Here is a 53,606-nt window from a genome sequence, read left to right as displayed (position 1 = left end):
CTGGCGCCGAAGAGGCCTGGGCCATGGCTTTCCGCTCGTCCGACGACTCGCAGACCCTCGTGTGGACCGACGAGACTGCTGAAGCCCTGGGCATCGCCCGGCCGCTGCTGCTCGGCGGCGATGAGGTGGGCGCCCGGATGGCGTTCAAAGAGGCCTACACGCGAATCGTTGCGAAGGCGCGCGAAGACCGTGTGCCGCCGAAGTGGTCCGCAACGCTGGGGCATGACAGCGCAGAGCGCAATCGCGTGCTGCTGCCGCACGTGCAAGCCGGGCGAGTGTCCGGCGATCTGCTGCTCGAAGCGCCGATAGGGCTCGACGACATGCTCGCGCTGCCCGCGCCCGAGGGTGAGACCGAGACCGGCCGCGCGGCGCGTTTGAAGGCCCGCGAGCGCTTGGCAGAAATGCGCGCCGAGCAGGTCAAGCCTCGCAAGGGCGCCGACGAAATCGAGCGCGAGCGCACCGCTGCGCTGAAGGCCGGCGCCGCAGCGCGCGTCGCGGCATACAGCGACATCTCTTTCAACGTTGCTGGAACTTAAACATGACCGACGTACCGATTCACAAAATCACCACCATTCTCCTTAGTCCCGACGCCCGTTTGGAGCACGGCCGTCCCGCGCAGTCGATGAGCATGCATTCCACGCCCGCTGGCGGCGGCGTCGTTGTTCGGCATCGCGACTCCGACGGGAAGCTGCACGTGTTCGTCATCGACACCCGCGACATCGACGCCGTTTGCACCGGCCTGCAAGACGTTGTGAGTCAGGCACGTGCCGAGTGGTGCGACACGATCACCGGCTTCGAGACGCAGGCCCTGCTCGAACGAGCCCGCTGCCGCACCAGCGCTTGATCCAGCACCACCCAGCAAAGAGGAAACACATGACCACCTTGAAGTCTCGAACCCATCACATCCTGACGCTCACGATCATCGACCACCTCGGCGAGCGCGACGGTGGCGCAGCCTTCGTACACCGCTCTCGGATGTGCCTGAATTGCGACAGCTATTCCCCTGACTCCGGCCCTGACTGGGACGCGGAGGTTGATGGGCCTTGCCTGAACCTGTGCACGGCCGCCAAGCATGCCGATGACGGCGCGTACTGCCCCGATCACCAAAGTCGCGCCGAGTTCGCGGCCAACCTGCACCGCGCTCACGTGCCGTTGTTCGGCGTCATCCAAGGCGGTGCGGCATGACGCTCGCGAGCGACACCATCCCCGCCATCGCGCACGCACCCGTCGCTGTTGCAGTAGAGATTCCTGCTGCCCCCGCAATCAAATTGCCTGATTTCGACGGCGAAGCCGCCGCGGTGATCGGGAATGTCTTTGTCGGCCTGCTTCCCCTGGGGCGCCGCACGGCGGGGCCGGCATCGAACGACGACGTTGCGGAGGGCAACAACGCTGCCGATGACGACGGCGGAGAAGCTTCGATCGACGCTAGCGCCACGCGCGATCCTCGCGGAGATGCCAGCCGAAAGCTGCGCTGCGTCGTCGGACCGCGCATGAATCGCGCGCGCGCGCTTTCTGGGTTCTCGCAGACCGAGGCGGCGACGGCATTGGGCTACCGCACGCCTGCGCAGGTGAACCTGTGGGAGATGGGGCGCCGCCTTCCGCCGATCTTTGAAGTCATTAAGGCCGCTCGTCTCTACGGGGTGAGCATCGACTACATCATGGGCGAGACCCACGAGCCCGACCGCGATCCTTCGACCGGCGCGCGTCATGCCGTTCTCCGGGGCGTGCGCGGCATGCTGGAGCGCGTGGCCGAGATCACCGTCAGCGAGATCGACAGGCACCAGCGCCTCATCGGTCCGCACGCGGGCAACGTGCGCGGCCTGCTTGAAAGCGGTGATGCGCTGCTCGAAGCATTCGGCGCCTTCGTTCGGCACAACCACGGCGCCTTCGTAAACATGCGTGGCGGCGCCAGCCTCCAGCGTCTCGCCGGAGAGTTCGAAGCCGCACTGGCGGACGCGCGCACGGCGATCCGCCTGCACGACGCCCGCGACGCGGACTTGGCTCGCGAGCTTGCTGCGCTCGGCGACGAGGCCTAACCCACCTGCGGGGGGGCTGTCTTCCGAACGCGCCCCTACAGCGCCCCCGATCGCCCGCCCGCCCGGTTTGGAAAAGCGCACCCCTCCGCGCACGGTCCCGCAAATAACGTATTGGTTCCGCTTACTTCCGCACCCAAAGAAATCATGGATGAATCAATCGAACCTCTGCTGGACGAAGCCCAGGTCTCGGCCGTCCTCGGCGTCGAACCCGCGACGCTCGCCGCATGGCGCTCGACCAATCGCGTGACGCTGCCCTTCGTCAAAGTCGGCGGCCGCCTCGTGCGCTACCGGAAGAGCGACGTGCAAGCCCTGATCGCAGCCGGCCTTCATCAGCCGCAGCCCGCGACCGACGGGGCCTGATGCGCATGCACAAAGCCATTGCCAGCCTGCTTGAGGTCGCGCGCCTGAGCTTCAACGCCGAGGCACCTGCCAGCCCCGACAAGCCCCTCGACCGGGCTCTCTGCCCGACCACCAGCCACCTCGTCCTCGACCGCCTCCGCCCGCTCTCAACCCGAAAGCTCAACGCCATGCAGAACTTCGCCCGCAGTCCGCTCGCAACCTCCGCCGAACTGACGGCCGCCCAGGTCGATGCCCTTGACCTTGTTTTCATCAACGACCGGGTGCAGCTCGTGGCCGGCCAACTGCATCTGAAGCGCACGCGTCTGCTCGAAGTCGCGGGCTTCCGCAGCGCGATCGCCGAGGCCATCCTGGCTGCTGATGATCCGACCGCCGTCACGGCCGAGCAGGTTGTCGCGATCCTCGACCGGATGACGGCAGAGGTCGATGACGAGATTGCCTCGGTTCGCGAGGATCGCGCGCGGCATGACGCCCGACACAAGGCGCGCATCGAACGCCTGACGCCCCTTCGCCGGGCAGTGGCGACGCGCATTGGCGCCCTGGCGAGCGAGAGGACGCGCTGCGTCGAAAGCATCGACGCGGCGCGCCGCGCTTCGACCATGACGCACGCCGCGGAGCAGCGGCACGCCAACCTTGTCGCGGCCGGTCTCACCGCCGAAGAAATCCTCAAACTCCGCCCCGCCGCTCAGGCACCCGCAGATCAAGAGGCGGCGATCCGGGCGAGGATCAATGACATCGACGCGCAGATCACGCCGCTGCGGACCTTCCTGGCGAACGAGGCCGATGTGACGCCGCTCGTGGGCCTCGGTTTCGAAGCGCTGATCAACGCCCGTGCCGCCGCCGAACAGGAACCGGCATGAACGCTGTCAGCGAGCGCTATTTCCCGTGCGTGCCGCTCGGCGCCACGGGCGCGGATGAGGCGCACGTTTGGGTGATCGCCGATGTGCAGGCTGCCCGCCGCAACAAGCGCCTGCGGTCGCTGGCGAAGAGCGCGGCTCATCAACTGCGCCACCTGACCGACGCGGCGGCGATGGAGAGCTTTCTGTGTCGTGCTGCGCTGGTGGCGATGGAGGGCGCGAGCCCCACCGAGTGGCTCGAAGCCCAAGTTCGGGCCATCGAGGAAGAGCAGTCCGCGACCCGCGCGGAGCACGCTCGCATGGAATCGCGGGTCGCCGAGGCCAACGCATGACGATCCACGGCCCGACCGAACCCCGCAAGCGCGGCTCGCAGTCCGGCGTGGCGCGTGGCCCCTACAAGCCCCGTCGCATCAAGGCGGAGGAGCCGCAGACGCCCGAGGAGCTTGCCGCGCTGCGCGAGCGCGCGCGCGAGTACTGGGGCGACCTGTACGCCAAGGGGAACATGGTGTACGCCCGCGAACTAGGTCGATATGTCTCGGTGCTGGCCTACGTCCCGCCGCCCGAACTCGAACGGGGCACGGTCGAAAAGGAGGAAGTCACGTCAAAGGTTTGCTCTGGCTGCGGGCTCGAATGGGCGCTGCATCACTTCAGTCCGAGCCGCGGCGGGCGCGGCGGCGTCAAGTCCAAGTGCAAATCCTGCTGCGCCGAGTACGCCCGTGAGCACGCGAACACCACACAAGGCAAGGCCGTCCGCGCACGTGCGCAAGCGAAGTTTCAGGCCCATCTGGCAGCCGAGCAACGCGGGCTCGCGGCACGTGCTGCTTTCATCGAAGCCGCCGGCAAAACCCTGGCGGGACGCGCGCTCCTGGCCGCCGTTGGGGTGACCCAAGCGACACATGAGAAGGACGCGCAATGCTAAGTTTTGCTAAGTTTTTTCGCCAAATCTTTGAAATTGGCTATTGCCCGGTTCGGCGCGCCGAGGGGGAAAGTCAATGACGACGCCCCCGCGCATCGGCAACGCCATCTCGGCGTTGAATCGCCTCCGTCAGGACGAGCTGGAGAGCCGACGGGCGGCGCGCACGATCCTTCAGCCGAGCGAGGTCGCGGGCAAGCTGTCGCCCGCGCGTATGCTGACGACCCGGCTCGGTGGTGCCGGCGCCCGCCTCATCACGCCCGCCGATCTGGCTCACTTCAAGAGGGAAGTCGAAGCCCTTGGTGACAAGGCCCGGCAGGGCCTGACCGCGAAAGAGGCGCTGGGCCTGTCGCGGTCGATTGATATCGATCGTGCGAAGGCCGAAATCCGCTATTCAATGCCCGTCCGGCTTCAGGCCGGCAAAGTGCACCTCGTCACCGATTCGGGGCCGAACTCCAAGGTCACGCGGCATCACGTCAACGTGGAGTTCGCGCTGTACTCGGCTGCCTTGTCGCGGCCTGGAACAGCTTCGCAGGCTGCACAGTGGCTGATGAAGGAGTCTCCGCTGCGGTTTGAGTGCGACTGTCAGCATTTCCGCTACTTCCTGCGCTTCGTCGCGACGGCTGGGGGCTGGGTTGCGGGCCGTGCAGAACATGGCCTGCCGAAGCTGACCAACCCGACGCTGGACGGCGCGTGCTGCAAGCACTTGGCACGGGTGATGACGGACGTTCAAATGAGCGTCGGGATGCGCCAGCGTGTGACGCAGATGGTTGAAGCCGATCGCGCTCGTATCGACATGCCGGGCAAGGCCAAGCCCCGCACCTTCACGGTCACGCAGGCCGATGCCGAGCGCATGCTGCCGAAGAACGCGCGCCGCATCGTGGTCCGCCCCGACCAGCGTGGCGCAAGGCTGCCTCCGCAGGCCAGCGCTGCCGATATCAGATCCGCCATGGCCGCCTTTGCGGAAAAGCGCGACACCAACAGCGCCGCCATCGCTCGCGCGCTGGTGGCCCTTCTTCAAGCTCAAGGAAAGAACGCATGAACACCCCCGATCAATACGATGCCGAGCCCACCGATGAGGTGCGCGCCCTGACGGCCGAACTGCTGGAAAGCATCGCACTGAATGCCGACGGTCAACCCTTCGATGACGCCGATCCCGAGTCGTGGGCCGAAGCCGACGCAGCGGAGCCGGAGTTCATCAGCCGCGGCTCCGTGCGCTTCAAGATCGTCGATCCCGATGCCACCGATCTGGCGCTGGCCGTGGGCGCCATCGATGCCGAATCGGAGCCGACCCTTTGCATGCGCGTGCAGTTCGACGGTGCGGAGGGCCACGTGCAGCCGGTGCTCGGCCAGTTCGTCGTTCTCGAAACCAGCGAGGGCGTCAGCGTGGTGTTCTACGTCTGGCTGACGCATGCCGATCTTCATGATCCTGCTGCGCCGGACCCCGGACCGAACGCCACGCACGACGCCCGCCTGGACGCGCTTGAACCCGGCCAAGGCCTGCTGGTACAGGTCTTTGACGGCGCTGACGAGTCGGATGTTGTATGAGCTCGAACACCGCACTCGAACGCGCCCGCGCCGCCTCGATCGCCTTGGCTGCACACCGTGCCCGGGGGAAGGCGATTGACGACGTGATCGAGTTGGCTCTGCGGCGCGCCGCGGAGGGCTGGGACGCGCTCGACGCGCACATCGCAGCCCAAAGAGCGCGGGTCGCTCAGCCCGGTCCCACGCGGGTCGCTCCGCGGCTTGTCGATCGGCCCGTGGCGCGGCCTCTGGCTTCAACGCCGGATCGCGACACCGATTTCCTCGCGGCCATCGCGCGCCGCCTCCAACATTGAGAATCAACATGGCATCTGGATACAAGGCTGATCTCCAAGGTTTTTTGGTTGGCGAGATCATCGAAAACGGCCGCGACCTCGCACGCCTGCAAGGCCAGAGCTACGCGGTCCTGAAGGACATCCGCTCGGATGTGCGCGCGATCGGCCGCGCCGTGGGCGCTCAGGTCGCCACGACTATGCGTACGAGCCGGCCCGGTGCCACGCCGCGCGCGCCCGTGAGCACCGGCTACCGCACCTCGGCCAGCCAACGCGCCAGCTCCGGCGCGCGTGCTAGCGTGGTCGTGACGCAGCCACGTGCGGCGAGCGGGCGTTTCGTTGCCGGCGGCCAGCGGCCCGGCGGTGGTGGTGCCGGTGGCGCGGCCGGCGGCGGCGAGCGCGGCGGCAATGGCGTCATGAGCAAGCTGTCCGATTCGGTCGGGAAGCTCGCAGGCTCACTGGCGGCGGCAGACAACATCGACCCGACGATCAACGCGGCGAAGGAAATCAAGGATGTCGTGGCGCCGCTTGGCCGCGGCTTGACCTTCATGTTCGGGCGGACCGCCGAGCGCAAGAAAGAGGTGTGGTATCGCCGTTTCCTGAAGGCGCTCACGCCGTCGAAGAAGAACGGCGCGCAGGGCGTGGCGGTAGCCGGGGGCGGTGGCCTGTTCGGCCTGGGCGGTGGCGGCGGCCTCCTGAGCGGCCTGCTCGGTGCGGCCGGCGGCGGCGCTGCGGGCGGGGTGCTGGGCGCGCTCATGGGCAAAGGCAAGGCGCTGATGAAGGGCGGCGGCGGACTGCTGCGCAAGGTGCCGCTGCTCGGCGCGCTCCTGGCCGGCGGCGGTGCGCTGGCATCGCTCTTCGGCGGCGGGTCGCGTGAAGAGAAGTACAAGGGCGTCGGCGAGGCCGGCGGCATGCTGGCGGGAGGTCTAGCGGGTGCGAAGGGCGGGGCGATGCTCGGCGCGTTCGTCGGTCCGATCGGCGCGGCCGTCGGCGCATTCCTCGGCGGCGTCGGTGGTGCCCTGCTGGGCGAGAAGTTCGGCGACAAGGTGGGCGAGTGGACCATGAGCCTCGTCGACGCGGACCTGCCCGGCAAGGCGCTCGCGGCGTGGCAAGTCACGACCGCGGCGATCGGCGCTGCTTGGGACTCGCTGGCGGGCGACGCTCGCGCGGCCTGGGAGACCGTCACCTCGAAGGCGTCCGAATGGCTCGACGCGGCGAAGAGCGGGCTCGATGCCGTAGGTACAACCCTCACGAACGCGGGCAACGCCGTCAACGACCGGATCAGGGAAAAGACCGGCGTCGATGTGAAAGGCGCCGTCAGCAGTGCGGCGGGCGCGGTGAGCGATGCGGCCAGTGCGGCCTGGGGCAAGACGAAGAACATGGCCGCGGCCGGCTGGTCGGCGGCGAAGGGCTATGGCGCTGACGCGCTCGATGCGGCTGGCCGTGGTGCCGCGGCGCTGGTGCCCAACACCGTGAAGCGGGCCTACAACGCGGGCGCGGCGGCGGCCACCCAGGCGAAGGCGGGCTACGACGTGGCGCGCGGCAACGGAACTACCGCCGGGGCGCCGAGTGGCGCTCTGCAAAGTGGTGCGCGCGCCGCGGGCGGCGCAGCCGGCGTCGGCATCAACAAGGTGCTCGCGACCGGCGCGGGCTACAACGTCACGCAGAACGCCGACGGCTCGGTGACGCGGCAGGATGGGGCGCGCAACTGGCGCAACAACAACCCAGGCAACATCGAGTGGAAGGCAGGCGGCTTCGCTCAGAAACATGGGGCCATCGGTTCGGATGGTCGTTTCGCGATTTTCCCCGACTACGCCACCGGCCGAGCCGCAAAGTCGGCGCTTATCTTCGAGAACATGAACTACAAGGACAAGAACCTCACCGACGCGATCGCCCGCTACGCGCCGCCGAGCGAGAACAACACGGCTGCTTATCAGAGTGCGGTTCTGGCGGCCGCGGGCGGCAAGAACAAGCCCATGAATCAGTACACGCCGGCCGAGCGTGAGGCCATCATGGACGCGATGCAGAAGGTCGAGGGCTACAAGGTCGGCAGGACCACGGCGGTGCCGAGCGGCGCCTACAACGTGCCGCCCGTTCGGTCGGCGGCCGTGCCGTCCTCGGTGCCGCTGGCGATCCCGCGCGCGCCGGAAGTGAAAGACCCGGCCGCGCCGCTTAATTCGTTGAGCAGCGGCGTCGGGCGCGAGCCGGTGCAGGTGAACATTCCCGAGACGGTCGGCCAAAACGTTTCCGATCGCGGAATTGCTCACATTTTGAGCGGCGGCATCGGCATGGCCTGAGCCATTACTTTCCGGCGCTAGCGCGGATGCTCTGCAAGGTCTCATCGCAGCCGTTGGTCTCCAGCAACTTGACTCGATGGGCGACTAGACGCTGTACGTCCCAGTCTGGATGTCGCGCGGCGACCCAATCTACGAACCGCGTTGTCTCTGCCGAGCGAGCCTCGTCGTTCGACAGAGACTCTGGGCAGCGGAATGACCGCGCAAACTGCGCATCGGTCATCACCTTCGCGGTTTCACGGGAGCGTGCGTGGAGCGGCGCCAGGGTGGCTGCCGCAAGGGCGACGGCGATGACGATCTTCATCTGGAGCTTTCAGGTGTCAAGGGCTGCGGCAACCCGGCAGTTATACCCGGCTCAACTTTTAGCCGGGTTGGCGACGTATCCCTTGTGGCCGCGGTCGCGGCGCATGTGCTGTACCGACTCGCGATGCGATCGAAGCAGCCGAAGGGGGCGATGTTGACCATTGGCCCCCTGAGTGATTTGCCAGGATGCGAGTCTTCGGGGCCATCTGTTTTTGTCGGTCTATGCTGGTTTCTTTTCGGCTCGCGCATGGCCGCAGCAGTCATCCGCTTGCCGAACCATGCTGGGGAATTTGCAATAGATCGAAGCGGTCAGTCTTGTCAAGATGCCCGCATGCTCAACGCAGTCCCCGCCGCCATCAATGCCGCCTCGCGGCAGGTCACTCTTCGACACCCGAACTCCTTCCCCTGCCTGGTCACGCGCGTTGAGCCCGACGACAACGGTGACCCGAGTGAGGTGGGGGCGACCTGACCATGGGCTGCGTGGGCGTGCTGCGCACCGAGGACGAGGCAGAGCACGCTATTGCGCGCAGTCGGCCAAATTCCGCTTTTCCAGGTCAAGGTGGGTGTCATCCCACGCATGTCAAGAACTCGGGAATTTGATAATTTTGACTAGCACTTTTGCGACTCGATGAAAACTAAGCAATGCGTACGTTGCAAAAAATATCCACACGTCGCTGTACCAGCCATTTAACGAAAGCTCTTGACCATCGCCTTTTATTAAGAAAAAGCCGAACATGCCGAACGCACTGAACGCTAGGCAGGTGTAGAGAGCCTCAACCATATAGCGCATAAGCTCTTCGACGTAGCCTGAGCTTTTAATTCGCCCCATAACTGAATCCGACGGGAGTGCGGCAAGAATTGCAATCGCAGTTGCAATAAATCCAGCCAAAATTGCACCAATGCCAATTGCTGCGCCGAGAAATTCTTTTTCAGAAGATGGGAATGGGGGAGAAAAATACCACCATCCAAACGCCGCAACAAGTGCGGCGAGGAAAGGGTAGTATTTTTCTAGCCAAAGATTCATTTAATTTCCAATGATTGTGTTCCAGCCGTTCCTCGCACGAACAAGTCCTCTCCAACGTGACTCTTGGGTGTACCTCAGATCCGCGCCCAGATCGAGTTGGTCAATCTTCAGCTCAAGTTTTGCTGCCAACATATCAATTGCTTCTGCGCGGTCAACTACGGAGTCTCTTCCGACAACCTCAAATTTCTCCACTGGATCAGAACCATTTACACCATTCAGACCGAGCACGTTCCGCAATCCATTAATTATATTACGAGCATTTTGCGTGTTTAAGTGGGCGCTGCGATCTCGGCCGCTCGAAATGGTTATTTCAATATGCTGCCCCCCGATATGATCCGCAAGTTCTAGTGCTCTATTCAGGCCGACCCCTGAACTCCGCTGAGCCGCAGTCATTTTCGGCGTTGCGACTTTAAATACAATCTTCTTAAATAATGTTTTTCTTGCAAGTTTTGCTTCCGAGGCCATATCCAAACGCATCATGAAGTCATATCCAATGATTTGACTTGCGTCGAAACTGGAGAAGTATCTTTCGATGGAAGCCGCGCGCACCCCGTGATGGTTATATTGAACGATTAGATGACGGCGGATCGGATCATAGAGGGCTGCAGTCTCTTCACCAAAGCCGTCCCCGTTCGCGATGTTGAAACCCGTAATGGGTGTTGCAGCACTTGCCTTTCCGGGACCATGTTCGAAGCGAAGTTTGGTGAAGTCCATCAGCCAATATCGGGTCGGGTTGTCAGCGGTGTGCGGCGCTGCAAAATTTTCCAGCCTGATGTCATGCGTTCCCACGGTCATCAACCGGTCAAAAAGCGGCAGATTCCCAACTTGTTGAATCAACTGTTCGAGTGGCGGCGTCCCGTCGCCGGCCGTAACTTGATACGCATGAACCTTCATCTCATCAGCCATTTCACCTCCTTGAAACATTTAGTATCGCTACCTTTCAGTTTGAGTCAAGGCTATGAGGAGCGCTTAGAGTGCAGGGTGTTCGAGGATGTGTTGCCCTCAGTCCGTAAGACCGGACGCTACGAGGCCGCGCTGCTCACGCAGATCGAGGTGTTGCTGCGTCGCCGCGATCGAGCAGCACGTCGGGGGGATGCAGAACTTGCAGCCCCTTTTTCATCGAACACCAGTCATGGGCCCTGTGCAACGCGATCCCTCAGGCTGCCCATGACGAACGATGCGTTTGCCCTTCACATTCGGCTTTGGCACCCCGGTGTTGGGGAGGGAGTTGGTCCGACACAGGCCGAAACAGCAGCCACGCGTCTAGTTCAAAGCGCAGCCATGCCACGCGCTTGTCGGCAAGCTGGCGCGGCTGTGGGATTGAGCCTTTCTGCACCCGACGGGCGAATGTGGGCTCGCTCAGGCCCACATAGGCGGCGGCCTCGGCGCGGCCCATGGCGGCAGGCGGGCAGACGGGCAGGCGGGTAGACGGGTAGACGGGTAGACGGGGAGGGGGCGCGTCATCACCGGCCTGGTTCACAGTACCCGCGACGTACTCGCGCTTGGCGCGAGGCTTCGACGCTCCGGTGTTCTCCGGCGGGGGCAGGTTCGACTTGGGCCGCACCAACAGCCATGCGTCGAGTTCGGCGCGAATCCAGGCCACGCGGCGACCCGAAAGCTGGCGCGGCGGCGGAATTGACTCTTCGCGCACCAACTTTTCGAACGTAGTGACGCCGAGAGCCAGATAGGCTGCGGCGTCCTCCCGCCCGAGCGCGGCGGGGTGAATCGGGGCAACGGTCGAGACGGTCATGCTGCGGTGACTCGAATGGCGAGCACCTTAACGGGCTCCGTGCCGAAGTGCTCATATCGAAACGGGGGCCGTGCTATCGCAGCGGCTGCGTTGTTTGGGATGAGCATATCGGTTTCCATCGAAGGGAAGAGCACCGGCCAAGCTTGCTCTACACCGCCGCTGGATCGGGCGCCTTGGGGGCACCGAGAACCCGCAGATGCCCAAGCTTCATTAGGTACTCGCGGTAGGAGTTGATGGCGACAGCTTCGGCCTCGCGTGCGACGACCTCGCCGACGGCGACTATTGCGTCATCTTCCGCAATGATCGCGAACTGAGCCGATTGCTCATTCATGGTGACGGTCGGTCCGTCGTGCGAAACAGCACTGATGATCGCGCTCGCATGAGCAGGGGGGGCGGCCGCGCACGACAGCGCCTTGCCGAAGACGCGCACCCAGCCCTGGCCTTGCAGCAAGTTTCGGTAGGAATCTACGGCGACAGCTTCGAACTCATGCGCGACATCTTGGCAGACTGCGATGACGCTCTCGTTCAAGATCACAGCCAGTCGCGCAGGTCGCCCCCAAGCAGTGATGCTCAGGCCACCGTCTAGCTCGGCAGCAATGATGACGCCGTCAATGCGGCCCGTAAGCTGAGTTCCGATCAATGCTTGATGCCTTTTGAGAGGCTCCACGCGTCGACCGCATCGCCGCCATCAGGGTCGCACATATCGAGCCGCAGGCCCAGGTCAGCGATCAGCGCGCGGAGGTGTTGAAGGTCGTTCCCGGCTTCGTCTGCCGAATCGACGATTTCGCCGTCGAGTTGTTGGACCATGCGATGGGCTGCGTCCGTGAAGTCGTCGATGGTGCTACGAAGACGGTTGAAAACGATAGGATCGATGGTAGCCATGGTGTGCGCCTTTCAATGGGATTTGCACGTTGTGGTCAGACGGTTGCGGAGTTCGTACCTCCGTGACCGTCGTCTGTTTTTGCCCCAGACAGATGCGCGAAAAGCTGCTCGCATCTCGCCCTGAGGCGCGGCGGTCATTCTTCTGGGAACTTGGCTTCGTCGATGCGTTCGCGTACCCATGGCGCGCCTCCGAGACGTTGCAGTTTGTCGCGCTGCTCGATAGTCATTCGAATCGCGACGGGGACAGTCTCGACGGTCGTGGCGCTCGGCTTCCGCCCTTGTCCTCTGCCGGCGCCACCTCTTCCTGCAATTTTGGTGTTGTTCGTCATTGATTTATTGTAAACATAAATCAAAAATGAGCAAGCATTCGTCGGGGACGGATTGGGTGGTCTTTTGAGGGAACTCGGTGCTGCTGGAGCCCGCAGCATGCGGCCTCCAGCAATGCTGGGAGAGCGCAGATTGAGCGGATAATTCGAAAGTTGCAAATGCAGTACGACTTGGAGGAGTGGATGAGCAGGCAAGATGAAGAGGCCAATGGCGATGGCGCTGCTGGTGCGGGACAAGGTTCTACACCGCAGCCAGGTTACTCGAACGTGTCGCTAGCACGGCTGATCAAAAATACGGGGTGCGACCGTGAGACGGCCATGAAGGCCATGAAGGATCTGCCGAACGCCGCCTTGCCCGAACTTGAAGCGCGCGTCTTGGTTATTCGGGGCGAAGGCCGCCGGCCTGATGGTTCCTAGCAATCGCAATTCTTCGCTTTGCGCAAGCGCGCTGCGAGTGGGTCTGCGACCGTTTCCTGCCGATGTAAGCGAAGCTGGGTCCGTGATGCCCTGCATCGCGTCAGGTCGCGTTGATGACGCCGAGTAGCCTGGCAGCAGGCTGGTAGCGCTATCACCGACCTTGACGTTGCACATCTGGAAGATTTGCAGGCCCTAAGGCCTTGATGGTCGTTGGTGCTCCCGTTTGTCGAGGAGCATCGCAGCCGCGCTAGAGAGGCTGCACTTCTGGCGGCGGAAGTTTGGTCGTAGTCGGCGCTGCTCTTGAACGGGCTACTGGGAACTGCCACGTTACCGGCAAAATTCGAGCAGGCTTGACTGTGACTACTGCGAAAAATCCATTTATTTCTGGTGTTCGTGGGCACGTTCCTTTGCGCCCATGGCTCTTAATGCTGGAACCAAATAATTTTGAGATTTCTCCCAAATGCCCTTCTTGGTGAAAGGCGTAAGTGTTGGCTTTGATTTTTCGTTCTCTCTGCTAATTTTCCAAGCGGAGGTCAGAATTTTCCCATCAGCCTGAACGCCTGTCACGACCAGTTGCTCGTCGATGATTTGCATTTTTCTGACTGGAGTGCTGGGGAAGTCTTTTGCGACGCGAATCCAAGCTTCGCAAATAAAAATCAAACCATGAACTTTTAGATTGGATATGATTTCTGAAATTGTTCGCCAAAAAATTAATTTGTCGGCGCCATCTGAAAAGTTTGTTCCAATTTGCTGGATTAATCTGCTTTCGGCGTTGAACAAAAATAAAATGGGGGCATGATAGCCGTGCAAATTGAACGTAGTTTCAGCCACCTCGCAAAAATGTGAGAAAAGCAAATCGAATGTGAGTGTTTGGTTGCCCTCGATTCGAGCTCGGGACCAGATTTCCTGCAACTCTCTTGGCAATGCGGGCGCTGTTTTGCGATCAATTAAAAACTGTTCCGTTGCTATGGAATGGGATTGTTGACCATTGATTTTTATATATTGAGTCTGTCGGGATTTTTCACGACTGCTCTCAGTCACGCTTGGTCTCTCAATGCGCTCATCGATAGTGCGGCCCATGTGCTTGGCAAGTGCTTCGCAGCATTCGAAAATTCGTGCGTAAACATATCCCATGGCCTGTAATAGCTCAGAGTCTGGCAGGTTTGATGAAATCCAGCGCCGTTCGATCTTGACACTGGCTACGTCAGATACGCCCGATGGAAGGTGTTTTTGCGCATGTCGTATTAGCTTTTTTACACCTGCGCGCAACAAATCATCGTGCTCCAATGGGAGTTCAGCGTCTTGCTCTTCGTAGTAGGAAAAAATTAAAGTTGCACTAAGAGAACTAAATGTTTTTAAATCACCTTCCTTTTCAATGATGTTGCGTGATTCCTTGGCCCAACTCATTGTCGAGTCACCGCTCCATTTGGTGAGTACAGATTTCTTATACCAATTTTCAAAATCAGGGATCGTTGCTTTATTTTTTTGAATGATAAATGTAACGGTTCGAGAGGTTTGTAGAAATTGGTTTAGGTTTCTGCGAAATAATTCGGGATCGAAATATGAGACTTGACAACTAGTCAGTAGGTGGCGCAGATCGTTGAGTCTTTTTTCCCAAGCAAACATTTCAAGTCCTATCGATCACAAAGTAATGAAGTTGCCCGACGTTACGGCTAGTGCAGTTGACGGCAGCAGGGCTGCAGGGGGGGCGTGTGTGGGCAGTACTAGTACTATTTCGTAGCCGATAAGTGAGATTTCTTCTGGGCTCTCGGCGGACGCTCGTAAAAAAGCCCGCGCTCGGCGGGCTCAGCGAGGTTCACTCTGCGGGGCTCAACAACTCAAGGGCGCGTCGCACGTGGCGCTCGGCCACGTCTTGGTTGCGGCAGTAAATTTCCCTGTTGCCTGACCGTTTGTTGGGCGCATGACCCGCCTCGGTGCTCCATACGATTTCGGGATGATCCAACTCCAGCATATAGCCGCTGCCGTTGCCAATGAGGGGGGTGGGCTTCATCGTGCCGATCGGGACGCCGTCGAGCAGGACGGCAAGCATTCTTATGTGAGGGGTGGCGCGTCGGTGTCGTGCGAAGGTAATAGCCCGCTCCCGAGAGGAGGGCTCTGCGGGCGGCTGCTGGGGTGGGTTGGGTGGGCGAGTCGTGTTCATGGGCGTGGTCCGAGAGGGCTCGATCTTGAAAGGCGAGTCATTTTGCCCTTCGGAGCGTTGCGCAGAACACGAGCCGAAGACGTTGCCCACTCAGCTTGCCGTAAGCCGTGTATGGAGTCGCTCTTGCGAGATGTTGCGTCCATTGGTACTGGCTCGGACCGACGAGCGGTTCGCTCCACGTCAATTTCATACGAAGCGCAGCCTTCTGAGTGAGGCCGGCCGAAATTGCGCTGAGGGAAATGAAAATCGGCGCGATACCTTATGAGCATCGCGCCGATTCAATCATTTTTAGGTTGTTGGGTCAGATGTTGGATGACCACTCAACACGGGCTAGAAACCCGCATGAAACCTAGATAGTTGGCGGAGCAGGCGGGATTCGAACCCGCGGAGGGCTATTAACCCTCACACGCTTTCCAGGCGTGCGACTTAAACCGCTCATCCACCGCTCCTGAGCCCACGATTGTAGCGCGGGTTTTCAGCCGTTTCAGTTCGGGCCGGCGCTTTTCCCGGTTTGGATCATGCGCATGGCCGACGAGATCAGCGCGGCCGTCTCGGTCATGTTGCTCGGCACGATGAGCGTGGTCTTCGAATCGGCGGCAACCTTGCCGTAGGCATCGACGGCGCGCTCGGCCACCTTCAGCTGCACGGCCTGTTCGCCGCCCGGCTGGCGGATGGCCGCGGCCACGCGTTCGATGGCGTCCGCCGTGGCAGTGGCCACGGCCGTGATGGCAGCGGCTTCACCTTGCGCGTTGTTGATCTGCGCCTGCTTCTCGCCCTCGGAGCGGGCAATGAAGGCTTCGCGTTCGCCGGTGGCGATGTTGATCTGTTCCTGGCGACGGCCTTCCGAGGCGGCGATGAGTGCGCGCTTGCCGCGCTCGGCCGTGATCTGCGCCTGCATGGCCAAGAGGATTTCCTTGGGCGGCGTCAGGTCCTTGATTTCGTAGCGCAGCACCTTCACGCCCCAGTTGAGTGCGGCCTCGTCGATGGCGGCCACGACCTGGGCGTTGATCACGTCGCGCTCTTCGAAGGTCTTGTCGAGCTCGAGCTTGCCGATCACACTGCGCAGCGAGGTCTGTGCGAGCTGGGTCACGGCCACGATGTAGTTCGACGAGCCGTAGCTCGCGCGCATCGGGTCGGTCACCTGGAAGTACAGGATGCCGTCGACCTGCAGCTGCGTGTTGTCGCGCGTGATGCAGATCTGGCTGGGCACGTCGAGCGGGATTTCCTTCAGGCTGTGCTTGTAGGCCACGCGGTCGATGAACGGGATCAGGAAGTTCGGGCCGGGCGTCATGGTGCCGTGGTACTTGCCCAGGCGCTCGCGCACCCATGCGTTCTGCTGCGGCACGAACTTGACCGACTGGCTGATGAAGATGATCGCGATGACCAGGATGATGAGAGGAACTGAAAATTCCATGGTGTGCTTCCTTTTCGAATGCGTTTTTCTGACGGACGGATTGAACTGCTAGATCTTGTCGACCACGAGGCGACTGCCGATCACCTCGACCACGCGATGCTCGCCGGTGGAGGGCGCATGGCCCGCGCGCAGCACGACGGTCCATTGCGAGCCGCGGTAGCGCACGGTGGCGGTGCCGTCGGGGTTCCAGGCATCGACGTACACGCTCTCGCCGATGTCCAGGTTGAGGTCGCGGTTGGCCTCGCTGGAGGGCTCGGCAGGGCGGTTGCGGCGGATCAGGTACCAGGTCACGACCGCGCCCACGCCGACCACGGCGGCCACCAGCAGCTGCGTGACGAGGTTGAAGCCCAGGTGCGCGGCGATGGCTGCGGCGGCGAAGCCGGCGGCCAGCAGCAGCAGGTACACCGTGCCGGACAACAACTCGGCCACGATGGCCGCGCCTGCGATCAACCACCAGAAGGTGGGATTTCCCATGGCAACTCCTCTCTTCTTTTGTTACTTGGACCTTCGCCATTCTGCGGCATGGCGCGCCATGCGCCTGTGTCGCGTAGGGATATGGCGCCCGCCGGGGCTGCTCGGGCCGGCGTGCCCTGCGGGGCTTGCAGGCGCCCGACGCAATCCGTCATCCGAATTCCGTACACTTCGCGCCTCGCTCATTGCCTGTCTGACTGCCTGTCCGGAGCCCCGCTCATGAAATTTCGCTTTCCCATCGTCATCATCGACGAGGACTTCCGCTCCGAAAACACTTCGGGCCTCGGCATCCGCGCGCTCGCGCAGGCCTTCGAAAGCGAGGGCTTCGAGGTGCTGGGCGTCACGAGCTACGGCGACTTGAGCCAGTTCGCGCAGCAGCAAAGCCGCGCCAGCGCCTTCATCCTGTCGATCGACGACGAAGAGTTCTCGGTCGGCCCCGACCTCGACCCGGCCGTGCTGAGCCTGCGCAGCTTCATCGGCGAGGTGCGTCGCAAGAACGCCGACGTGCCGATCTACATCTACGGCGAGACCAAGACCTCGCGCCACATCCCGAACGACATCCTGCGCGAGCTGCACGGCTTCATCCACATGTTCGAGGACACCCCCGAATTCGTGGCGCGCCACATCATCCGCGAGGCCAAGAGCTACCTGGAAGGCGTGCAGCCGCCGTTCTTCAAGGCGCTGATCGACTACGCCGAGGACGGCTCGTACTCGTGGCACTGCCCGGGCCACTCGGGCGGCGTGGCGTTCCTGAAGAGCCCGGTGGGCCAGATGTTCCACCAGTTCTTCGGCGAGAACATGCTGCGCGCCGACGTCTGCAACGCGGTGGAAGAACTGGGCCAGCTGCTCGACCACACCGGCCCGGTGGCGGCCAGCGAGCGCAATGCGGCGCGCATCTTCAATGCCGACCACTGCTTCTTCGTGACCAACGGCACCAGCACCAGCAACAAGATGGTGTGGCACCACACGGTGGCGCCCGACGACGTGGTGGTGGTGGACCGCAACTGCCACAAGTCGATCCTGCACGCGATCATCATGACCGGCGCGATTCCGGTGTTCATGAAGCCCACGCGCAACCACTTCGGCATCATCGGCCCCATTCCGAAGAGCGAGTTCGAGCAGAGCGCCATCAAGGCCAAGATCAAGGCCAACCCGCTGCTCGCCGACGTGGACCCGAACAAGGTCAAGCCGCGCGTGATGACGCTCACGCAGTCGACCTACGACGGCGTGATCTACAACACCGAGACCATCAAGAACATGCTCGACGGCTACGTCGACACCTTGCACTTCGACGAAGCCTGGCTGCCGCACGCCGCCTTCCACCCGTTTTACGGCGCCTACCACGCGATGGGCAAGCGCCGCGTGCGCCCGAAGGAGTCGCTGGTGTTCGCCACGCAGTCCACGCACAAGCTGCTGGCCGGCATCAGCCAGGCCAGCCACGTGCTGGTGCAGGACTCGCAGAACCGCGCGCTCGACCGCGATCTCTTCAACGAGGCCTACCTGATGCACTCGTCGACCAGCCCGCAGTACGCGATCATCGCGAGCTGCGACGTGGCCGCCGCCATGATGGAGCCGCCCGGCGGCACCGCCCTGGTGGAAGAGAGCATCCTGGAAGCGCTCGACTTCCGCCGCGCCATGCGCAAGGTCGAGGAAGAGTTCGGCAAGGACGAGTGGTGGTTCAAGGTCTGGGGCCCCGAGAAGCTCGTCGACGAGGGCATCGGCCGCGCCGAAGACTGGATCATGCACGGCGAGAAGAACGGCAAGCCCAAGAGCAAGAAGTCGCCGCGCAACTGGCACGGCTTCGGCGAGCTGGCCGACGGCTTCAACATGCTCGACCCGATCAAGTCGACCATCGTCACGCCGGGCCTGGACCTGGAAGGCAACTTTGCCGAGACCGGCATCCCCGCCAGCGTGGTGACCAAGTTCCTGGCAGAGCACGGCGTGATCGTGGAGAAGACGGGCCTCTATAGCTTCTTCATCATGTTCACCATCGGCATCACCAAGGGCCGCTGGAACACGCTGCTCACGGCGCTGCAGCAGTTCAAGGACGACTACGCGCGCAACCAGCCGATGTGGCGCATCCTGCCCGAGTTCTGCCAGCAGCACCCGGGCTACGAACGCCTGGGCCTGCGCGACCTGTGCCAGCACATCCACCAGCTGTACGCGCGCTACGACGTGGCTCGTCTCACGACCGAGATGTACCTGAGCGACCTCACGCCGGCCATGAAGCCCAGCGACGCCTTCGCCCACATCGCGCACCGCAAGACCGAGCGCGTGGAGATCGACGAGCTCGAAGGCCGCATCACGACCAGCCTGATCACGCCGTACCCGCCGGGCATTCCGCTCCTGATCCCGGGCGAAGTGTTCAACAAGAAGATCGTCGACTACCTGAAGTTCTCGCGCGAGTTCAACCTGCAGTGCCCGGGCTTCGAGACCGACATCCACGGCCTCGTGGCGCGTATCGACGAGACGGGCAAGAAGCGGTACTACGCGGACTGCGTGCGTCAGGCAAGTTGAGAAAGGGGCGTGCCCCGGTGAGGGGCACGGTCTGCGAAGGCGGGGCTAGCCTTCGCGCACGCGCATGAAGCGGGCAAATTTGGGCAACCCGCTCGGGTGCGTGCCGTTGTAGCGGTAGGTCACCAGGCTGCCGATCGGCGGCGGCTGGTCGCGCTCGGCGTCGGTCAGGCCGGTGCCGAGCCGGAAGCGCTGGCCGTCGGGCATCTCGACCATCAACGCGCCGAGCCGGCCGTGGTGCTTGCCCTTGCCGGGCAGGTGCGCGACCACGCGGGCCTCGGCGTCTTCGAAGGGCTTGACCTTGAGCAGGTCGTTGTTGCGCTCGCCGCGGTACATCGATGCGCCCCGGTGCAGCATCAGGCCTTCGCCGCCCATCTTCACGGTCTTGTCGAGCAGCGCCTGCAGGTCCTCGTGCGTGGTGGCGGGCTGCTGCGGCACGGCCACCACCCAGGGCGCGTCGGTGATCGGCAGCAGCTTGCGCAGCGCCGCGAGGCGGGTGTTGAAGTCGCCGCCCTGGGCGGGCAGGTCGAACACCATGAAACGGATCTCGTGCCAGGCCGTGTCGCTGGGCGTCTGGCTGCGCACGGTGGACATCGTGTGGTTGAAGCGCCCACGTCCCGCCCACAGTTCGCCGTCGAGCGGCTGCTTGGGCAGCGAGGCGGTGAACCACGCTGGCGCCATGACGGGCTCGCCGCCACGGGTCCAGAGCTTCTGGCCGTCCCAGTAGCCGCGCACGCCGTCGAACTTCTCGCTGACCCAGTAGCCCGCGAGCGACATGCCGGGGCGGTACACCTCGGCCAGCATCAGGGCGGGGGCGGCCGCGCGCGCGAACGCGGCGCGGCCCGAAAGGGCTGCGCCCAGTCCCGCGAACAGGAGGAGGGTGCGTCGGTTCAACACGGTGGCAGGCGCTGGGAGCCGAGAGGGGGAAATTACTCCGCCATGCCTCCGACCACGTTGCTGAAGCCGCCGTCCACGTAGGTGATCTCGGCGGTCACGCCGCTGGCCAGGTCGCTCAGCAGGAAGGCGGCCACGTTGCCGACTTCCTCGATGGTCACGTTGCGGCGGATCGGCGAGGCGTCGGCCACGGCCGTGAGGATCTTGCTGAAGCTCTTGATGCCGCTGGCGGCGAGCGTCTTGATGGGGCCGGCGCTGATGCCGTTCACGCGCATGCCCTTCGGGCCGAGCGAGGCGGCGGTGTAGCGCACCGACGCCTCGAGCGAGGCCTTGGCCAGGCCCATGGTGTTGTAGTTGGGCAGCGCGCGCTCGGCGCCCAGGTAGGTCAGCGTGAGCAGGGCCGACTTGTCGTTGAGGTAGGGCAGGGCCGCCTTGGCCATGGCCGGGAAGCTGTACGCACTGATGTCGTGCGCGATCTTGAAGCCTTCGCGCGAGAGGCCTTCCAGGAAGTCGCCGGCGATCGATTCGCGCGTGGCGAAGCCGATGCTGTGCACGAAGCCGTCGAATTTGGGCCAGGTCTGCGCGAGGTCGGTGAAGAGCTTGTCGATCTGCGCATCGTCGCCCACGTCGCAGTCGAAAATCAGTTTCGAGCCGAAGTCTGCGGCATATTCGGTGATACGGTCCTTGAATCGCTCGCCGACATAACTGAAGGCGAGTTCCGCGCCCTGGTCGTGACAGGCCTTGGCAATGCCATATGCAATGGAGCGATTGCTCAACACACCGGTGATCAACAGTTTCTTGCCGGAAAGAAAGCCCATGAAGTTGCCTCGTGAAAATCTTGGGCAGAATTCTCGCATGCGAGGTTGGCTGCTCTGGATGTTGGCGCTCCTGGCGCTGCCCTCGTGGGCGGCGCACGGGCTGGGCATGGGTTACGAGCCCAAGTATCCGGCGTCGTTCACGCATTTCGACTACGTGAACCCCAACGCGCCCAAGGGCGGCGACCTGACCCTGTCGGCCGCCGGCAGCTTCGACAAGCTCAACCCCTTCACCCTGCGCGGCGTGCCCCCGGTGGGCATGGGCTACAGCGCCAACGGCTTCGTGTTCTCCGAGTACGGCCTGCTCTTCGACTCGCTGACCACGCCGAGCGAGGACGAGCCCTTCTCGCAGTACGGCCTGCTGGCCGAAGACATCCAGCTCGCGCCCGACCGCTTGAGCGTCACTTTCCGGCTGAACCCCAAGGCGCGCTTTTCCGACGGCTCGCCGGTGCTGGCGAAAGACGTGAAGTACTCCTTCGACACCCTGCGCAGCAAGCTGGCCGGGCCGACCTTCCGCTCGTACTGGGCCGACATCAAGGAGGCCGTGGTGACGGGCGAGCGCACCATCCGCTTCGACTTCGTGCGCCAGAACGCCGAGCTGCACATGATCATCGGCGGGCTGCCGGTGTTCTCCAGCGCCTGGGGCAAGGGCAAGCCCTTCGACCAGATCGTGGCCGAGGCGCCGATCGCGAGCGGGCCGTACGTGGTGGACAGGGTCGATTTCGGCAAGTTCATCTCCTACCGCCGGCGCCCGGACTACTGGGCCGCCAACCTGCCGGTGCGCAAGGGGATGTTCAACTACGACACGGTGTCGTACCAGTATTTCAAGGACTCGCTCGGCGAAGAAGAGTCGCTCAAGGCCGGCGCGCTCGACGCGATGGAAGAGCGCTCGATCATCGCGTGGGTGCGCCGCTACAAGGGCCGCCGCTTCGACTCCGGCGAGCTGGTCAAGGAAGAGATCGCGCATCGCCGCTTCACCGGCATGCAGGGCCTGGCGCCCAACCTGCGGCAGCCGCGCTTCGCCGACATGCGCGTGCGCAGGGCGCTGGCGCTGGCCTTCGACTTCGACTGGCTCAACGCCCACCTGTTCTACGGCCGCCGCGGGCGCACCCAGAGCTATTTCCAGAACAGCGACGACCTCATGGCCCAGCCCGAGGTCAGCCCCGAGGAGCAGGCGCTGATCGACAAGCTCAAGACCCGGCAACGCTACCTCGACAACACCAAGGGCGAGCTGCCGCGTCCCGACAGCAGCGGCGACACCGCCGAAGGCCTGCGGCGCAACCTGGTGAAGGCGCAGGAGTTGTTGAAGGAGGCCGGCTGGACCTACCGCGACGGCGCGCTGCGCGACAAGGCCGGCACGCCGTTCGTGATCACCATCGACATCGCCGACCGCAGCTCGGGCGTGGTGCTCGCGCCGTATGCGCGCAACCTCGGCAAGCTGGGCATCCGCCTGGACTACCGCCTGCGCGACCCGAGCCTGCTGAAGAAGAAGCTGGACGACTTCGATTTCGACATGGCCATCAGCCTCGTCGGTGGCTCGTCGAGTCCGGGCAACGAGCTCTACGACGACTTCGGCTCGAAATCGGCGAGCGAGAAGGGCAGCCAGAACCTGAGCGGCATCAGCGATCCGGTGGTCGACGAGATCGTCGAGGTGATCGTCAACAGCCACGACCGCGCCTCGCTCGCGGCGGCCGCGCGGCTGCTGGACCGCTACTTGCTCCACCAGCATTACATGACCCCGATGTACTACGGCAAGCAGTATTTCATTGCCCACAAGCGCAAGCTGCGCCGCCCGGACGCGCCCTTGCCGCAGCGCCTGCTGGCGGGGTCGGCGATGCTGACGATGTGGTGGATCGAGCCGAGCGCCAAGTAAGAGAACAAGAACACGCATGGCCGCCTACCTGATCCGACGCCTCCTGCTGATCGTTCCCACGCTGTTCGGCGTGCTGCTGCTCAACTTCGCGATCGTGCAGTTCGTGCCCGGCGGCCCGGCCGAGCAACTGCTCTCGCAACTCACCAACAAGGAGAACCGCATCTCGGGCGGCCCCACCGGCCGCACGCTCGACGCCAAGCAGGTGGCCGAGATCAAGGCGCTCTACGGTTTCGACAAGCCGGCCCCCGAGCGCTTCTGGCAGATGCTCAAGCAGTTCGCCCGCTTCGACCTGGGCAAGAGCTTCTTCCAGAGCAAGGACGTGTGGCAGCTCATCAAGGAGAAGCTGCCGGTGTCGATCAGCCTGGGGCTGTGGACCTTCTTCATCAGCTACCTCATCGCGGTGCCGCTGGGCGTGGCCAAGGCCGTGCGCGCGGGCTCGCGCTTCGACTTCTTCACGACGCTGCTGGTGCTTGTCGGCTACGCCATCCCGGGCTTCGTGCTGGGCGTGGCGCTGCTGGTGATCTTCGGCGGCCAGCTGCAGTGGTTCCCGCTGCGCGGGCTGACCTCGCCGAACTGGGAGTCGCTGAGCTGGGGTGCGCGCATCGTCGACTACCTGTGGCACATCACCTTGCCGGTGACCGCCATGGTGCTGGGCAGCTTCGCGATCACCGCGATGCTCACCAAGAACTCCTTCCTCGAGGAAATCCGCAAGCAGTACGTGCTGACGGCGCGCGCCAAGGGGCTGGCCGAGCGGCAGGTGCTGTGGAAGCACGTGTTCCGCAATGCGCTGATCCCGATCATCACGGGCTTTCCGACGGCGTTCATCGGCGCCTTCTTTTCGGGTGCGCTGCTGATCGAGACGCTGTTCTCGCTCGACGGCATGGGCCTGCTGAGCTACGAGAGCGTGCTGCGGCGCGACTACCCGGTGTTCCTGGGCACGCTCTATCTGTTCACGCTGATCGGGCTGGTGACCAAGCTCATCTCCGATCTTTGCTACGTCTGGGTCGATCCGAGGGTGAAGTTTGACTGAAGCCGCCGCCGTGTCCGTGAGCCCCGGGCGCCGTGCCTGGCGCCGTTTCCGCCGCAACCCGCTGGGGTTCTGGAGCCTGGTCGTCTTCTCGGCGCTGGTGGTGCTGAGTCTGTTCGCGGACGTGCTCTCCACCGACAAGCCGCTGGTGGTGCGCTATGAAGGCCAGACCTATTTCCCCGTGCTGCGCGACTATTCCGAGAAGACCTTCGGCGGCGACTTCGAAACGCCGGCCGACTACCTCGACCCGTTCATCGAGCAGCGCATCACGCAGGGCGACAACTGGGCGCTGTATGCGCCCAACCGCTACGGCCCGACCACGCTCAACTATTTCTCGAAGCCGCCGAACCCCGCCGCACCCTCGCACGAGAACCTGCTCGGCACCGACGAGCGCGGGCGCGACCTGCTGGCGCAGTTGATCTACGGTTTTCGCGTGAGCGTGCTGTTCGCGCTGGCGCTCACGGTGGTCGGCGTGGTGCTGGGCATCGCGACCGGCGCCGTGCAGGGCTTCTTCGGCGGCAAGATCGACCTGACCTTCCAGCGCCTGATCGAGATCTGGAGCGCGATGCCCGAGCTGTACCTGCTGATCATCTTCAGCGCGATCTTCACGCCGAGCGTGTCACTGTTGCTGATCTTGCTGAGCCTGTTCGGCTGGATGGGGCTGTCGGACTACGTGCGCGCCGAGTTCCTGCGCAACCGCCAGATGGACTACGTGCGCGCCGCACGCGCGCTCGGCGTGGGCAACCTGCAGATCATGTGGCGCCACATCCTGCCCAACAGCATGGTGCCGGTCGTCACCTTCCTGCCGTTCCGCATGAGCGCGGCCATCCTGGCGCTGACTTCGCTCGACTTCCTCGGTCTGGGCGTGCCCCCCGGCACGCCGTCGCTCGGCGAACTGCTGAGCCAGGGCAAGGGGAACATCGACGCCTGGTGGATTTCGCTGTCCACCTTCTGCGTGCTGGTCGTCACGCTGATGCTGCTGACCTTCATGGGCGACGCGCTGCGCGATGCGCTCGATCCCCGGAAGGCCGACAAATGATGACGACGCGCGACACGACGAAGAACCAGCCCCTGCTCGACGTGAAGGGGCTGCGCGTCGCCTTCGGCGGCAAGCCGGTGGTGCATGGCATCGACCTGCAGATCGCGGCGGGCGAAAAGCTCGCGCTGGTCGGCGAGTCGGGCTCGGGGAAGACCGTCACAGCACTCTCGCTGCTGCGGCTGGTGCAGAACGCCGACCTCGCCGGCGTGGCGACCCTGTCGGGGTCGCAGGCGCAGCGCGGTGCGCGCGACCTGCTGTCGATTCCGGAGCGCGAACTGCGCGGCATCCGCGGCAAGGAGATCGCGATGATCTTCCAGGAGCCGATGACCGCGCTCAATGCGCTGTACAGCGTGGGCGACCAGATCGCCGAGGTGCTCGAGCTGCACGAGGGGCTGTCGGCCCGCGCCGCGCAAGAGGCTTCTGTGCAGCTGCTGGCCGACACCGGCATTCCCGAACCGGCGCGGCGGGCGAGGTCGTATCCGCACCAGCTCTCGGGCGGGCAGCGCCAGCGCGCCATGATCGCCATGGCGCTGGCCTGCAAGCCGCGCCTGCTATTGGCGGACGAGCCGACCACGGCGCTCGACGTCACGGTGCGCGCGCAGATTCTCGAGCTGCTGGCCGAGCTGCAGCGCAAGTACGGCATGGCCGTGCTGCTCATCACCCACGACCTGAACCTGGTGCGCCGTTTCGCCGACCGCGTGGCGGTGATGGAGCGCGGCCACATCGTCGAGCACGGTCCGGTGGGCACGGTGTTCGAGGCGCCGCAGCATGCCTACACCCGCAAGCTGATCGACAGCCATCCGGCGCGCGACGTGGCCGAGGCGGCCGCCGATGGCGCGGCGCCGCCGGTGCTCGAGGCCCGGGCGCTGCGCGTGAGTTATCCGGTGTCGCGCCCTGGTTTTGCGGGCTGGTTCCGCAAAGGCGAGTTCGTTGCCGTGCAGGGCGCCGATTTCCGGATTGCGCCGGGCGAGACGCTGGGCGTGGTCGGCGAATCGGGGTCGGGCAAGTCGACGCTGGCGCTGGCCGCGCTCGGCCTGCTCAAGCACCGGGGCGAACTGCAGGTGACGGGGAAGGGCTGGGCGGTGGACCGCGCCTCCGACCTCGCGCTGCGCCGCACGATGCAGGTGGTGTTTCAGGACCCGTTCTCGTCGCTCTCGCCGCGCATGACGGTGGAGCAGATCGTGGGCGAGGGGCTGCGCGTGCATGCGCCCGAGCTCGACGCCGCGGCCCGCCGGGCGCGCGCGCTCACGGCGCTGGCCGACGTGGGGCTGAGCGAGGCGCAGTTCCCCGCGCTGCTCGACCGCTATCCGCACGAGTTCTCGGGCGGGCAACGCCAGCGGCTGGCGATCGCCCGGGCGCTGATCGTCGATCCGCGGCTGCTGGTGCTTGACGAGCCCACCAGCGCGCTGGACGTGACCATCCAGAAGCAGGTGCTCGGCCTGCTGCAGCGGCTGCAGCGCGAGCGGGGGCTGAGCTACCTCCTGATCACCCACGACGTCGAGGTGATCCGCGCGATGGCGCACCAGGTCATCGTGATGAAGGACGGCGCGATCCTCGAATCCGGGCCGGCCTTGCGCGTTCTCGACGCCCCCGAGCATCCCTACACACAGAAGCTGGTGGCTGCGGCGCTGCTGGAATAAAAAACGGAGACGGGTAGAAATGTCGAATATCGGACACGACCGGCGCGGTGCCTGGCGCGCGGCGCTGGCCTGCATGGTCACGCTGGCGGTGGCCATGGGCCTGGGGCGCTTCGCCTTCACGCCCATGCTGCCCATCATGCTGAGCGAGGGAAAGCTCGAGCTGGCCGGCGGCGGTTTGCTGGCGTCTCTTAATTACCTGGGCTATTTCTTCGGCGCGGTCAGCTGCGCGGCCATCGGCATCAAGGCGTCGAGCATGGTGCGCGGCGGGCTGCTCGCCACGGCCGCCTTGCTGGTCGGCATGGGGCTGCTGCACAGCTTCGTCGGCTGGGGCGTGCTGCGCGCGGCGGCCGGGGTGATGAGTGCCTGGGTCTTCGTGTTCGCCTCCGGCTGGGGGCTGCGCCGGCTGGCCGAGACGAACGCGCCCACGCTGGCCGGCGTGATCTACACGGGGCCGGGCATCGGGATCGCCATGACCGGGCTGCTGGGCGGGGCGCTGGGCCGCTGGGGTTCGGAAGCGGGCTGGATCGGCCTCGGGCTGCTGGCCGTGGCGCTGATCGCGGTGATCTGGCGGGTGTTCGATGACGGCGAGCGGGCGGGGGCGCCGGCGGGCGGGGCGGTGGCGAGTCCGGCTGTTGCAGCGGGCAGTGCCTCTGGATCGGCGTCAGCCCGAAGCGATGCGATCTGGCTGGTCGCGCTCTATGGACTGGCAGGCTTTGGTTACATCATTACGGCCACTTTCCTGCCCGTGATCGCCCGGCAGGCGCTGCCGGGATCGCCGTGGCCGGATTTCTTCTGGCCGTTGTTCGGCGCGGCCATCATTCCGGGCGCATTGATCGGCGCCCGCGCTCCAGTGCATTGGGACAACCGGCTGCTGCTGGCCGCCGCTTATGCATTGCAGGCGCTCGGCGTCGTTTTTTCGGTGGCCTGGCCGACCATTGCGGGTTTTGCGCTGGGCAGCCTGCTGCTCGGCATGCCTTTCACCGCCATCACGCTTTTCGCCATGCGGGAAGCCCGCCGGCTGCGCGGCAATGCCGCGGCCGGGCTGATCGGCTATGCCACGGCGTCCTACGGGGTGGGGCAGATCATCGGGCCGCTGTTTGCGGCGCCATTGGCCCAGCGCACCGGTTCTTTCGAACTGCCTTTGCTGGTGGCGGCGGCCGCATTGGCCCTGGGCGCGGTGCTGTTTGCCGTGGTCTGGTCGAAATACCGGCGCCCTGTGACCGCCTGAATACCGATGTCCTTCATTTATGCACGCGAATAGCATATAATTCGAGGCTCACGACCAAACGGGCGGGTACCAACCGCCCGTTTTTTTTGGTCTATGCATTCTCAAGCAGCAATTATTTGGCGTCGTGGCATCCGTGGTGGGCGGGTGCTGCGGCTTGGGCATTGATTCAGAAGGCGCTTTCAAACACGTGGCATTGCAGCAAACAGTAGAACAAACCGTGGCCGGTCTCGGCTACGACCTGGTCGAGGTCGAGCGCTCGGCCGGTGGATTGCTGCGCGTGACGATTGATTTGCCCTGGACGCCCCCCACCTCTGAGGATGTGGCGGCCGGCGTGCCCGAACCCTTCGTGACGGTGGAAGACTGCGAGAAGGTCACGCGCCAGCTGCAATTCGCACTGGAAGTCGATGCGGTCGATTACAAGCGGCTCGAGGTCTCCTCGCCCGGTATCGATCGCCCCTTGCGCAATGAACAGGATTTCGAGCGATTCGTGGGCGCGGTGATCGACATCACCCTCAAGGCGCCCATGGGCGCTGCCGCGGCGGGCCAGGTGTCTGCCAATCGCAAGAAGTTTCGCGGCACGCTGGAGCGTGCTGAAGGCGGTTCGGGTTGGCAGATCGTCTGGAGCGATGCGCCCGAGACCAAGCCGGGTCAAAAAGTGAGCAAGAAGCGCGCGCCTGCACCGTTGCATGCGCTGGGCTTCGTATTGGACGAGCTGCGCGACGCGCGGCTTGCGCCGATTGTGGATTTCAAGGGCCGCAAGGCCAAAACCCAACCGGGTTTTTCGGATATTGACGACGGAACGAACGTTCCGGACTGAACAAGAGGAGTGGTGGCATGAATCGCGAAATGTTGATGTTGGTGGATGCGATCTCGCGCGAGAAGAACGTCGAGCGCGACGTGGTCTTCGGCGCGGTCGAATCCGCACTGGCGCAAGCCACCAAGAAGCTCCATCAGGGTGACGTGGATATCCGCGTGGCGGTCGATCGCGACAGCGGCGACTACGAAACTTTCCGCCGCTGGCACGTGGTCCCCGACGAAGCCGGCCTGCAACTGCCCGACCAGGAGATCCTGCTCTTCGAGGCGCGTGAGGAGATGCCCGACATCGAGGTCGACGAATACATCGAGGAATCCGTCGATTCGGTGCCGATCGGGCGCATCGGTGCCATGGCTGCCAAGCAGGTCATCCTGCAGAAGATCCGCGACGCCGAGCGCGAGATGCTGCTCAACGACTTCATGTCGCGCGGCGACAAGATCTTCGTGGGTACCGTCAAGCGCCTGGACAAGGGCGACATCATCGTGGAAGCCGGGCGCGTCGAAGGCCGCCTGCGCCGCAGCGAAATGATCGCCAAGGAAAACCTGCGCAACGGCGACCGCGTGCGGGCCATGATCATGGAGGTCGACCTGACGCTGCGCGGCGCGCCGATCATCCTGTCGCGCTCGGCCCCCGAGTTCATGATCGAGCTGTTCCGCCAGGAAGTGCCCGAGATCGAACAAGGCCTGCTCGAGATCAAGAGCTGTGCCCGCGACCCCGGTTCGCGCGCCAAGATCGCCGTGCTCTCGCATGACAAGCGTGTCGACCCGATCGGCACCTGCGTCGGCGTGCGCGGCACCCGCGTCAACGCCGTCACGAACGAACTCGCCGGCGAGCGCGTGGACATCGTGCTGTGGAGCGAAGACCCGGCCCAGTTCGTGATCGGCGCCCTGGCGCCGGCGAATGTCTCGTCGATCGTGGTCGACGAAGAAAAGCACGCCATGGACGTGGTGGTGGACGAGGAAAACCTCGCGATCGCCATCGGCCGCGGCGGCCAGAACGTGCGCCTGGCTTCCGACCTCACCGGTTGGAAGATCAACATCATGGACGCGAACGAGTCGGCCCAGAAGCAGGCGACCGAGACCGATGCCAGCCGCAAGCTCTTCATGGAAAAGCTCGATGTCGACGAGGAAATCGCCGACATCCTGATTTCGGAAGGTTTCAACAGCCTCGAAGAGGTGGCCTACGTGCCGATCTCCGAGATGCTTGAGATCGAGGCCTTCGACGAAGACACCATCAATGAGCTGCGCGCCCGTGCAAAGGATGCGCTGCTGACCATGGAAATCGCCAAGGAAGAAGGTGTCGAAACCGTCTCGCAGAACCTGCGCGACCTCGAAGGCCTCAATCCCGACCTGATTCCGCAGCTGGCTGAAGCGGGTGTGAACACCCGTGACGACCTGGCCGACCTCGCGGTCGATGAACTCACCGAAATCACCGGCCTGAGCGCCGATGACGCCAAAGCCCTCATCTTGAAAGCCCGCGAACATTGGTTCGCCGGCCAAGAGTGACGGTATGGAGGCACGAAAGCAATATGTCCAGTACCACTGTCGCCGAGTTCGCGAACGAGCTCAAGAAGACTCCCGAAACCTTGCTTGACCAGCTCAAGAGCGCAGGCGTGCCCAAAGCGGCCGCCACCGATGCACTCACGGAGGCCGACAAGCAGCGCTTGCTCGGTTTCCTGAAGGCCAGCCACGGCACGGCCGAGCCCGAGCGCAAGAAGATCACGCTGACCAAGAAGTCGACCAGCGAGATCAAGCAGGCCGACGCCACCGGTCGCGCCCGCACCATCCAGGTCGAAGTGCGCAAGAAGCGCACCTTCATCCAGCGCGATGAAGGCCACCCGGCCACGGCCGAAGGCGCGCAGCAGCAGGCGGCCGAAACGTCCGCCGCACCGGCCGCGCCCCAGATCGACGAAGCCGAGCTGGCCCGTCGCGAGGAAGACGCACGCCGCCAGGCCGAGCTGATCCGCCGCCAGGAAGAAGAGCTGGCCGAGAAGCGTCGCCAGCGCGAAGAAACCGAAGCCCGCGAACGCGAGCAGGCCGAAAAGGCCGAGCGCGCCGAACAGGCCGAGCAGGAAGCTGCGCGCATCGCCGCCGAGAAGAAGGCCGCTGAAGCCGCCGCCGCTTCGGCCAAGGAAGCCGCGAAGCAGCCGGTGGCTGCCCCGGCCGCACCGGCCGCTGTGGCCGCCGCCGCTGCGGCTGCAGAAACCGCTGCCGTCGCCGAAAAGCAGGCTGCCGACACCAAGCTGGCCGCCCAGAACGCCGCCACGCAGGCCAAGGAAGACGCCAAGGCCAAGGCCGCCGCCGAATCGAAGGCCCGTGCCGACGAAGAAGCCGCCCGCGCCAAGGACCTCGACGAGCGTCGCCGCAAGGCCCTGGCCGAAGCCGAAGCCATTCGCGCCATGATGAACGCACCGGCCCGCGTGCTGGTGCCGCACAAGGCGCCCGAGAAGCCGCAGCCTGAAAAGTCGACGGTCAAGGGCACGCTGCACAAGCCGGCCACGCCGCCGGGCCGTCCGGGCGCCCCTGCGGCCCCTGGCGCCGCAGCGCCGGCCGCCGCCGGTGCTGGCAAGGAAGTCAAGTCCGCCAAGCTCTCGTCGAGCTGGGCCGGCGATCCTGCCAAGAAGAAGGAAATCAAGACCCGCGGCGATGCCAGCGGGGGTGTCAGCCGCGGCAACTGGCGCGGAGGCCCGCGCGGCCGTCGCGGCAACGACCGTGGCGGTCATGACGAGCAGCACGCACCGGCCGCACCGGTCGAGGCGCGCGTGCTCGAAGTGCACGTGCCCGAGACCATCACGGTCGCCGAGCTCGCGCACAAGATGGCCGTGAAGGCGCAGGAAGTCATCAAGCAATTGATGAAGCTGGGCATGATGGCGACCATCAACCAGTCGCTCGACCAGGACACCGCGATGATCATCGTGGAGGAAATGGGCCACAACGCGGTGGTTGCCGCGCTGGACGACCCCGAAGCCTTCACCGACGAGGACGTGTCGGCGCAACAGGCCGAAGCCCTGCCGCGCGCACCGGTCGTGACCGTCATGGGTCACGTCGACCACGGCAAGACCTCGCTGCTGGACTACATCCGCCGCGCCAAGGTCGCCGCGGGCGAAGCCGGCGGCATCACGCAGCACATTGGTGCGTACCACGTCGAAACCGAACGCGGCATGGTGTCGTTCCTCGACACCCCGGGTCACGAGGCGTTCACCGCCATGCGTGCCCGCGGTGCGCAGGCCACCGACATCGTGATCCTGGTGGTGGCGGCCGACGACGGCGTCATGCCCCAGACCAAGGAAGCCATCAAGCACGCGAAGGCGGCGGGTGTGCCGATCGTGGTTGCGATCAACAAGGTGGACAAGCCTGACGCCAACCTGGACCGCGTGAAGCAGGAACTGGTGGCCGAAGAGGTCGTGCCAGAAGAGTACGGCGGCGACGTGCCGTTCGTGCCGGTGTCGGCCAAGACCGGCCAGGGCATCGACGACCTGCTCGAGCAGGTGCTGCTGCAAGCCGAAGTGCTGGAACTCAAGGCGCCGGTGGATGCCGCCGCCAAGGGCCTGGTCATCGAAGCCCAGCTCGACAAGGGCCGCGGCCCGGTCGCCACCGTGCTGGTTCAGTCCGGCACGCTCAAGACCGGCGACGTGGTGCTGGCGGGTTCCACCTACGGCCGCGTGCGCGCCATGCTGGACGAAGACGGCAAGGCCACCAAGTCGGCAGGTCCGTCGATCCCGGTCGAAATCCAGGGTCTGACCGAAGTGCCGCAAGCGGGCGACGAGTTCATGGTGATGGCCGACGAGCGCCGTGCGCGCGAAATCGCCACCTACCGTGCCGGCAAGTTCCGCAACACCAAGCTGGCGAAGGCGCAAGCCGCGAACCTGCAGAACATGTTCACCGACCTGTCGGCGGGCGAAGTGCAGACGCTGCGCATCATCATCAAGGCTGACGTTCAGGGCTCGCAGGAAGCACTGGCCCAGTCGCTGCTCAAGCTGGCGACCGAAGAAGTCAAGGTGCAGATCGTGTACGCCGGCGTCGGCGGCATCAGCGAAAGCGACATCAACCTCGCGATCGCGTCGAAGGCGGTGGTCATCGGCTTCAACGTGCGGGCCGATGCCGGTGCGCGCAAGCTGGCCGAAGGCAATGGCGTTCAGCTGAACTACTACAGCATCATTTACGACGCCGTCGACGAGATCAAGGTCGCGATGTCGGGCATGCTGGCACCGGAGCGCCGCGAAGAGATCATCGGCTCGGCCGAGATCCGCACGGTGTTCGTGGCCTCGAAGATCGGCACCGTGGCCGGCTCGTACGTCACTTCGGGCTCGGTCAACCGCAGCGCGCATTTCCGCCTGCTGCGCGACAACGTGGTGATCTACACCGGCGAAGTCGACTCGATCAAGCGCATGAAGGACGATGTCCGCGAAGTCCGCGAAGGTTTTGAGTGCGGTATCAAGCTCAAGAACTACAACGACATCAAGGAAGGCGATCAGCTCGAATTCTTCGAGATCAAGGAAATCGCCCGGACGCTGTAAGCGTTCGACGCGAAAGAGGCCATGCCGAAAAGAAAAGCAGCCGCACCCAACCGCGCGTTCAAGGTCGCCGACCAGATCCAGCGCGATCTGACGGAGCTGATCGCGCGCGAGTTGAAGGACCCGCGCGTGGGCATGGTCACGATCCAGGCGGTCGAGGTCACGCCCGACTATGCGCATGCGAAGGTCTTCTTCAGCCTGCTCACGGGCGACGTGACCGAGACCACCGAAGCGCTGAACCAGGCCGCGGGCTTCCTGCGCAACGGCCTGTTCAAGCGCCTGCACATCCACACCGTGCCGACGCTGCACTTCCTGTTCGACCGCACCACCGAGCGTGCGGCCGACATGAATGCGCTCATCGCACAGGCCGTTGCTTCGCGCTCGAAAGACGACTAGCGATGAACGCGCCACGCACACGGGTGCAGCGGCGCCCTGTGCATGGGGTGTTGCTGCTCGACAAGCCGCTGGGGTTTTCCAGCAACCAGGCCTTGCAAAAGGCCAAGTGGTTGCTGCGCGCCGAAAAAGCGGGCCACACCGGCACGCTCGATCCGCTCGCCACAGGCGTGCTGCCGCTGTGTTTCGGCGCCGCCACCAAATTCAGCCAACTGCACCTGGACGCCGACAAGACCTACGAGGCGGTCGCGCGCCTGGGCGTCAAGACCGCCACGGGTGACGCCGAAGGCGAGGTGATCGCCGAACGGCCGGTGCAGGTGTCGCCAGAAGACCTGGCTCGCGTCGAGGCACTGTTCACCGGCCCGATCCGCCAGGTGCCGCCGATGCACAGCGCGCTCAAGAAAGATGGCAAGGCGCTGTACGAGTACGCGCGCGAAGGCATCGAAGTCGAGCGCGCGCCGCGCGACGTCGTCATTCACCAGCTCACGCTGACCCGGCTGGATGACACCAGCATTCGCATCGTTGCGAGCGTGAGCAAGGGCACCTACATTCGCACCCTGGGCGAGGACATCGGAGAGGCCCTGGGTTGCGGCGCGCACCTGACCTCGCTGCGCCGCACGGTCACGGGCGGTTTCGGGCAGGCGCAGTGCGTCACCATCGAAGCGCTCGAAGCCATGACCGAAGACGAGCGCCTGGCACGCCTGTTGCCTCCCGAAGCGCTGGTCGACGGCCACAGCCGCGTCACGCTCGCGGCCGAAGATGCCGCACGTTTTCTCTCGGGCCTGCGCCGCCGCGGCGGCTGGGCCGATGCCGAGGCGGTGGCCGTGTTCGGCACCGACCCGCAGGCGTTCCTGGGCACCGCCCACGTGAGCGCCGGCGAACTGATCCCGGGGCGCTTGCTGAACCCCATCGAAATTCAGCAAATTCTTTTGAACGCACCACAGACCGAAGCGACACCATGAGTACCAAGCAAATCCGCAATATCGCCATCATTGCCCACGTGGACCATGGCAAGACCACCATGGTCGACCAGCTGCTGCGCCAGTCGGGCACCTTCGCCGAGCACGAGAAGGTCGTCGACACGGTGATGGACAACAACGCGATCGAAAAGGAACGTGGCATCACGATCCTGGCCAAGAACTGCGCCGTGACCTGGGAAGGCACGCACATCAACATCGTCGACACCCCGGGCCACGCGGACTTCGGCGGTGAAGTGGAACGCGCGCTGTCGATGGTCGACGGCGTGGTGCTGCTGATCGACGCGCAGGAAGGCCCGATGCCGCAGACGCGCTTCGTGACCAAGAAGGCGCTGGCCCTGGGCCTGAAGCCCATCCTGGTCGTGAACAAGGTCGACAAGCCCGGCGCGAACCCCGACAAGGTGGTCAATGCCGCCTTCGACCTGTTCGACAAGCTCGGTGCGACCGACGAACAGCTCGACTTCCCCGTGGTGTACGCCTCGGGCATCAACGGCTGGTCGTCGCTCGAAGAGGGCGCTCCTGGCGAGCAGTGGGGCCCCGACATGTCGGCCCTGTTCAACACCATCCTGAAGCACGTGCCGTCGCAAAAGGGTGACCCGAACGCACCGCTGCAGCTGCAGATTTCCGCGCTCGACTTCTCGACCTTCGTCGGTCGTATCGGCGTGGGCCGCATCAGCCAGGGCACGCTCAAGCCCATGACCGACGTGCTGGTCATGGAAGGTCCGGACGGCAAGACCGTCAAGGGCCGCGTCAACCAGGTGCTGACCTTCCAGGGCCTGGACCGTGTGCAATCGACCGAAGCCGGCCCCGGCGAAATCGTGCTGATCAACGGCATCGCCGACATCGGCATCGGCGTCACCGTGACCGACAAGGACAAGCCTGCGCCGCTGCCCATGCTCAAGGTCGACGAGCCGACCCTGACCATGAACTTCTGCGTGAACACCAGCCCGCTGGCCGGCCGCGAAGGCAAGTTCGTGACCAGCCGCCAGATCTGGGACCGCCTGCAAAAGGAGCTGCAGCACAACGTGGCACTGCGCGTGAGCGAGACCGACGAAGAAGGCATCTTCGAAGTCATGGGCCGCGGCGAACTGCACCTGACCATCCTGCTGGAAAACATGCGCCGCGAAGGCTATGAAATGGCCGTGTCCAAGCCGCGCGTGGTGTTCCGCACCGTGAACGGCGAGAAGCACGAGCCCATCGAATTGGTCACGGCCGACATCGAGGAAACCCACCAGGGTGGCGTGATGCAGGCGTTGGGCGAACGCAAGGGCGAGCTGGTCAACATGGAACCGGACGGCCGTGGCCGCGTGCGCCTGGAGTACCGCATTCCGGCGCGTGGCCTGATCGGCTTCACGAACGAATTCCTGAACCTGACGCGCGGCTCGGGCCTCATCAGCAACATCTTCGACAGCTACGAAGCCCACAAGGGCGAGATCGGCAGCCGCAAGAACGGCGTGCTGATCTCGATGGACGACGGTGAAATCTTCACCTACGCGCTGGGCAAGCTGGACGACCGCGGCCGCATGTTCGTGAAGGCGAACGATCCGGTGTACGAAGGCATGATCGTCGGCATCCACAGCCGCGACAACGACCTGGTCGTGAACGCCACGCGCACCAAGCAGCTGACCAACTTCCGCGTGAGCGGCAAGGAAGACGCGATCAAGATCACGCCCCCGATCGACCTCACGCTGGAATACGGCGTCGAGTTCATCGAGGACGACGAGCTGGTCGAAATCACGCCCAAGAGCGTTCGCCTGCGCAAGCGTTTCCTGAAGGAAAGCGACCGCAAGCGCGCCGGCCGCGACACGTCGAACGGCTGATCGCCTTCGATCGGCCATGCGCCTGACGCACGGCGCCGCTGTCGGGCTGATGGTCGTCGTGACCCTCATGTGGGGCACGGCGGGCGTCGTCACGCGGCACCTGGCGCAGGCGCACAGTTTCGAGATCACCTTCTGGCGCAGCCTCTTCACGATGCTGGCGCTGCTGGTGATCTTGCCGCTTTGGCGGGGGCGGGCGGTGTTCTCGCAGCTGCGCCGCGGCGGGCACTCGCTCTGGATCTCGGGTGTCTGCTGGGCCGTGATGTTCACGGCCTTCATGGTGGCGCTGACCCTCACCTCCACCGCGAGCGTGCTGGTCATGATGGCGCTCGGGCCGCTCTTCACAGCACTGGCCGCGCGCCTCTTCATCGGGCACAAGCTGCCTGCTCGCACCTGGGCGGCCATCGTGGTCGCCGGGCTGGGCATCGGCTGGATGTACGGCACGCAGCTGCTGGGCGGTGGTGGCGGGTCGCTTGTCGGCACGCTGGTGGCGCTGTGCGTGCCGCTGGCCGGCGCGACGCAATGGACCGTGGTCCAGCATGCGCACGCCAAAGGGCAGGATGTCGACCTCGTGCCTGCGGTGCTGATCGGCGCGACCCTCTCCGCACTCGTCACCTTGCCGCTGGCGTGGCCGTTCCATGCCGGGCCCCCTGACCTGGGGCTGTTGGCCTTCCTGGGCGTTTTTCAGCTGGCGATTCCCTGCGTGCTCTCGGTGTTGTGCGCGCAGGTGCTCAAGGCGCCCGAGGTGGCGTTGCTGGCGCTGCTCGAGGTGATCTTCGGCATCGCACTGGCCTGGCTCGGCGCCGGCGAGACGCCCGCGGCCAGCGTGCTGACGGGCGGTGTGCTCGTGATCGGCGCGCTGGTGTTCAACGAGCTGCTCGCGCTGCGCGGGCGCCGCACCACGCTGGCGGACAGCGCGCTGCCGGGCGCGCACTGACCTTTCGCCGCCCTCAGCGGCCGAAGAGGTACCAGCCGATCACGATCACGACGGCCACCACGGTCATTCCGAAGTTGCGCCAGCTGGCACGTTGGCTGCGCGCGAACTCCTTGAGCATGTCGGCGGTCTCCTGCTCGTCGGCGGCGACGATCGCCTGGGCTTCGTCGAGGATGCGCCGATGGTCGGCTGCCGTCGCAAAGGCCGGCTCGGCGGCAACACGGGCGCGGAGCGCTTCGAACGGTGCCGTGTCGAGCAGGCCGTCGGTCACCAACCAGCCCAGCGTGCGGCCCAGGGCGGCGGGCGCGCCGGTCAGAGGCGCGGCACGCAGCGCCAGGTCGCGGGTCTCGGTGTCGATCAGCCCTTCGTTGAACAGCGCGATCACGGCCTCGTGCGTGATGCCGGTCTTGCCGAGGTCCAGCAGGTCGTCTGCGTCGTAGGCGATGTCTTCCGCTTCGGTGAACGCCGCGACGGCCGGCGATGCGGCTTCGAGGCGCTCCACCGCTGCATCCAGTTCTTCCTCGGTGATCAGGTTCTTGAGGCGGATCCAGGCCAGCGCATGCGCGGGGCCGGGGATCGGCGGCAGGGCGCCGACCTCGGGATGCGCGAGCACGGCGGCATGCTGCGCGTCGGTGATGAGGCCGTGGGACACAAGTGCGTGGAAGGCATCCGGGTTGGTGTCGGCAAAAGTCATCGGGCCATTCTGCCGTGCACCATGAAAAAAGCCCCGGCGCAGGCCGAGGCTTTCGTGGGTGGGGCACCGGTCAGGCCGGCGCCATCACGTCGACCGCATCAGGGACGGGCGACTTTCCAGGCACCGTTGGCCACGCCGTCACCGGTCTTGTCACCGGCCTTGGTGTCCTTGGCCCAGTAGTACAGCGGCCAGCCCTTGTAGGCCCACTGCTTCTTGCCGTCTTCACGCACGACGATGGTGTAGCCGCCCATGGGCTTGGCGGCATCGGCCACGCCGAGCGGCGGCCAGTTGGTGGCGCATTGGCCGTTGCAGGCGGAGGTACCGGCATTGGCGGTGTCGCGGGCGAAGGTGTAGAGCGTCATGCCGTTCGGGCCGACCAGCACGCCGTCGGCGGTGCGGGTGGGCGTGTCGGGCGCTCCAGCGGTCTTGGTGGACATGCCGCCGCAGCCGGCGAGCAGAGCCGCTGCGAGGATCGAGGCGCTGAGCAATTTCATGCAGTTTCTCCTTCAGTTGAAAAATCAATCGCGAAAACAAGCCAGGTGAATGCGCGAACCGGCAGTTTATGCCGTCGCTACGATAACTCGCGGTAGGCCAGGGTCGCGAGTCTCAGTAGCGCATCGCGCGGCAGGCGACCGGCCACGGCATAGCCGAAACCCCGGTCGACCCAGTAGAAGCTCGGCACGGTGCCGTCCGAGGCAAAACGGAAGGCGGTTTCGCGCGAGGCAGCGGCGTCCGCGGCCTGCGCGTCGAGCGTGCCGATGTACAGCGTGATGCGTTCACCCGCCGCGTCCTCGAACATGAACTGGGCGCGCGCGCCGGTTTCGCCGGGCAGCAGGCGTCCGCCGACCAGCGTGTAGCCGAGCGAGGACAGGTCGGGCACCTTGAGCGGGTGGTCGAGGCGTTTGGACAGCCACTGCACCAGGTGCTGCTGCTCGGTGGCGGCCACTTCGACGGGGTGCCGTTTCTCGGGGGTGTAGACGACGTGGGCCACCGAGGCGTCGCGCACGAACTCGCGCACGGCCGGTGCGCGCGCCAAGGAGGCCCCGGCCGCCTGCGGCGCGCCCGACCACTGGGCATTGCCGAGCCAGCCGGCCGCGAAGGCGACCAGCAGGCCGGCGGCCATGCCGCCCCAGCGCAGCCAGGGGGCCGAGCGACCAGCCTCGGCACGGCGCCGCTCGAGCACGCCCATCAGCGGCGCAGGCACGGGTTCGTCGAGCAGGCCGCCGTGTAGGCGACGCAACGCGTCGCGCTGGGCATGCCAGGCCGCCACGCGGGCCGCCACGGCCGGATCGCGCGCCAGCGCATCCTCGACCGCCTCGCGGCGTTCGGGCGGCAACTGGCCGTCGACCCAGGCGTGCAGCTCGTCGTCGGTGGGGGGCAGAGTGGGGCGGGTCATGGCGGGTGCTTCACGTCACTTGAGGCGGCGCAGGCCGGGGCGGCTGGACGCGGCGGCGCCGTCCATCAGCTCCTGCAGGCGAAGGCGGGCGCGCGAGAGGCGCGACATCACGGTGCCGATCGGAATGCCGAGCACCTTCGCCACCTCGGCGTAGGACAGGTCTTCGAGCGTCACCAGCAGCAGCACGGCACGTTGCTCCTCGGGCAGCTGCATCAGGCAGCGCTGCAGGTCGAGGCCCAGGCCCGGATCGACGCCGCCCTGCAGCTGCTCGGGCGCTACATCCTCCAGCGGCACGACTGCATGCGGCGGCGGCCGGCGCCGCACCTGGCTGGCGAAGAGGTTGTGCATGACCGTGAAGAGCCAGGCGCGCAGGTCGGTGCCCACCACCCAGAGCCGCCACTTGCCGCAGGCCCGCTCGAGCGTGTCCTGCACCAGGTCGTCGGCCGCCCAGGCGTTGCCCGTGAGCGCGCGCGCATAGCGGCGCAGGCTCGGGATGTGCTCGACCAGCAGGCGGGCGTCCATGGGCGGGCCGGGAGCCTGTCCGACTCAGGGCTTGGCGGTTTTCCAGGTGCCGTTGACGCCGTCGCCGGTCTTGTCGCCCGGCTTGGTGTCCTTCACCCAGTAGTACAGCGGCCAGCCCTTGGCGGCCCATTGCTTCTTGCCGTCGTCGCGCGTGACGATGGTGAAGTCGCCGCTCGGCTTGTCGCTGTCGGCGGCCATGAAGGGCGGCCAGTTGGTGGCGCAGCCGCCGTTGCAGGCCGACTTGCCGTTGCCGGCCGTGTCCTTGTCGAAGGTGTAGAGGGTCATGCCGTTCGCACCGACCAGCGCGCCATCGGCGGCCTTGGGCTGGGCGAACGCGGGGAGGGCGAGCAGGCTGCCGAGCAGTGCGGCGGCGATGCCGACGGAGGACATGCGGATAGGCGACATGGAAAGACTCCTGGGTTGATGGCATCGAGGATCGATGACACCGCACAAACGCCCGCAGAGCGCGTTTTATTCCATGCCGCCCAAAAAAGAAAAAATCAGCGGTTGCGGCTCTTCATCGCGCGCTCGACTTCGCGCTTGCCTTCGCGGTCCTTGATGGTGTCGCGCTTGTCGTGCTCGGCCTTGCCCTTGGCGAGCGCGATCTCGCACTTCACCTTGCCGGCCTTCCAGTGCAGGTTCAGCGGCACCAGCGTGTAGCCCTTTTGTTCGACCTTGCCGACGAGGCGCTTGATCTCTTCCTTGTGCAGCAGCAACTTCTTGGTGCGGACCGAATCAGGATTGACGTGCGTCGAGGCGCTCTTGAGCGGGTTGATCTGGCAGCCGACCACGAACAGCTCGCCGTCGCGGATCACCACGTAGCCGTCGGTCAGCTGCACCTTGCCTTCGCGCAGCGACTTGACTTCCCAGCCCTCGAGGACCATGCCGGCCTCGAAGCGTTCTTCGAAGAAATAGTTGTAGGCGGCCTTCTTGTTGTCGGCGATGCGGGAGGAGGTGTCTTGTTTCTTGGTGGCCATGGCTCGAGAAGTTGGGGGCGCATGGCTTCAATACAATCCGTCGCGCACGCTGTGCCGATTCTATGAAAACAGTCCACAAGTCCGTCCTCATCTGGTACAGCGCCGAAGAAATGTACGCGCTCGTCACCGATGTGGCGAAGTACCCGCAGTTCCTGCCCTGGTGCGACAAGTCGCGCGTCATCGAGCAGGACGAGGGCGGCATGACCGCCGAAGTCGGCCTGGCCTTCGCCGGGCTGCACCAGAGTTTCACCACCCGCAACACGCACATCGCGGGCCGCGAGGTGCAGCTCAAGCTGGTCGACGGGCCGTTCTCCAATCTCGACGGCACCTGGAAATTCCATCCTGTGGGCGAGCAGGGCGAACGCGCCTGTCGCGTCGAACTGCAGATGAGCTACGGCTTCAGCAACTTCGCGCTGCAGGCGCTGGTGGGGCCGGTGTTCGACACCATCGCATCGAGCCTGGTCGAGGCCTTCGTCAAGCGCGCCGAACAGGTCTACGGCGAAGGCTGATGGCCGATCGCCGCATCGAGGTCACGCTGAGCTGTTCGCCGGCGGCGCGCGAGGTGTTCGAGCAGGTCCTGCAGCTCGCGCCCGGCACTGCGGTGGTCGAGGCGGTGAAGGCCAGCGCGCTCATGCAGCGCTTTCCCGACCTGGACTGGCGACATGCCATGACGCCGGGCATCTGGGGCCGGGCGGTGGCGTGGGAGCAGCCGTTGAAGGACGGCGACCGCATCGAGCTGTGCCGGCCGCTCACGGTCGATCCGAAGGTGGCGCGCCGTGAACGCTTCCAGCGGCAAGGCGCGCGCGGCACGGGCCTGTTCGCGAACAAGCGCAAGGGTGGCAAGGACGGCTACTGAGCCGCCGCCGCCGGCTTACTTGCAGTCGCTGTCGATGACCGACTGAACCCGCTTCTGCTCAGCCGCACGCGCAGCGTCGTCCATGATTTCGCGCTCGCCCTTGGCGTTGACCTTGGCGAGGCGGATGCCACTGTCGATCGTGGCTTTGCCTTCCCGTGCGCGGGCGCAGCTCTCGGCCTTGGCCTTGGCGATCTTTGCCGCTTCAGCCGCTTCCTTGGCCTTCTGCTCGGCCTCGGCCTTCTTGGTCTTTTCCTCGAGTTCCTTGTCCACGCCCGTGGGCTTGGGCGGCGGCGCGGCCTTGGGGGCTGCGGCCGTGTCGCTGCTTCCCTCTGGGGCCGGCGTGGCGGGGGCGGGCGCCCGAGCCGACGGCGAGGGGCCGGCGCGGCGCAGGATGTTCTTTTCGGGGATGTCGGTGGGCGGCGGCTGGTCGCTGAAGACCTTCTTGCCGCTGTTGTCGACCCATTGCCATTGCGCGCTCGCCGAGAGCGGCAGCGCGCACGCGCAACCCAGTACCAGCCAATGCAGGAGATTCATGCGCGGAGTTTAGCTGGGCCTTACTTTTTGCAACATCCGGAATAGGCGGTTTTGCAACGGTCAAAAAGAACCCGCGCCGGCGAAGCGGGCGAGGGCCTCGTTACAATCCGTCTTTTGGAGCCTCACCCATGCGCCTTCTCGGCAAAGCGCTCACCTTCGACGACGTGTTGTTGGTGCCAGCATTCTCCCAAGTCCTGCCCAAGGACACGTCTCTCGCCACCAAGTTCTCCCGCAACATCACGCTGAACCTGCCGCTCGTCTCGGCGGCCATGGACACCGTGACCGAAGCCCGCCTCGCGATCGCCATCGCGCAGGAGGGTGGCATCGGCATCGTGCACAAGAACCTCACCGCGCAGCAGCAGGCCGCCGAAGTGGCCCGCGTCAAGCGCTACGAGTCGGGCGTGCTGCGCGACCCGGTGGTGATCACGCCGACGCACTCCGTGCGCCAGGTGATGGCACTGTCCGACCAGCTCGGCATCTCGGGCTTCCCGGTGATCGACGGCGGCAAGGTCGTCGGCATCGTCACGGGGCGCGACCTGCGCTTCGAGAACCGCTACGACGTGCCCGTCAGCGAAATCATGACGCAGCGCGATCGGCTCATCACCGTGCCCGACGGCACCACGCTGGCCGAAGCCAAGGCGCTGCTGAACAAGCACAAGCTCGAGCGCCTGCTGGTCATCAACGGCGACTGGGAGCTCAAGGGCCTCATCACCGTCAAGGACATCACCAAGCAGACCAGCTTCCCCAATGCCGCACGCGACGCCAACGGTCGCCTGCGCGTGGGCGCGGCGGTCGGCGTGGGTGACGGCACCGAAGAGCGCGTCGAAGCCCTGGTGAAGGCCGGCGTCGACGCCATCGTGGTCGACACCGCCCACGGCCACAGCGCCGGCGTGATCGAGCGCGTGCGCTGGGTCAAGAAGAACTATCCGCAGGTCGACGTCATCGGCGGCAACATCGCCACCGGCGATGCCGCGCGTGCGCTGGCCGACGCCGGCGCCGACGCCGTCAAGGTCGGCATCGGCCCCGGCTCCATCTGCACCACCCGCATCGTCGCCGGCGTGGGCGTGCCGCAGATCATGGCGGTCGACAGCGTCGCCACCGCGCTGCAGGGCACCGGCATTCCGCTGATCTCCGATGGCGGCGTGCGCTACTCGGGCGACATCGCCAAGGCCATCGCCGCCGGCGCCAGCACCGTGATGATGGGCAGCATGTTCGCCGGTACCGAAGAGGCGCCGGGCGAAATCGTGCTGTACCAGGGCCGCAGCTACAAGAGCTACCGCGGCATGGGCTCCATCGGCGCGATGCAGCAGGGCAGTGCCGACCGGTACTTCCAGGAATCGACCACCGGCAACCCCAACACCGACAAGCTCGTGCCTGAAGGCATCGAAGGCCGCGTGCCCTACAAGGGCTCGATCGTCTCCATCGTCTACCAGATGGCCGGCGGCGTGCGCGCCAGCATGGGCTACTGCGGCTGCGCGACCATCGAGGACATGCAGAACAAGGCCGAGTTCGTCGAGATCACCACGGCCGGCATCCGTGAGAGCCACGTCCACGACGTGCAGATCACGAAGGAAGCCCCGAACTACCGCGCTGAGTAAGCCCAATCTGGCCAGACCTTGAAAGTCAGGCCAGACTCGGCTTAAAATTTGGGCCAGATTCAAATTTTCTGGCCTAAATGCAATCCATCGGCATCGCTGAAGCCAAGAACAACTTCTCGGCCCTGATCGACCTGGTCGAAAAGGGCGAGGAGGTTCGCATCACCCGCCACGGCAAGGAAGTCGTGCGCATGTTGCCGGTGCGCCGCAAACCCGTCATCACCGACGAGCAGATCGCCCGCGAGCTCGGGCAGATCGACGCGCTGCACGCCACCATCCAGCCCGGCCCCACGACCCGCGAGCTCCTGGACCAGGGACGCCAGCCATGACCGCTTTCGTCATGGACGCCTCGGTCACCGCCGCCTGGCTGCTGCCCGACCAGGCCAACGAACACACCCGCAGGCTCTACGCCGCCATCCGGCGCGACGAGGTCGAGCCGCAGGCGCCCAATGCCTGGCAATGGGAGTGCGCCAACATCCTCGCCAACGGCGTGCGCAGCGGCCGCATCCCGGCATCGGCCGTCGAGGGCTTGTGGAGCGTGCTCGACGCCATCCGCCACCGCGTGGAGCTGCACGACCTCGCGCCGGCTCAGCACAAGGCTGTGCTCGCCGTGGCCATCGACGTGGGCGTCTCGCTCTACGATGCGGGCTACCTCTGGCTCGCCAAATCGCTCAACCTTCCGCTCGCCACCTTCGACGAGCACCTCATCCAGGCGGCGCCGCACGCGGGCGTCAAGCTGTTCGACATTTCAACGCTCTGAGTCCTTTCGCCATGCAACACGACAAGATCCTCATCCTCGACTTCGGCTCGCAAGTCACCCAGCTCATCGCACGCCGCGTGCGCGAAGCCCACGTGCTCAGCGAAGTGCATCCCTGCGACGTCACCGACGAATGGGTGCGCGAATACGCCGCCGACGGCCACCTCAAGGGCGTGATCCTCTCGGGCAGCCACGCCAGCGTGTACGAAGAGACCACCGACAAGTGCCCGCAAGCCGTGTTCGACCTCGGCATTCCGGTGCTCGGCATCTGCTACGGCATGCAGACCATGGCGCACCAGCTCGGCGGCAAGGTCGAAGGCGGCCACAAGCGCGAGTTCGGCTTCGCCGCCGTGCGCGCCCATGGCCACACCGCGCTGCTGAAAGACATCGCCGACTTCACCACGCCCGAGGGCTTCGGCATGCTCAACGTGTGGATGAGCCACGGCGACAAGGTCACCGAGCTACCACCCGGCTTCAAGCTCATGGCCAGCACCGACAGCTGCCCCATCGCCGGCATGGCCGACGAGGCGCGCCGCTACTACGCGCTGCAGTTCCATCCTGAAGTCACGCACACGGTGCAGGGCAAGGCCATCATCGACCGCTTCGTGCTCGGCATCTGCGAAGCCAAGCCCGACTGGGTCATGCGCGACCACATCGCCGAAGCCGTGCAGAAGATCCGCGAGCAGGTGGGCGACGAAGAAGTCATCCTGGGCCTGTCGGGCGGTGTCGATTCGAGCGTGGCCGCCGCGCTCATCCACCGCGCCATCGGCGACCAGCTGACCTGCGTGTTCGTCGACCACGGCCTCTTGCGCCTGAACGAAGGCGACATGGTCATGGAGATGTTCGAAGGCAAGCTGCACGCGAAGGTCATCCGCGTCGATGCCAGCGACCTGTTCCTGGGCAAGCTCGCGGGCGTGAGCGACCCCGAAGCCAAGCGCAAGATCATCGGCGGCGAGTTCGTCACCGTGTTCAAGCAGGAGGCCGCCAAGCTCAAGGCCGGCGACGGCGGCCACAAGGGCGCGACCTTCCTGGCGCAAGGCACCATCTACCCCGACGTCATCGAGTCGGGCGGCGCCAAGAGCAAGAAGGCCGTCACCATCAAGAGCCACCACAACGTGGGCGGCCTGCCCGAGCAGCTCGGCCTGAAGCTGCTCGAACCGCTGCGCGACCTGTTCAAGGACGAAGTGCGCGAACTCGGCGTGGCCCTGGGCCTGCCACCCGAGATGGTGTACCGCCATCCGTTCCCCGGCCCGGGCCTGGGCGTGCGCATCCTGGGCGAAGTGAAGAAGGAATACGCCGACCTGCTGCGCCGCGCCGACGCGATCTTCATCGAAGAGCTGCGCAACTTCACCGACGAATCAGGCAAGACCTGGTACGACCTCACGAGCCAGGCCTTCACCGTGTTCCTGCCCGTGAAGAGCGTGGGCGTGATGGGCGACGGCCGCACCTACGACTACGTCGTCGCGCTGCGCGCCGTGCAGACCAGCGACTTCATGACCGCCGACTGGGCCGAGCTGCCGTACGCGCTGCTCAAGAAAGTGTCGGGCCGCATCATCAACGAGGTGCGCGGCATCAACCGCGTGACCTACGACGTGTCGAGCAAGCCGCCGGCGACGATCGAGTGGGAATGAGTTCCTGAAAAGAAGAAAGGCGCCGCAAGGCGCCTTTCTTCTTTGACGGGTGACCCGATGATCAGAAGCTCGCCTTCAACCCCACCGTGAACATCCCGCCCTTCGCCTGCTTCGACAGCTTGCCGAAGTAGTCGTAGTCGGCCGTGATCGCGAGGTTCTGCGTCATGCGGTACTCGGCGCCGACACCGACCATCAGGCCCGTGCCGCTGCCCGAAATACGCTGGTTGGCCGGGGCCCACTTGTTGTCGCCGGAGATGCGTCCGCGTGCCACGCCGAGGCGGCCGTTGAGGGCGAAGGCGTCGCCCAGCGGCATGCGGGCCGTGGCGGCGGCGTAGAAGACCTGGCCGGTGCCGGTCTGCAGCCGGGAGCCGCCGTAGGCCGAGGTCCATTGGCTCACGCTGCCGAGGCGGGCGTAGCCGGCTTCCACGCCGAAGTGTTCGGTCAGGCGGTAGCCGCCGTACAGCTTGTAGGACGTGCCGCTCTTGTTGGCCTTCTTGCCGCCCCATGGCACGGGCACGTGGTTCTTCGAGGACGACAGGCTGTAGCTGGAGCGGCCGATGGCGCCGCCGACATAGAACCCGGTGTCCTTGTCGAGACCGGCGGCGAAGGCGCCGACGGAGGCGGTGCCGAGCCAAAGAGCTGCGAGTGCGAGGCGGGCTTGCGTTTTCGTCAAGATGAAATCCTGTTGGTTGGTTGGTTGATTGATTGATTGATTGAATGAATGCGTGGATGGGCGGCGTGTCGTTGTTCGCCTTGCCGCCACCGTCCGACGATTCTCAAAAACCAAGCTGAAGACGAGCTTCGCGTTTGCTGAAGGCCTCATGAAGGGCCCCTGCCATGGGCGATGATCGACACATGTCAGCTCAGCTTCTTCTTCCCGGAATCGATCCCCCGCCGCGGCCCCTGCCGCGGCCGCGCGGCACCCAGGCCCCTCGCAAGGCGCCGCTGCCGCACTCGCTTTTCTTCGCACTGCTTCCCACCCCACAAGACGCCGAAACGATCGCCGCGCTCGGCGCGCGTATGAACTCCCAACACGCCCTGAAGGGCACGGTGGTCGAGGCGCCGCGCCTGCATGTCACGCTGTTCGATCTCGGCAACCACGACCAGGTGCCGGCCGACAAGGTGGCCCAGGCATCGACCGCGGCCGCCGCAGTGGCGGTGCCGGCGCTCGACGTCGTTTTCGAAAAGTCCATGAGCTACGCCAAGGGCGCGCTGGTGCTGTGCGCCGACGACGAGGCCAACGTTGCGGCGTTGCGCGCGTTCAGGCAGCGCCTGGGCGAGGCGCTGGCCGATGTCGGCCTGAAGCCCTCACGCGCGTTCACGCCGCACATGACCGTCGCCTATGCGCGGCGCAAGCTCGAAAAGCACGCGCTCGAAGCGCCTGCCCCCTGGATCGCCCATTCGCTGGTGCTCATCGACAGCCACGTAGGCGAGGGCGTGCACGAGGTGCTGGGCCGCTGGCCCGCCTAGGCGCCGTCCTGATCGGCAAAGGTGTCGAACAGCAGCCCGCGCAGCCACTGGTTGCCCGGGTCGCGGTGCACCTTCGCGTGCCAGAACAGGTTGATCGCGATCTGCGGCAGCGCCACCGGGTGCGGTCGCCACACCAGGCCGAAGGGCTCGGCGATGCTGCGCGCCAGCCGCTCGGGCACGGTCGCGATCATTTCGCTCGACTGCAGGATGTGGCCGATGGCCACGAAGTGCGGCACCTTGAGCCGGATGCGGCGCTGGATGCCCTGCGCCGCCATCACGTCGTCGGCCTTGCCGTGGCCCGTGCCGGCGGCCTGCACCTGCACATGGTCAGCCGCGCTGAAGTCCTTCAGTGACACGCTGCGCTTGCGCGCCAGCGGGTGCGTGCCCGCGAACAGGCACACATAGCGCTGCAGGAACAGCCGGCGCTGGAACACGCCCGACTTGAGCTGCGGCAGCAGGCCGATGGCGATGTCGACGTGGCCGGCCTCCAGGTCGTCGCGCAGGTGGGTCGCGGTGTTGTTGCGCAGCGTGCTGATGGTCACGCCCGGCGCGGCGGCCGAGAGCGTTTCCATGAGGCGTGGCGTGAAGTAGATCTCGCCGATGTCGGTCATGGCGAGCGTGAAGCTGCGCGTGCTCGTGGCGGGGTCGAACACCACCTGCTGGTTGAGTGCCGTGTGCAGCGCGCCCATGGCGTAGGCCACCGGCTCGGCCAGCTGCAGCGCGAAGGGCGTGGGCTCCATGCCGCGCGCGGTGCGCAAGAAAAGCTCGTCGCCCAGCAGCTTGCGCAGGCGCGCCAGCGCGTTGCTGATGGCGGGCTGCGACAGGCCCAGCGACTCGGCCACGGCCGACACGCGCTTCTCGGCCAGCATGCGGTCGAACACCAGCAGCAGGTTGAGGTCGATGTCCTTGAGTTGCATGGCGCACCTTTATTCATACCGGTGATACAGCCGATTCACCAGATTCTATTGGTCAATCGGAAGAGGCCGCGCATCATCCGTGCCCAGAGACAAGCCGGCCCTGCCGCCGGCGCCAGAAAAAGAGAGCCCGACGATGGACCTGCACATTCACCCCCTTGCCCGCACCCTCGAGGTCCGCCCCGGCGCGAACCTGCTCGAGGTGCTGCGCGAGCACCAGGTGCCGGTGTCGTACAGCTGCATGTCGGGGCGCTGCGGCACCTGCCGCTGCAAGGTGGTGTCGGGCCAGCTGCTCGACGGCGGCCAGGACGCGATCCGGCCCGACGGGCAGGGCGAGCGCTACGTGCTGGCCTGCCAGAGCACGCTGACCGAAAGCTGCACCATCGAGATTCCCGAGCCCGACGAGGTGGTGGTGCACCCGGCGCGCGTGCTCAAGGCCACGGTCACGGGCATCGACGTGCTCACGCACGACATCCGCCGCCTGCGTCTCAAGCCCAACAAGCCGCTGGCGTTCTCGCCGGGCCAGTACGCACAGCTGCAGTTCGGCCCCGAGCTGGCGCGGCCGTATTCGATGGCCGGGCTGAGCCGCGACGCGGAGCTCGAGTTCCATGTGCGCCGCGTGCCGGGCGGCCGCGTCACGGCCCACATCTTCGAGCAGCTGCGCGTGGGCGACACGGTGCGCGTGAGCGGCCCGCTGGGCACCGCCTACCTGCGCACCAAGCACCGCGGGCCGATGCTCTGCGCGGCGGGCGGCACGGGGCTCGCGCCCATCCTGTCGATCGTGCGCGGCGCGGTCGCGGCGGGGCTGATGCAGCCGATCCACCTTTACCTCGGCGTGCGTTCCGATGCCGACGTGTACGGCCTGCCCGAGCTGCGTGAATTGCAGGCGCAGCACCCCGGCCTGAAGGTGCACGTCGTGGTGGTCGCCGGCCCCGCGCGGGACGGCCAGCGGCTGGGGCTCATCACCGACGCGATCCGCGCCGACCTGCCCGCGGGGCTCGACGGCTGGCGCGCCTACCTCTGCGGCTCGCCGCCGATGGTGGAGGCCGCGAGCCGGCTGGTGCAGGCGCACGGCCTGGCGCCCGAGCAGACGCATGCCGACGCCTTCTACCTGCAAGGCACTTGAAGAACCGAACAAGAGAAAAGGAGACCCGATGACCACGCCAGCCGTCTTCCCCATCGAACTGCGCTGGGAGAGCGAGAAGACCAGCCGCATTCCCTTCATGGCCTACACCGACGAGGCGCTGCACAAGAAGGAACTGCAGCGCTTCTTCTACGACAAGCACTGGTGCTACGTCGGCCTCGAAGCCGAGATCCCGAACCCGGGCGACTTCAAGCGCACCGCCATCGGCGAGCGCTCGGTCATCCTGTCGCGCGACGAAGAAGGCGCCATCCACGTGTTCGAGAACGTCTGCGCCCACCGCGGCATGCAGTTCTGCCGCGAGCGCCACGGCAACAAGAAAGAGTTCGTCTGCCCCTACCACCAGTGGAACTACACGCTCAAGGGTGACCTGCAGGGCGTGCCGTTTCGCCGCGGTGTGAAGCAGGACGGCAAGGTCCACGGCGGCATGCCGGCCGACTTCAAGACCGAAGACCACGGCCTGAACAAGCTCAAGGTCGCGTCGCGCGGCGGCGTGGTGTTTGCGTCGTTCGACCACGACATCGAATCGTTCGAGGACTTTCTCGGCCCCGACATCCTGCATTACTTCGACCGCCTGTTCGACGGCCGCAAGCTCACCATCCTGGGCTACAGCCGCCAGCGCATTCCGGGCAACTGGAAGCTCATGCAGGAGAACATCAAGGACCCGTACCACCCCGGCCTGCTGCACACCTGGTTCGTGACCTTCGGGCTCTGGCGCGCCGACAACAAGTCGGAGCTGAAGATGGACGCGCGCGGCCGTCACGCCGCCATGATCTCCACGCGCGGCAGCGCCGGCAAGGCCGCGCAGGTGACGCAGGTGTCGAGCTTCAAGGAGAGCATGCAGCTGAAAGACCCGCGCTTTCTGGACATCGTGCCCGAACCCTGGTGGGGCGGGCCGACGGCGGTGATGATGACGCTGTTCCCCAGCCTGATCCTGCAGCAGCAGGTCAACAGCGTGTCGACGCGCCACATCCAGCCCGTGGGCCACGACGCCTTCGATTTCGTCTGGACGCATTTCGGCTTCGAGGACGACACGCCCGAGATGACTCAGCGCCGCCTGCGCCAGGCCAACCTGTTCGGGCCGGCGGGCTTCGTGTCGGCCGACGACGGCGAGGTGATCGAGTTCTCGCAGGAAGGCTTCGAGCAGAAGCCCTACCACCGCACGCTGGCCGAGCTCGGCGGGCGCGAGGTGGAGAACACCGACCACATGGTGACCGAGACGCTGATCCGCGGCATGTACCGCTACTGGCGTGAAGTGATGGAGGCCGCATGAGCACGCTCGACACGTCCACCTACCTCGACCTGTCGCGCCTGTACGCGGCCTATGCGCGCGCCGTCGATTCGGGCGACTGGGACCTGTGGCCCGCGTTCTTCACCGAGCAGTGCAGCTACCGCCTGCAGCCGCGCGAGAACCACGAACGCGGCCTGCCGTTGGCCACACTCTCGTTCGAGAGCCGGGGCATGCTCGAAGACCGCGTCTACGGCATCAAGGAGACGCTGTTCCACGACCCGTACTACCAGCGCCACGTGGTGGGCCTGCCGCTGGTGCACCGCGTCGACGACGACGGCGCGATCCACAGCGAGGCCAACTACGCGGTGTTCCGCACCAAGCTCGACGGGCCCTCGACCGTGTTCAATGTGGGGCGCTACATCGACAAGGTCGTGCAGACCCCCGAGGGCTTGAAATTCGCGGCGCGCCTGTGCGTGTTCGACAGCGAAATGATCCCGAACTCCATCATTTACCCCATCTGAAACCGAGCCATGACAGAAAAAGAACCAGAGACCCACGGTGCCCCGTTGCGCCGCTTCACCGACCCGGCCTACGTGCCGCTGTGCGCCAATCTCGCTGAAGTGCGAGAGAACATCGACCGGCTCGACCGCCAGATCGTCGCGCTGCTGGCCGAGCGCGGCCGCTACGTGAAGGACGCCGCGCGCTTCAAGCGCGACGCCTTCCAGGTGTCGGCGCCGCAGCGCCAGCAGGAAGTGATCGACAAGGTGAGGGCGCTGGCCGAGAAGGAGGGCGCCTACCCCGAGGTGGTCGAGGCCGCCTACCGCGCGCTCATCGCGGGCTTCATCGCGCGCGAGCAGCAGGACCATCTGGGCATGGTCGACGTGGAGGGGCAGCCATGACGCGCGCACGCCTCTTCGTCGCACTCACCGCCGTGGCCCTGGCCGCGGCCGCCCATGCGCAGGACTGGCCGCAGCGCCCCGTGCGCATCGTGGTGCCGTTCGCGGCGGGCTCGTCGCCCGACATCCTGGCGCGCATCGTCAACGACAAGCTCGCGGCGCGCATCGGCCAGCCGCTGATCGTCGAGAACAAGCCCGGCGCGGGCGGCAACAGCGGCACCGATTCCGTCTCGAAGGCGCAGCCCGACGGCTACACCTTCCTCCTGTCGGTGAACGCGCCGCTGGTCTACAACACCATCCTCTACAAGAACCTGCCGTACGACCCGTTCAAGGACCTCGTGCCGGTGTCGCTGGCCGCGACCACGCCGAATGTCTGCGCGGTCTCGAATTCGATGGGCGTCGATTCGGTCAAGGGCTGGCTGGCGGCGATGAAGAAGAACCCCGGCAAGTTCAACTTCGCCTCGACCGGCAACGGCTCGATCTCGCACCTGGGCGTGGAGCTCATCAAGGCCAAGACGCAGTCGTTCGCGGTGCACATTCCCTACGCCTCGTCGGGCCAGGCCGTGACGGCCATCGTGCAGGGCGACGTGCAGTACGCCTGCCTGCCGCCGGTCACGGTGATGCCGCAGGCCAAGGCCGGACGTCTCAAGGCGCTGGCCGTCACTTCGGCCGAGCGTTCGGCATTGCTGCCCGACCTGCCGACGTTGCGTGAGTCAGGCCTGCCCGACATCCAGGCCGTGCCATGGTTCGCCTACATGGCGCCCAAGGGCACGCCGAACGACGTGGTGCAGCGCATGAGCCGCGAGATCGCTGCCACGCTGAAAGACCCCGACACAGTCAAGCGCCTGCAGACCGCGTACTTCGACCCCGTGGGCAGCACGCCCGAAGGCCTGTCGAAGTTCATGGACGAGGAACTGCGCCGCTGGAAGCCGGTGATCGACCGTGCCGGCCTCAAGCCCGATTGAGAAAAGGGAGCACACGATGAGCACGATGACCTGGGTTGACGCCGCGGCGGTCGACGACGTTCCCGCCGACGACGTGGTCGGCATCGAGGTGCAGGGGCGCGACATCGCGCTGTACGGCACCGACGACGGCATCCACGCCACCGACAACATCTGCACGCACGGCCACGCGCGGCTGTGCGACGGTTTCCTGGAAGGCCACGAGATCGAATGCCCGCTGCACCAGGGCCGCTTCGACGTGCGCAGCGGCAAGGCGATGTGCGCGCCGCTCACGGAAGACCTGCGCACCTACCCGGTGAAGATCGAGGGCGGGCGGGTGTTCCTGGCATTCGAAGGCTGAACTGTTCTGCCTGTGGCCGGCGTGATCTGTATCGGTTCGCGCCGGACCGGTTGGCGACAATGGCGGTCCGTTTTCCTGGACATCCGATGACAGAACCACACAGCCGCGACCAGATCGCTGACGACATCGCCGCCGAACTGGGCCACAGTTTCGATGGCGAGATCCTGGCCGGCGGCCACTACGTGACGCTGGT

The 53,606-nt window shown here is 65.3% G+C and carries 62 protein-coding genes and 1 tRNA gene (2 of these 63 cut by a window edge); 40 read left to right on the top strand and 23 right to left on the bottom strand.

From position 1 onward, the window contains the following. From AC1RGU_RS10690 to AC1RGU_RS10635, 12 genes are all read left to right on the top strand, one after another. Positions 1–536: the 3' portion of a hypothetical protein gene (locus tag AC1RGU_RS10690; protein WP_492696382.1), read on the top strand. The gene continues 244 nt to the left of window position 1, outside the view; 536 of the gene's 780 nt are visible here — the last part of the coding sequence; the start codon falls outside the window, past its left edge; it ends in the stop codon at positions 534–536. A 2-nt stretch (positions 537–538) separates the two neighbouring features. Continuing rightward, positions 539–844: a hypothetical protein gene (locus tag AC1RGU_RS10685; RefSeq protein WP_492696381.1), complete on the top strand. Its 306-nt coding sequence runs from the start codon at positions 539–541 to the stop codon at positions 842–844. 29 nt (positions 845–873) lie between these two features. Further along, on the top strand, positions 874–1,185 hold the full coding sequence (locus tag AC1RGU_RS10680; protein ID WP_492696380.1) for a hypothetical protein: 312 nt from the start codon (positions 874–876) through the stop codon (positions 1,183–1,185). Next, a complete protein-coding gene (locus tag AC1RGU_RS10675) occupies positions 1,182–2,036 on the top strand; it encodes a helix-turn-helix domain-containing protein (protein WP_492696379.1) in 855 nt (284 codons plus the stop codon). Before AC1RGU_RS10680 ends, AC1RGU_RS10675 begins: the two co-directional genes overlap by 4 nt. A gap of 144 nt (positions 2,037–2,180) precedes the next feature. Then, complete coding sequence (locus AC1RGU_RS10670; RefSeq protein ID WP_492696378.1) at positions 2,181–2,396, top strand: helix-turn-helix transcriptional regulator; 216 nt, start codon at positions 2,181–2,183, stop codon at positions 2,394–2,396. A 5-nt stretch (positions 2,397–2,401) separates the two neighbouring features. Further along, entirely contained in the window at positions 2,402–3,253 is an 852-nt protein-coding gene (locus AC1RGU_RS10665; RefSeq protein ID WP_492696377.1) for a hypothetical protein, read from the top strand. Further along, positions 3,250–3,582, top strand: coding sequence for a hypothetical protein (locus tag AC1RGU_RS10660; protein ID WP_492696376.1), 333 nt, complete (start codon positions 3,250–3,252; stop codon positions 3,580–3,582). Before AC1RGU_RS10665 ends, AC1RGU_RS10660 begins: the two co-directional genes overlap by 4 nt. Continuing rightward, positions 3,579–4,169, top strand: coding sequence for a hypothetical protein (locus tag AC1RGU_RS10655; protein ID WP_492696375.1), 591 nt, complete (start codon positions 3,579–3,581; stop codon positions 4,167–4,169). The genes AC1RGU_RS10660 and AC1RGU_RS10655 overlap by 4 nt, the downstream gene beginning before the upstream one ends. 73 nt (positions 4,170–4,242) lie before the next feature. Further along, on the top strand, positions 4,243–5,205 hold the full coding sequence (locus AC1RGU_RS10650; RefSeq protein WP_492696374.1) for a hypothetical protein: 963 nt from the start codon (positions 4,243–4,245) through the stop codon (positions 5,203–5,205). Further along, positions 5,202–5,711: a hypothetical protein gene (locus AC1RGU_RS10645; protein WP_492696373.1), complete on the top strand. Its 510-nt coding sequence runs from the start codon at positions 5,202–5,204 to the stop codon at positions 5,709–5,711. The genes AC1RGU_RS10650 and AC1RGU_RS10645 overlap by 4 nt, the downstream gene beginning before the upstream one ends. Continuing rightward, positions 5,708–6,001, top strand: a complete 294-nt coding sequence (locus AC1RGU_RS10640; protein ID WP_492696372.1) for a hypothetical protein — start codon at positions 5,708–5,710, stop codon at positions 5,999–6,001. The genes AC1RGU_RS10645 and AC1RGU_RS10640 overlap by 4 nt, the downstream gene beginning before the upstream one ends. Before the next feature lie 8 nt (positions 6,002–6,009). Beyond that, complete coding sequence (locus tag AC1RGU_RS10635; protein WP_492696371.1) at positions 6,010–8,274, top strand: hypothetical protein; 2,265 nt, start codon at positions 6,010–6,012, stop codon at positions 8,272–8,274. 4 nt (positions 8,275–8,278) lie between these two features. On the opposite strand, the gene AC1RGU_RS10630 is transcribed toward AC1RGU_RS10635, so the two are convergent. The 7 genes from AC1RGU_RS10630 to AC1RGU_RS10600 form a co-directional block, all read right to left on the bottom strand. Further along, positions 8,279–8,575, bottom strand: a complete 297-nt coding sequence (locus AC1RGU_RS10630; protein ID WP_492696370.1) for a hypothetical protein — start codon at positions 8,573–8,575, stop codon at positions 8,279–8,281. 579 nt (positions 8,576–9,154) lie between these two features. Beyond that, positions 9,155–9,598, bottom strand: a complete 444-nt coding sequence (locus AC1RGU_RS10625) for a hypothetical protein (protein ID WP_492696369.1) — start codon at positions 9,596–9,598, stop codon at positions 9,155–9,157. Beyond that, positions 9,599–10,504, bottom strand: coding sequence for a DUF6731 family protein (locus AC1RGU_RS10620; RefSeq protein WP_492696368.1), 906 nt, complete (start codon positions 10,502–10,504; stop codon positions 9,599–9,601). Between the two features lie 250 nt (positions 10,505–10,754). Then, positions 10,755–11,348 carry a helix-turn-helix transcriptional regulator gene (locus AC1RGU_RS10615; protein WP_492696367.1) on the bottom strand — a complete coding sequence of 198 codons (594 nt, stop codon included), beginning with the start codon at positions 11,346–11,348 and terminating at the stop codon, positions 10,755–10,757. 148 nt (positions 11,349–11,496) lie between these two features. Beyond that, positions 11,497–11,877 (bottom strand): hypothetical protein, encoded by a 381-nt coding sequence (locus AC1RGU_RS10610; RefSeq protein WP_492739294.1) that lies wholly within the window; start codon positions 11,875–11,877, stop codon positions 11,497–11,499. Between the two features lie 107 nt (positions 11,878–11,984). Continuing rightward, complete coding sequence (locus tag AC1RGU_RS10605; RefSeq protein ID WP_492696365.1) at positions 11,985–12,230, bottom strand: hypothetical protein; 246 nt, start codon at positions 12,228–12,230, stop codon at positions 11,985–11,987. Positions 12,231–12,364: 134 nt separating this feature from the next. Then, complete coding sequence (locus AC1RGU_RS10600) at positions 12,365–12,559, bottom strand: hypothetical protein (RefSeq protein ID WP_492696364.1); 195 nt, start codon at positions 12,557–12,559, stop codon at positions 12,365–12,367. Positions 12,560–12,715: 156 nt separating this feature from the next. Between AC1RGU_RS10600 and AC1RGU_RS10595 the strand changes: the two genes are divergently transcribed. Beyond that, a complete protein-coding gene (locus AC1RGU_RS10595; RefSeq protein WP_492696363.1) occupies positions 12,716–12,973 on the top strand; it encodes a hypothetical protein in 258 nt (85 codons plus the stop codon). A gap of 378 nt (positions 12,974–13,351) precedes the next feature. Here the strand turns inward: AC1RGU_RS10595 and AC1RGU_RS10590 are convergent, their stop codons facing one another. The 5 genes from AC1RGU_RS10590 to AC1RGU_RS10570 all read right to left on the bottom strand — a co-directional run bounded on the left by AC1RGU_RS10590 (position 13,352) and on the right by AC1RGU_RS10570 (position 17,022). Continuing rightward, positions 13,352–14,599 (bottom strand): hypothetical protein, encoded by a 1,248-nt coding sequence (locus AC1RGU_RS10590; protein WP_492696362.1) that lies wholly within the window; start codon positions 14,597–14,599, stop codon positions 13,352–13,354. Between the two features lie 190 nt (positions 14,600–14,789). Further along, complete coding sequence (locus tag AC1RGU_RS10585; protein ID WP_492696361.1) at positions 14,790–15,023, bottom strand: hypothetical protein; 234 nt, start codon at positions 15,021–15,023, stop codon at positions 14,790–14,792. A gap of 469 nt (positions 15,024–15,492) precedes the next feature. Then, positions 15,493–15,583: transfer RNA gene (locus tag AC1RGU_RS10580), tRNA-Ser, on the bottom strand. A gap of 35 nt (positions 15,584–15,618) precedes the next feature. Next, complete coding sequence (locus AC1RGU_RS10575; RefSeq protein ID WP_056580537.1) at positions 15,619–16,548, bottom strand: SPFH domain-containing protein; 930 nt, start codon at positions 16,546–16,548, stop codon at positions 15,619–15,621. A gap of 48 nt (positions 16,549–16,596) precedes the next feature. Beyond that, complete coding sequence (locus tag AC1RGU_RS10570; RefSeq protein ID WP_492696360.1) at positions 16,597–17,022, bottom strand: NfeD family protein; 426 nt, start codon at positions 17,020–17,022, stop codon at positions 16,597–16,599. Between the two features lie 216 nt (positions 17,023–17,238). Here AC1RGU_RS10570 and AC1RGU_RS10565 point away from each other — a divergent pair, with 216 nt between their 5' ends. Further along, positions 17,239–19,536, top strand: coding sequence for an arginine/lysine/ornithine decarboxylase (locus AC1RGU_RS10565; RefSeq protein WP_062479834.1), 2,298 nt, complete (start codon positions 17,239–17,241; stop codon positions 19,534–19,536). A gap of 45 nt (positions 19,537–19,581) precedes the next feature. Here the strand turns inward: AC1RGU_RS10565 and AC1RGU_RS10560 are convergent, their stop codons facing one another. Beyond that, positions 19,582–20,430, bottom strand: coding sequence for a DNA ligase (locus AC1RGU_RS10560; protein WP_307588410.1), 849 nt, complete (start codon positions 20,428–20,430; stop codon positions 19,582–19,584). A 32-nt stretch (positions 20,431–20,462) separates the two neighbouring features. Then, positions 20,463–21,245, bottom strand: coding sequence for an enoyl-ACP reductase FabI (gene fabI / locus AC1RGU_RS10555; protein ID WP_095745393.1), 783 nt, complete (start codon positions 21,243–21,245; stop codon positions 20,463–20,465). A 37-nt stretch (positions 21,246–21,282) separates the two neighbouring features. On the opposite strand from fabI, the gene AC1RGU_RS10550 reads away from it, so the two are divergent. From AC1RGU_RS10550 to AC1RGU_RS10495, 12 genes are all read left to right on the top strand, one after another. Further along, positions 21,283–23,115 (top strand): extracellular solute-binding protein, encoded by a 1,833-nt coding sequence (locus tag AC1RGU_RS10550; protein ID WP_492696359.1) that lies wholly within the window; start codon positions 21,283–21,285, stop codon positions 23,113–23,115. 16 nt (positions 23,116–23,131) lie between these two features. After that, on the top strand, positions 23,132–24,145 hold the full coding sequence (locus AC1RGU_RS10545) for a microcin C ABC transporter permease YejB (RefSeq protein WP_062479827.1): 1,014 nt from the start codon (positions 23,132–23,134) through the stop codon (positions 24,143–24,145). Then, positions 24,138–25,181 carry an ABC transporter permease gene (locus AC1RGU_RS10540; protein ID WP_492696358.1) on the top strand — a complete coding sequence of 348 codons (1,044 nt, stop codon included), beginning with the start codon at positions 24,138–24,140 and terminating at the stop codon, positions 25,179–25,181. The genes AC1RGU_RS10545 and AC1RGU_RS10540 overlap by 8 nt, the downstream gene beginning before the upstream one ends. Next, positions 25,178–26,821: an ABC transporter ATP-binding protein gene (locus AC1RGU_RS10535; RefSeq protein ID WP_492696357.1), complete on the top strand. Its 1,644-nt coding sequence runs from the start codon at positions 25,178–25,180 to the stop codon at positions 26,819–26,821. The genes AC1RGU_RS10540 and AC1RGU_RS10535 overlap by 4 nt, the downstream gene beginning before the upstream one ends. Before the next feature lie 19 nt (positions 26,822–26,840). Then, positions 26,841–28,049: a YbfB/YjiJ family MFS transporter gene (locus tag AC1RGU_RS10530; protein ID WP_492696356.1), complete on the top strand. Its 1,209-nt coding sequence runs from the start codon at positions 26,841–26,843 to the stop codon at positions 28,047–28,049. 187 nt (positions 28,050–28,236) lie between these two features. Beyond that, positions 28,237–28,866: a ribosome maturation factor RimP gene (gene rimP, locus AC1RGU_RS10525; RefSeq protein ID WP_095745389.1), complete on the top strand. Its 630-nt coding sequence runs from the start codon at positions 28,237–28,239 to the stop codon at positions 28,864–28,866. Between the two features lie 17 nt (positions 28,867–28,883). Continuing rightward, positions 28,884–30,368: a transcription termination factor NusA gene (gene nusA, locus AC1RGU_RS10520; RefSeq protein ID WP_062479821.1), complete on the top strand. Its 1,485-nt coding sequence runs from the start codon at positions 28,884–28,886 to the stop codon at positions 30,366–30,368. A 23-nt stretch (positions 30,369–30,391) separates the two neighbouring features. Continuing rightward, entirely contained in the window at positions 30,392–33,379 is a 2,988-nt protein-coding gene (infB, locus tag AC1RGU_RS10515) for a translation initiation factor IF-2 (RefSeq protein ID WP_062479820.1), read from the top strand. 21 nt (positions 33,380–33,400) lie between these two features. Beyond that, a complete protein-coding gene (rbfA, locus tag AC1RGU_RS10510; RefSeq protein WP_492696355.1) occupies positions 33,401–33,772 on the top strand; it encodes a 30S ribosome-binding factor RbfA in 372 nt (123 codons plus the stop codon). Between the two features lie 2 nt (positions 33,773–33,774). Then, a complete protein-coding gene (truB, locus tag AC1RGU_RS10505; protein ID WP_492696354.1) occupies positions 33,775–34,731 on the top strand; it encodes a tRNA pseudouridine(55) synthase TruB in 957 nt (318 codons plus the stop codon). Then, complete coding sequence (gene typA / locus AC1RGU_RS10500) at positions 34,728–36,566, top strand: translational GTPase TypA (RefSeq protein ID WP_095745387.1); 1,839 nt, start codon at positions 34,728–34,730, stop codon at positions 36,564–36,566. Before truB ends, typA begins: the two co-directional genes overlap by 4 nt. Positions 36,567–36,582: 16 nt before the next feature. After that, positions 36,583–37,500 carry a DMT family transporter gene (locus tag AC1RGU_RS10495; protein WP_492696353.1) on the top strand — a complete coding sequence of 306 codons (918 nt, stop codon included), beginning with the start codon at positions 36,583–36,585 and terminating at the stop codon, positions 37,498–37,500. A gap of 13 nt (positions 37,501–37,513) precedes the next feature. Here the strand turns inward: AC1RGU_RS10495 and AC1RGU_RS10490 are convergent, their stop codons facing one another. The 6 genes from AC1RGU_RS10490 to smpB all read right to left on the bottom strand — a co-directional run bounded on the left by AC1RGU_RS10490 (position 37,514) and on the right by smpB (position 41,086). Next, on the bottom strand, positions 37,514–38,191 hold the full coding sequence (locus AC1RGU_RS10490; protein WP_492696352.1) for a hypothetical protein: 678 nt from the start codon (positions 38,189–38,191) through the stop codon (positions 37,514–37,516). 98 nt (positions 38,192–38,289) lie between these two features. Then, positions 38,290–38,685, bottom strand: coding sequence for a COG4315 family predicted lipoprotein (locus AC1RGU_RS10485; RefSeq protein ID WP_119556624.1), 396 nt, complete (start codon positions 38,683–38,685; stop codon positions 38,290–38,292). A 77-nt stretch (positions 38,686–38,762) separates the two neighbouring features. After that, on the bottom strand, positions 38,763–39,587 hold the full coding sequence (locus AC1RGU_RS10480) for an anti-sigma factor family protein (RefSeq protein WP_492696351.1): 825 nt from the start codon (positions 39,585–39,587) through the stop codon (positions 38,763–38,765). A 15-nt stretch (positions 39,588–39,602) separates the two neighbouring features. Further along, positions 39,603–40,109, bottom strand: coding sequence for a sigma-70 family RNA polymerase sigma factor (locus tag AC1RGU_RS10475; RefSeq protein WP_487846894.1), 507 nt, complete (start codon positions 40,107–40,109; stop codon positions 39,603–39,605). A 24-nt stretch (positions 40,110–40,133) separates the two neighbouring features. After that, positions 40,134–40,514 carry a COG4315 family predicted lipoprotein gene (locus tag AC1RGU_RS10470; protein WP_492696350.1) on the bottom strand — a complete coding sequence of 127 codons (381 nt, stop codon included), beginning with the start codon at positions 40,512–40,514 and terminating at the stop codon, positions 40,134–40,136. Between the two features lie 95 nt (positions 40,515–40,609). Then, the gene (smpB, locus tag AC1RGU_RS10465; RefSeq protein WP_062477854.1) at positions 40,610–41,086 is read right to left on the bottom strand and encodes an SsrA-binding protein SmpB; all 477 of its coding nucleotides are present in this window, start codon (positions 41,084–41,086) and stop codon (positions 40,610–40,612) included. 62 nt (positions 41,087–41,148) lie between these two features. On the opposite strand from smpB, the gene AC1RGU_RS10460 reads away from it, so the two are divergent. Both AC1RGU_RS10460 and AC1RGU_RS10455 read left to right on the top strand, forming a co-directional pair. Next, positions 41,149–41,595 carry a type II toxin-antitoxin system RatA family toxin gene (locus AC1RGU_RS10460; protein WP_062477851.1) on the top strand — a complete coding sequence of 149 codons (447 nt, stop codon included), beginning with the start codon at positions 41,149–41,151 and terminating at the stop codon, positions 41,593–41,595. Further along, a complete protein-coding gene (locus AC1RGU_RS10455) occupies positions 41,595–41,942 on the top strand; it encodes an RnfH family protein (RefSeq protein WP_492696349.1) in 348 nt (115 codons plus the stop codon). Before AC1RGU_RS10460 ends, AC1RGU_RS10455 begins: the two co-directional genes overlap by 1 nt. A 15-nt stretch (positions 41,943–41,957) precedes the next feature. Here the strand turns inward: AC1RGU_RS10455 and AC1RGU_RS10450 are convergent, their stop codons facing one another. Then, positions 41,958–42,476, bottom strand: a complete 519-nt coding sequence (locus AC1RGU_RS10450; RefSeq protein ID WP_447744302.1) for a DUF4124 domain-containing protein — start codon at positions 42,474–42,476, stop codon at positions 41,958–41,960. A 128-nt stretch (positions 42,477–42,604) separates the two neighbouring features. On the opposite strand from AC1RGU_RS10450, the gene guaB reads away from it, so the two are divergent. The 4 genes from guaB (at position 42,605) to guaA (ending at position 46,459) form a co-directional block, all read left to right on the top strand. Next, positions 42,605–44,074 (top strand): IMP dehydrogenase, encoded by a 1,470-nt coding sequence (gene guaB, locus AC1RGU_RS10445; RefSeq protein WP_062477841.1) that lies wholly within the window; start codon positions 42,605–42,607, stop codon positions 44,072–44,074. Between the two features lie 77 nt (positions 44,075–44,151). Continuing rightward, positions 44,152–44,400 (top strand): type II toxin-antitoxin system Phd/YefM family antitoxin, encoded by a 249-nt coding sequence (locus AC1RGU_RS10440; protein ID WP_070060762.1) that lies wholly within the window; start codon positions 44,152–44,154, stop codon positions 44,398–44,400. Then, positions 44,397–44,831, top strand: coding sequence for a type II toxin-antitoxin system VapC family toxin (locus AC1RGU_RS10435; RefSeq protein WP_492696348.1), 435 nt, complete (start codon positions 44,397–44,399; stop codon positions 44,829–44,831). Before AC1RGU_RS10440 ends, AC1RGU_RS10435 begins: the two co-directional genes overlap by 4 nt. An 11-nt stretch (positions 44,832–44,842) precedes the next feature. Then, positions 44,843–46,459, top strand: a complete 1,617-nt coding sequence (gene guaA / locus AC1RGU_RS10430; protein ID WP_159271746.1) for a glutamine-hydrolyzing GMP synthase — start codon at positions 44,843–44,845, stop codon at positions 46,457–46,459. A gap of 61 nt (positions 46,460–46,520) precedes the next feature. On the opposite strand, the gene AC1RGU_RS10425 is transcribed toward guaA, so the two are convergent. After that, positions 46,521–47,132, bottom strand: coding sequence for a porin family protein (locus AC1RGU_RS10425; protein ID WP_492696347.1), 612 nt, complete (start codon positions 47,130–47,132; stop codon positions 46,521–46,523). A gap of 347 nt (positions 47,133–47,479) precedes the next feature. Between AC1RGU_RS10425 and AC1RGU_RS10420 the strand changes: the two genes are divergently transcribed. After that, positions 47,480–47,929 (top strand): 2'-5' RNA ligase family protein, encoded by a 450-nt coding sequence (locus AC1RGU_RS10420; protein WP_492696346.1) that lies wholly within the window; start codon positions 47,480–47,482, stop codon positions 47,927–47,929. Here AC1RGU_RS10420 and AC1RGU_RS10415 read toward each other — a convergent pair. Next, positions 47,926–48,846 (bottom strand): LysR family transcriptional regulator, encoded by a 921-nt coding sequence (locus AC1RGU_RS10415; protein ID WP_062477812.1) that lies wholly within the window; start codon positions 48,844–48,846, stop codon positions 47,926–47,928. The genes AC1RGU_RS10420 and AC1RGU_RS10415 overlap by 4 nt on opposite strands. A gap of 133 nt (positions 48,847–48,979) precedes the next feature. On the opposite strand from AC1RGU_RS10415, the gene AC1RGU_RS10410 reads away from it, so the two are divergent. The 7 genes from AC1RGU_RS10410 to AC1RGU_RS10380 form a co-directional block, all read left to right on the top strand. Continuing rightward, positions 48,980–49,969 carry a 2Fe-2S iron-sulfur cluster-binding protein gene (locus AC1RGU_RS10410; protein ID WP_492696345.1) on the top strand — a complete coding sequence of 330 codons (990 nt, stop codon included), beginning with the start codon at positions 48,980–48,982 and terminating at the stop codon, positions 49,967–49,969. 28 nt (positions 49,970–49,997) lie between these two features. After that, the gene (locus tag AC1RGU_RS10405; RefSeq protein WP_056580645.1) at positions 49,998–51,257 is read left to right on the top strand and encodes an aromatic ring-hydroxylating dioxygenase subunit alpha; all 1,260 of its coding nucleotides are present in this window, start codon (positions 49,998–50,000) and stop codon (positions 51,255–51,257) included. Continuing rightward, positions 51,254–51,736: an aromatic-ring-hydroxylating dioxygenase subunit beta gene (locus AC1RGU_RS10400; RefSeq protein ID WP_492696344.1), complete on the top strand. Its 483-nt coding sequence runs from the start codon at positions 51,254–51,256 to the stop codon at positions 51,734–51,736. Before AC1RGU_RS10405 ends, AC1RGU_RS10400 begins: the two co-directional genes overlap by 4 nt. 9 nt (positions 51,737–51,745) lie before the next feature. Then, complete coding sequence (locus AC1RGU_RS10395) at positions 51,746–52,114, top strand: chorismate mutase (protein WP_492696343.1); 369 nt, start codon at positions 51,746–51,748, stop codon at positions 52,112–52,114. Then, positions 52,111–53,076: a Bug family tripartite tricarboxylate transporter substrate binding protein gene (locus AC1RGU_RS10390; RefSeq protein ID WP_492696342.1), complete on the top strand. Its 966-nt coding sequence runs from the start codon at positions 52,111–52,113 to the stop codon at positions 53,074–53,076. Before AC1RGU_RS10395 ends, AC1RGU_RS10390 begins: the two co-directional genes overlap by 4 nt. 16 nt (positions 53,077–53,092) lie before the next feature. After that, positions 53,093–53,413, top strand: coding sequence for a non-heme iron oxygenase ferredoxin subunit (locus AC1RGU_RS10385; protein WP_056580656.1), 321 nt, complete (start codon positions 53,093–53,095; stop codon positions 53,411–53,413). An 86-nt stretch (positions 53,414–53,499) separates the two neighbouring features. Continuing rightward, on the top strand, positions 53,500–53,606 hold the 5' portion of the coding sequence (locus AC1RGU_RS10380) for a RidA family protein (protein WP_492696341.1). The gene runs 385 nt beyond the window's last position; the window shows 107 of its 492 coding nt (coding positions 1–107); it begins with the start codon at positions 53,500–53,502; its stop codon lies beyond the right edge, outside the window.

It is taken from the genome of Variovorax sp. GW823-FHT02B07, from assembly GCF_058797695.1.
The sequence above is the reverse complement of the archived record's forward strand: the minus strand, read 5'-3'. Positions and strand labels throughout refer to the sequence as shown.

Coding starts and splice junctions, on each gene's coding strand:
- typA (WP_095745387.1), top strand. CDS start 34,728: ATGAGTACCAAGCAAATCCGCAATATCGCCATCATTGCCCACGTGGAC.
- AC1RGU_RS10495 (WP_492696353.1), top strand. CDS start 36,583: ATGCGCCTGACGCACGGCGCCGCTGTCGGGCTGATGGTCGTCGTGACC.
- nusA (WP_062479821.1), top strand. CDS start 28,884: ATGAATCGCGAAATGTTGATGTTGGTGGATGCGATCTCGCGCGAGAAG.
- AC1RGU_RS10450 (WP_447744302.1), bottom strand. CDS start 42,476: ATGAATCTCCTGCATTGGCTGGTACTGGGTTGCGCGTGCGCGCTGCCG.
- AC1RGU_RS10585 (WP_492696361.1), bottom strand. CDS start 15,023: ATGCTTGCCGTCCTGCTCGACGGCGTCCCGATCGGCACGATGAAGCCC.
- AC1RGU_RS10605 (WP_492696365.1), bottom strand. CDS start 12,230: ATGGCTACCATCGATCCTATCGTTTTCAACCGTCTTCGTAGCACCATC.
- AC1RGU_RS10675 (WP_492696379.1), top strand. CDS start 1,182: ATGACGCTCGCGAGCGACACCATCCCCGCCATCGCGCACGCACCCGTC.
- truB (WP_492696354.1), top strand. CDS start 33,775: ATGAACGCGCCACGCACACGGGTGCAGCGGCGCCCTGTGCATGGGGTG.
- AC1RGU_RS10625 (WP_492696369.1), bottom strand. CDS start 9,598: ATGAATCTTTGGCTAGAAAAATACTACCCTTTCCTCGCCGCACTTGTT.
- AC1RGU_RS10545 (WP_062479827.1), top strand. CDS start 23,132: ATGGCCGCCTACCTGATCCGACGCCTCCTGCTGATCGTTCCCACGCTG.
- rbfA (WP_492696355.1), top strand. CDS start 33,401: ATGCCGAAAAGAAAAGCAGCCGCACCCAACCGCGCGTTCAAGGTCGCC.
- AC1RGU_RS10410 (WP_492696345.1), top strand. CDS start 48,980: ATGGACCTGCACATTCACCCCCTTGCCCGCACCCTCGAGGTCCGCCCC.
- AC1RGU_RS10470 (WP_492696350.1), bottom strand. CDS start 40,514: ATGTCGCCTATCCGCATGTCCTCCGTCGGCATCGCCGCCGCACTGCTC.
- AC1RGU_RS10635 (WP_492696371.1), top strand. CDS start 6,010: ATGGCATCTGGATACAAGGCTGATCTCCAAGGTTTTTTGGTTGGCGAG.
- AC1RGU_RS10385 (WP_056580656.1), top strand. CDS start 53,093: ATGAGCACGATGACCTGGGTTGACGCCGCGGCGGTCGACGACGTTCCC.
- AC1RGU_RS10600 (WP_492696364.1), bottom strand. CDS start 12,559: ATGACGAACAACACCAAAATTGCAGGAAGAGGTGGCGCCGGCAGAGGA.
- AC1RGU_RS10490 (WP_492696352.1), bottom strand. CDS start 38,191: ATGACTTTTGCCGACACCAACCCGGATGCCTTCCACGCACTTGTGTCC.
- AC1RGU_RS10620 (WP_492696368.1), bottom strand. CDS start 10,504: ATGGCTGATGAGATGAAGGTTCATGCGTATCAAGTTACGGCCGGCGAC.
- guaA (WP_159271746.1), top strand. CDS start 44,843: ATGCAACACGACAAGATCCTCATCCTCGACTTCGGCTCGCAAGTCACC.
- AC1RGU_RS10655 (WP_492696375.1), top strand. CDS start 3,579: ATGACGATCCACGGCCCGACCGAACCCCGCAAGCGCGGCTCGCAGTCC.
- AC1RGU_RS10530 (WP_492696356.1), top strand. CDS start 26,841: ATGTCGAATATCGGACACGACCGGCGCGGTGCCTGGCGCGCGGCGCTG.
- AC1RGU_RS10590 (WP_492696362.1), bottom strand. CDS start 14,599: ATGTTTGCTTGGGAAAAAAGACTCAACGATCTGCGCCACCTACTGACT.
- AC1RGU_RS10570 (WP_492696360.1), bottom strand. CDS start 17,022: ATGGGAAATCCCACCTTCTGGTGGTTGATCGCAGGCGCGGCCATCGTG.
- AC1RGU_RS10400 (WP_492696344.1), top strand. CDS start 51,254: ATGAGCACGCTCGACACGTCCACCTACCTCGACCTGTCGCGCCTGTAC.
- fabI (WP_095745393.1), bottom strand. CDS start 21,245: ATGGGCTTTCTTTCCGGCAAGAAACTGTTGATCACCGGTGTGTTGAGC.
- AC1RGU_RS10475 (WP_487846894.1), bottom strand. CDS start 40,109: ATGGACGCCCGCCTGCTGGTCGAGCACATCCCGAGCCTGCGCCGCTAT.
- AC1RGU_RS10485 (WP_119556624.1), bottom strand. CDS start 38,685: ATGAAATTGCTCAGCGCCTCGATCCTCGCAGCGGCTCTGCTCGCCGGC.
- AC1RGU_RS10550 (WP_492696359.1), top strand. CDS start 21,283: ATGCGAGGTTGGCTGCTCTGGATGTTGGCGCTCCTGGCGCTGCCCTCG.
- guaB (WP_062477841.1), top strand. CDS start 42,605: ATGCGCCTTCTCGGCAAAGCGCTCACCTTCGACGACGTGTTGTTGGTG.
- infB (WP_062479820.1), top strand. CDS start 30,392: ATGTCCAGTACCACTGTCGCCGAGTTCGCGAACGAGCTCAAGAAGACT.
- AC1RGU_RS10595 (WP_492696363.1), top strand. CDS start 12,716: ATGCAGTACGACTTGGAGGAGTGGATGAGCAGGCAAGATGAAGAGGCC.
- AC1RGU_RS10405 (WP_056580645.1), top strand. CDS start 49,998: ATGACCACGCCAGCCGTCTTCCCCATCGAACTGCGCTGGGAGAGCGAG.
- AC1RGU_RS10565 (WP_062479834.1), top strand. CDS start 17,239: ATGAAATTTCGCTTTCCCATCGTCATCATCGACGAGGACTTCCGCTCC.
- AC1RGU_RS10670 (WP_492696378.1), top strand. CDS start 2,181: ATGGATGAATCAATCGAACCTCTGCTGGACGAAGCCCAGGTCTCGGCC.
- AC1RGU_RS10440 (WP_070060762.1), top strand. CDS start 44,152: ATGCAATCCATCGGCATCGCTGAAGCCAAGAACAACTTCTCGGCCCTG.
- AC1RGU_RS10460 (WP_062477851.1), top strand. CDS start 41,149: ATGAAAACAGTCCACAAGTCCGTCCTCATCTGGTACAGCGCCGAAGAA.
- AC1RGU_RS10665 (WP_492696377.1), top strand. CDS start 2,402: ATGCACAAAGCCATTGCCAGCCTGCTTGAGGTCGCGCGCCTGAGCTTC.
- AC1RGU_RS10615 (WP_492696367.1), bottom strand. CDS start 11,348: ATGACCGTCTCGACCGTTGCCCCGATTCACCCCGCCGCGCTCGGGCGG.
- AC1RGU_RS10660 (WP_492696376.1), top strand. CDS start 3,250: ATGAACGCTGTCAGCGAGCGCTATTTCCCGTGCGTGCCGCTCGGCGCC.
- AC1RGU_RS10680 (WP_492696380.1), top strand. CDS start 874: ATGACCACCTTGAAGTCTCGAACCCATCACATCCTGACGCTCACGATC.
- AC1RGU_RS10415 (WP_062477812.1), bottom strand. CDS start 48,846: ATGCAACTCAAGGACATCGACCTCAACCTGCTGCTGGTGTTCGACCGC.
- AC1RGU_RS10390 (WP_492696342.1), top strand. CDS start 52,111: ATGACGCGCGCACGCCTCTTCGTCGCACTCACCGCCGTGGCCCTGGCC.
- AC1RGU_RS10575 (WP_056580537.1), bottom strand. CDS start 16,548: ATGGAATTTTCAGTTCCTCTCATCATCCTGGTCATCGCGATCATCTTC.
- AC1RGU_RS10455 (WP_492696349.1), top strand. CDS start 41,595: ATGGCCGATCGCCGCATCGAGGTCACGCTGAGCTGTTCGCCGGCGGCG.
- AC1RGU_RS10630 (WP_492696370.1), bottom strand. CDS start 8,575: ATGAAGATCGTCATCGCCGTCGCCCTTGCGGCAGCCACCCTGGCGCCG.
- AC1RGU_RS10480 (WP_492696351.1), bottom strand. CDS start 39,587: ATGACCCGCCCCACTCTGCCCCCCACCGACGACGAGCTGCACGCCTGG.
- AC1RGU_RS10640 (WP_492696372.1), top strand. CDS start 5,708: ATGAGCTCGAACACCGCACTCGAACGCGCCCGCGCCGCCTCGATCGCC.
- AC1RGU_RS10435 (WP_492696348.1), top strand. CDS start 44,397: ATGACCGCTTTCGTCATGGACGCCTCGGTCACCGCCGCCTGGCTGCTG.
- smpB (WP_062477854.1), bottom strand. CDS start 41,086: ATGGCCACCAAGAAACAAGACACCTCCTCCCGCATCGCCGACAACAAG.
- AC1RGU_RS10395 (WP_492696343.1), top strand. CDS start 51,746: ATGACAGAAAAAGAACCAGAGACCCACGGTGCCCCGTTGCGCCGCTTC.
- AC1RGU_RS10535 (WP_492696357.1), top strand. CDS start 25,178: ATGATGACGACGCGCGACACGACGAAGAACCAGCCCCTGCTCGACGTG.
- AC1RGU_RS10645 (WP_492696373.1), top strand. CDS start 5,202: ATGAACACCCCCGATCAATACGATGCCGAGCCCACCGATGAGGTGCGC.
- AC1RGU_RS10685 (WP_492696381.1), top strand. CDS start 539: ATGACCGACGTACCGATTCACAAAATCACCACCATTCTCCTTAGTCCC.
- AC1RGU_RS10420 (WP_492696346.1), top strand. CDS start 47,480: ATGAACTCCCAACACGCCCTGAAGGGCACGGTGGTCGAGGCGCCGCGC.
- AC1RGU_RS10650 (WP_492696374.1), top strand. CDS start 4,243: ATGACGACGCCCCCGCGCATCGGCAACGCCATCTCGGCGTTGAATCGC.